This is a genomic window from Paenibacillus sp. IHB B 3084 (assembly GCF_001447315.1).
In the GTDB taxonomy this organism is placed as follows: Bacteria; Bacillota; Bacilli; order Paenibacillales; family Paenibacillaceae; genus Paenibacillus.
In genome coordinates this window covers 1-55,914 of record NZ_CP013207.1, presented here as the reverse complement: position 1 = coordinate 55,914, position 55,914 = coordinate 1, and the positions used below count along the sequence as shown (strand labels likewise).

The following is a 55,914-nucleotide window of genomic DNA, read 5'->3' as shown; positions in this document are numbered from 1 at the left end:
TTACTTTCAGGGATTGGTTTTGTCTTTTCCTTGTATCTGTCGGAGCATTCGAAACTTGACGATGCCGCATTATAAAGGATATTATATATAGATTAAATCCTGGATTGAGGTGAACCACCGAGGATGAAGTATTCTAAAGCGACGAACTATGCCCTTCACACCATGCTCTTTTTAGTAGTATTAACTCCTAATAATAAGCCTGTTGGTGTACAACAGTTAGCGGATCGACAAGGGGTTTCACCTACTTACTTGTCAAAAATACTGACCAAGCTGGTCAAGGCGGGAATGATTGAATCCACTTCAGGTGCCAATGGCGGTTATAGATTGAAGCGGAACTGGGAGGATATTTCGTTTCTAGATGTCATTCATGCGATTGAAGGCACAACTTCTTTGTTCGATTGTTGTATGAACCATGAAGCAGAATGCTTAATTCAAAAAGTAATGGTTTCAGCGGAGAACAAAATGGATGAGCATCTTAAAAATCAAAAGCTGTCCGAACTTGCCAAAGAAATAAAAATGGTTCTGTGAGCCATATTTATTTATGAAGGGCAAATTGTGAGCTGGCCCTTTGATGAAGCCATTGCAGAATTTGGAGGTGGCGCTCGTTTTGCGCTCGCTACCAATAGTCGGGTTCGCGCTGTTCATGCACGGAATCTGCTTGGCTGGAATCCGATGGGAGAATCGATTCATTCTTGGATCGACCACAACGTGAAATAGAATACCGAAAGGCACTGACACTTCGTTAGTGTCTTTTTTCTATCGGATGGGTATACATTGTGGAGATAAAAGAGGAGCGTAAGCCAAACCGATTAATACATGAGAAACCACCATATTTATTACAGCATGCCTATAATCCAATTGACTGGTATTCTTGGGGATCAGAAGCGTTTGAAAAGGCAAAATGGGAAAATAAGCCCATTTTTTTATCTGTTGGCTATTCCACTTGTCATTGGTGTCATGTCCCCAAAATACACCTACTTAAACAAGGCTTCTACTTGCGGAACATCGCCATTGCTGTAGAAAGAAAAAAAAGTATTAGACTGGCCCCAGCTATAAAAACAGCGGCAGCCGTGGACGAGTAAATAAAGTCCTAGACTGTCGCTGTTTTATTGAACTAAAGTTCTCCGTTAGTATAACAATGCATCATCTCTGCAGTTCCCGAAGGAGTTAATGCACAATGAGGACTGGGCAACTTGATAGCTGTGAAACCTTGTGGCTGACACTTCCAAGCATCATTTCTTTTATGCCACTTAGCCCACGGCTTCCAATAATAATGAGTTGCTGCTCGGAATCTCTTGCATAATTTAATATTTCATGTGCAGGATCTCCCTTAAGATGAAGTGTTTCTGGGTTAATCCCCGCAGATTCTAATTTTGATTTGGCTTGTTGCAACTGTTCCAAACTCGCTTTCTCCATTTCGTTCAATATTTCTTCCAAGAAATTCTTTGGTAAATATGTCATGCCATTCGATACATATTCCTGGCTGACATTAACCAAGGTAACTTGAGTTTGTTTGTTTCGGGCTATTTCAACAGTTGCGTCGAGGAGTTTGTTCGTTATTTCAGCTTTATCAATTGCCACAATAATTTTGTCAAACATATTTATCGTCCTTTCCGTGGCAGCTCGTAACTATTTCGGCTACCTACAAAACGGTTTCTTGCTGCTCCTATACCGACTAAAAAGAGTAAGACCGAAGCGCCAAGCAGAATGAAAAGTGGCAGATTCCAACTATTTGTCGCATCATGCAGAAATCCTATAAGGGCAGGACCGATTGCGGCAAGAAGATATCCGATCGATTGCGCCATGCCAGACAGTTCCGCTGCTTGATGCGCATTTTCAGTACGTAAACCGAAAAACATCATGGACAAACTAAAGGCGCAGCCTCCACCAATTCCGAGTATTATAATCCACAACAGAATGATATTGGAGCTTCCGTATAAAAGTCCGAGCGTTCCCGTCAAAAGCAAAATGATTGTGATGACCACTAACAAACGTTGGCTAGACATGCGCCCAGCAACAACGGGGACAATAAAGGTAAAAGGAAGCAGAGCTAACTGCATTATCGAGAGGTACCATCCTGATTGGTTTGAGTCAATTCCTTGCTGCTTTAAAATTTCAGGCAACCATGCGATCAACACATAGAAAACCATGGACTGTATACCCATAAACAAGGTTACTTGCCAGGCAAGAGGGGATCGCCAAACATTCACATCGTTGCTGGCCATCTGTTGACTCGTCGTGGTTGTTTGCTTCGTTTGATTTCTTAATTGGGGTAACCAAAAGAGAATCGATACAAAGCTTAGAATCCCCCATATTCCCAATGCTCCCTGCCATTTTAGACCTGCGTTCACGGCTAGCGGTACACTGATTCCCGATGCGATTGCTCCAAATAAACTCATTGAAATTGAGTAAACACCTGTCATGGAGCCAATTTTATTTGGGAAATCCCTTTTGATTAAACTTGGCAATAATACATTACATACGGCAATTGCGAATCCAAGAATTGCTGTCCCAATATACAGATTAGCTGCGCCAGAGAAAGAACGTATTACAATGCCAACAGTCAGAAAGATTAGGGCAATCAAAATGATACGTTCAACCCCATACCTTCGTCCTAATTTTGGTACTAGAGGCGATAATAAAGCAAAGGCAAGCAAAGGTACCGTTGTTATCAGGCCTGCTAATGTATTTGAAATATGAACGTCATCCCTTATGAGACTCACTAAAGGACCGACTGAGGTTAAGGGAGCACGTAAATTAGCTGCAATAACAATAATGCCGAGAATTATCAGTCCTATAGAGGATGGTACGGCTTTTTTATGTTGTTTGTTCGACATTCTTCATTTTTCCTTCCTGAATTCATACGTATAATTTGTTTCCTGCTGATTGAAAAACTATAAAATAACATCCGCGCGAACATTAAAAGTATAGTATAGTATATTATTTTTAACAAGAAGTATTTTATAACACATCTGAACTCATCTAAAAAAAATACAACTCTGAATTCCCGTCATGGAATTCGGAGTTGTATTTAATAAGTGGAATTTCGACTTTTAGAAACCATACTTTAAGGATATATGGAGCACTGTTTCGCTATTCGTATGATTGGTATAAGAGTGAGGAAAATCTGCACGAAAACTGATCGTATCATATTGATTCAATGTGTAAATCTCTCCATTAACTTGAATTTCAATGGAACCAGTCATTACTGTCGCAATTTCAGTTGTATTCACATGATGACCTTCAGGGTGATACGAGCTATTCGGCTGTAAGTAAGCCCGACACATTTCAATATCGTTGCTTGCGTTTTTAAAGACTGGTTCAATGATCCAATTTTTTTGATCATTAGAAAACCGCAGTCCTTCGCCTGCTCGATACAAACTAACAGGGTCTTCTGATTTCAACAAAGCCAATAGCGGTAAAGATATGCCTTTTGAAATTTTCCATATAATCGCCAAAGTTGGATTTGTATCGCCACGTTCGATATTCCCCAGAGTAAGTTTGCTTACACCCGTTAATTCCGCTAAGTCGTCTAAGCTCATGTTTTTTTCTTTTCTGTACTTTTTCAAGACACCGCCGATTTGTAATACAATTTGTTTTGATTCATCGATTTCATCCATTTGATATTCACCTCAACAGAAAACAATTATAGCTAGTATACTGTTTATCTAGACTCTTTTCCATACAATTAGTATTGGATGGTGGACTACACTCCTATGCAAAATTCTGACGTCTATGTAACTAATCTGCCAGTAGCTTAATGAAGCATCGTCAGTCTAATACTTTATTTTCTTTTGACAATTGTTATTCTTAATATATATAACCTTCTCAATGATTTCTTTTAGCAGACCATTTTGAGTTTCTGTTTCAACAGAAGTGCTATCAAGTATAGATATTACATCCTCAAACTTTTTGGCTTTTTGGTCATTAGTAAGATCGGATTGTTTTCGAAGTAATAATTGATAATCGACAATTTCTGCTTCTAGCTTATTGATATCTGCTTTTCTTTTATTTAGTCTGTCCAGGTATTCTTCTTTGTCGTAATCACCTTCTTCATACATATCTTTGATGCGAGAGCACTTATGAATAGTGGAGTAAGTAAAATTAGACAAATTCCTTCTGATGGACTGAACTTTATTACAAATCGAAAGTTTTCAAAAATTTCATCAAAAAAATTATGGGAGAAGATTAGTTTAAGGAGACGAGTGTAATGAAATTTTTCCCAGCCGTAGTAGCGGATCTGGATTATCGCATGATGTATCAAAATGACCAACATTAATCATATATTTGAACGAACATTAATCGATAGCACTACCATTTATCAATTATAAGGAGAAGGGAAGCCGTTTATTTTATTACATGGTTTGTTGAGTGATGGAGAGGGTTTGTTTCCTTTCGGACAAGAGCTTTATGAAAAAACTGGTCAACCTGTATGGATCCTGGATCTTCCAGGATTAGGACGTTCCCCTTTTAAACGAGAGGAAAATCTTCTCGATCTGTATTTGAATATACTGAAAAAGTTATTGGGGGAAGCTACTAATGGTGCGCATTTGATTGGCCATTCCTTCGGTGCGGTCATTCTTCTAGAAGCATTAGTACAAGAGTACATAGATACGAAGAATACTATTACTTTACTTCAGCCACCTGTTGCGAAAAGAAATTCTAAATCGTTTAATGCTCCTCAATTTATGAACAAATGGGCGTTGAAATTTGATAGAACGTTATGTATTAGATAATGGTCTGTTTGAACGTACGGATAGCATTCCAGAAAATTATCTTGCTAAAGTAGAAATAGCTTTACTTCGCCAAGAATTTTAAATACAACTATTCAGCTTAATCGTTTACTAATGAAAGACTATCAGGTTGATTTTAATAAAGTACCAAAGTATAATCCTCATATTATCTGGGGGAATCATGATAAAAACTATCTTGCTCCATTGGATCTTGGTAAGGTTGATTTGTTCAATATGGGCATCATTCCCCTCTTAGCCATCCCAGTGAAACAGCTGATTTGGTTATAAAAAATAGTAAAACCAGAAGATGATAGGTCGAAGGATTAGGGCTGTGGCTCAAAGCCGATGTAGTCAACAACGTCTTTTTTGAGAAATTCTATAAAAATAAGCTTCATGCCAGCCAATTTATGAAGCGAATCAATAAGCATCTGATGGAAACGATAGATCGCCTGCTTGTCAGGTTATAATCTTAATTGCGGTTTATATAGAAAGTGATTGTAAATGAAATTAAAAGAGAAAAACCATAGATAAATATATAAAAGGTACAAGGAGAAGTAACAAATTGATATCTCTCCATTGGGTAAATTAAGACTAGGCATGTTTAGGGCAATACTTACGTTAAAAAGACGGTTCCCCCTTTTGGGGAAACCATACGTTATACATAATTCCTTTAAATATTTATGAAATATCCGCATTAACCATACTCTGAATTTTTTATGTGAGAAATTGTGATTGGGTATTTATCCCTCTTTGTTATAGGAACTTCTTCATTTCATTAAATGCTAACTCCCTGTGACCTGCTTGGCAGTGTTGCTCACCACCCGTTTCTTTAGTAAATACTTTGGTTGTAATGGAAGCAGCATTTATTAATTCTTGTTGGATTTGTGCGAGTCGGCTAATAGGTACGTATTGATCATCTTCTCCAGCTAATAGAAGGACATCTTGATTAATGAGTGCCCCAACGCCTTGCATCGTGTGCTTTTCGAAATTAAAGGTAACTTGCTGAAACTTTGACTTTATAATCCCTGGCTAAGTCCTAATATCTGATCATTCACATGTACATTACTTAATCCCCCGTGATAACAAACTACGGATGCAATGTCGAGATCTAAATACTTTTTTAATGAGAGACGAGCTGCATCCATATCCGGTGTGGTCGGGACATGAATTCCCCCGAGAATCCCGTTTACACTGTACATTGAATCCCCAGCAATAAGAGTTTTACTTTGCCTTAAATAAAGGCTGATATGTCCAGGGGTATGCCCAGGCGTATGGATGACTCGAATTCTGCCGCAAAACGGCAGTTCCTGACCATCTATTAAGGTAACATCCACTTTGCCCTTCGGGGGATTCTCAAGGTGACTATCTTTTAAAAGGGGTATCTCCCCCTGAATATACGGCTTATCCAGTTCGTGTGCATATACTTTAATATGATTGCCACACTCCTGCAAAATCTCAGGAAGACTTCCTATATGATCCACATCCTGATGCGTCAAAATCACAACTTTTAATTTGTCGAACGACACGCCTACCTTTTCCATGGCCACGCGTAAATCTTCAATTTGCCCGGGGAATCCTGTGTCTATTAAAACAGCCATTTCTTGATCCCACAAAAGAATGGGGTGAATCATATTCCCATGAAAATCTAGATGAAGCATTTCTACTCCCTGTGAAATTTCCATAATATCGGGCCTCCGTAAAATGAAATTGCCGCCCATGCGGCTCGCCGATTCAACAAGACATGAAAGAATAGCGTGGTTTGTTGAATCGGCGAGTGTTAAGTAATGCTAAAATAGGTTCATGGGGCGAATCCAACTCTGTAGCGTTGCCGTTCCTTAATGTCAATGGATACGGTGCGAATGGACGTAATAGGAATAACAAGCGTCTGATATTGCGTAAGGTATTTAACGAACTTGTCGTCAATCTGATCCAATACCCCGTCGCATACATGGGTCCCATCTATAAAATGAATAGTTACTTCCTTGCCTTGTAAGCTTGCTAACATGATATCACCTCATATTTTCTTGAAGTTTCTTGCGGATCATTAGGTTTTGAGCATACTTTACAAAGAAGTTATCACTTGATCAATAACACCATATTCCAGTGCCTCCTGAGCGGTCATGTAAAAATCCCGGTCCATATCTTTTTCGACTTTTTCAAAAGATTGCCCGGTCCGTTCAGCTGTGATGCGGGTTGCCTTTTCACGAGTCCATAAAATTCGTTTTGCGCTGATCGCAATATCGCTGGCCTGCCCTTGTGCGCCTCCGTGCGGCTGATGGATCATAATCTCACTGTTCGGCAGCGCCGAACGTTTCCCTTTGGCGCCCGCCAGCAAAAGGATCGCGCCAAACGATGCAGCAAATCCCGTACATATCGTATGTACATCGGGTTTGATGTACTGCATCGTATCATAAATAGCAAATCCTGCGGAAGTAGAGCCACCCGGGCTGTTGATGTACATGTAAATTTCTTTTTCCGGATCTTCTGCCGCCAGGAACAATAATTGAGCAATAATACTGTTAGCCAAATGATCGTCGATGGCTGCCCCTACAAACACAATACGATCCTTTAGTAGTCTGGAATAGATATCGTACGATCTTTCACCTTGAGCGGTTTGCTCGACAACATAAGGAACATAAACACTCATTTTTGATACCCCCATTTTCTTGGTTCAGTTGATTTCTCCTTGTAAACGAACCGAGGTCGTAAAAAGATACGGAGGTTTCAAAGGGAAAACGATTTGCGTAAATGGTGTAACTTTTATAACCACTTGTTCGTTTACATTGGAGGTAGCAAATGGCTTTGCTTTAGAAAAGGGCAGAATAAGACCGTGGAGGAGAAGGCCTATGAAGATAGATAATTCTAAACAAATGACAGACAATATAATGAACATCGAGAACTTGGAGGAATTACAGGCAGTCCTGAAACGTTACTGTCTGTCGCTTACGAAATCAAATTGGGATGCGGAAGAATTGGCTCAGGACACTTGGGTAAAAGCATTAGGAAAGCTAAATAGCTTTGAGCATACAAATCCCAAAGCGCTTTTGCTGCGGATTGCTAAGAACACCTGGATTGATGATATACGGAGAAAAGCAGTTTACACTCGGATATTGAATAAGGAACAAGCGAAAGTAACCGTACCGGATAATGAATCTTTTGAAATCGAGATAGCGTTGCAGTCCTTAATGAATCATTTATCTCCGCTTCAGAGAACTGTATTTTTGCTGCGAGATGTATTTGGCTATTCGATTAATGAGACATCCGACATGCTCGAAACAACGGAGGGAGCTGTAAAAGTTGCACTCCACCGGGCACGAAAATCGCTTGGAGCAGTCAAGGAGGATCTTCTCAAAGGAGAGTTATCCTTACCGGAAAGTGAAAACTCGAAGACTTTTCTAAGGGCGTTGACGGCGGCATATCAGATGGGAGATATTGCAGCAATGGTTATGCTCTCCCATCAGGATGTAATGGAGCCGGATGTGGTGATCGGAATCGTCAATAATAAGCTGCACCGGAGTCTCGCTTCAGTAAAACAAACGGAGTCCCAAACCATGAGTATGATAGCGGCATAGTTTGCGAAGAGAAATGCGGAGCTGATCATAGTGAAGATAAGAATCCCATAGTTTTATATCATGTAGTGACACGTATTGGAAAAGAAGGCTTCCGCACAGAGGAAATAATAAAAAATTAAGTGAATTATCATTAAATAGGGAACATAAAGATAAGCTATTAGGTCATTATAAGGTGGGAGACTTAGCAATAGCGATTATGATAAAACTTGGAGAAAAGGAAGATGAAATATCTGGATTTAGAATTTTAGATGAATTTGAAAAAATCCTCATCTATAATAATTTTCATCTTCCTTGCTGTTGCACAGTTTTAGAAATCCTTTCATTTGTTTTAAAAAAGTTGTTTAATTGTTAAATCAGTGTGTAGAGATATTGGTATTAGTTTTAATGACCAAAAATATATGTCGCATGATACGTCTACCATCTGAAATATTTTTATTTCGGAGGGGAACAATATGTATAAGGAAGAAAGACTGCCTCAAACGCAAAAGAAGGCATATTATTTTTATTGATTATTTCAATTATTTCAGTGAACACGATCGCCTCGATTATTTGGGGTTGGAACGCGGCTTTAGTAAAGAAAATTATTTAGAAACGCTAAAGATTATTCCGTTTATGTGGATTATCGTTGTTTTGTTAGTAAGATTGGTTGCAGGACCGTTAGTGGGGAAGATGATAACCAAATTCGTAGGACAAACAGATGGATTCAATGCTAGAGTTTTATTGAATACTTTATTGAATGTTACGGTCTTATCTATTCTTCTAACCATTATAGGAACTTGGGTTGGTACGAAACAAATAAGCCTAGAATCTCTTCAGAACTTCTTTCACAGTTGGTTTAGAAATTTTAGTGTAGCATTTTGGATTGAGCTATTGATTGCTCAGCCAATAGCAAGATTTGCAATGAAAAAATACACGCAAGACAGGCTAGCCAAGCAGAAAGGGTAAATCCGTAACACGATACCAAAGTCATAATAAAAAACCGCATAACAACGTGTTTTTTCGTAAATCGGTAAAGTTACAAACCATGTAAAAAAAGCGCTGGTCCCAGGCTGGAACCAGCGCTTTTTCACGTTTCGGATTACGAACTTTCGTCAGGCCAAGCAGGCCGGGTTGGCGACTTATTTCCTAAAATGACGCATTGCCGTCCGTTCGCCTTTATTCTTACTGGGCCGTTAAAATCAGCGGTCCGTCCGGCGTAACTGCGATCGTATGCTCATATTGCGCCGACAACTTGCCGTCGGCCGTTCTCGCCGTCCACTGATCGTCGTCGATCGTGATACGGAACGTACCTTCGTTGACCATCGGTTCAATCGTAAACACCATGCCTTCCTTTAACCGAATGCCTTTGCCAGCTACGCCGATATGCTCGTAGCTCGGCTCCTCGTGCAGGCTCCGCCCGATCCCGTGCGCCAGCAGATCGCGTACGACCGAAAACCCGTTCGCTTCCGCATGCTGTTGAATCGCCGACGTTATGTCGCCGAGCCGGCCCCCGGGGAGTGCCCGGGCGATCCCCAGATCCAAACATTCCTTTGTCACCTTCATTAGTTTTTGCGCTTCCGGCCGGATATTGCCCACCGCATAGCACCAGCACGAATCGCCGAACCATCCGCCGTATTCCACGACGATGTCGAGCTTCAGCAAGTCGCCGTCCATAAGCGCACAGTTCGAAGGAATGCCGTGGGCCACCACATCGTTGACCGAAATGCAGGTTTCGGCGGGGAAACCGTTGTAGCCTTTCGTAAACTGCTTGCCGCCCAGCTTGGTGATGTGTCTGGCAACAAAGTCATTGATTTCCCGGGTGGTGATCCCAGGCTCGATCAGTTTGGCCACCTCGCGGTAGCAGTCCGCAACGATTTGGCTCGCCGGCTTCATCTCTTCAATTTCCCTAGGTGATTTTAAAATGATCATCTTTGTTTATTCGCTCCTTATCAATTCTATAATTTTAAAAATCGGGCGATATCCCTGGCCTCCTCGTGCAGCTTTCCGCGGCGAAGCGAAAGCGAGGCGCAGCCGACCAAGGCGGCCAGCAGCATTTCCGCGCGCTGTAGCCGATACGGCGGCTCCGCCGCGTTTCCGCCGGAAGCCCCGTCCGCCGCACGACCGGTTTCCAGAAGCGCGGCAAGCGGCGCGAGCACCTCCCGGCGAAAGGCGGCCGAGAGCGGGGCTGAGCGCGCTTCAGGCAGCGAAGCAAAGCCCTCACCGGCCAGCTTATGCAGCAGGTACAGGGCGTGGTCCTCCGCCCAAAGCTGCAGCAGCCGGATGCCGGCGGCGGCGACGGGGCCAAGCTCTGCGGCAGCGGCCGTTTCGCGGCTTCCGCTTTGGGAATCCGCAGCAGCCAAGCCGAAATGCCCGCCCGCCGATGCCTCCCCCGAAGCCGAAGCGCGTGGGGCCTTCAGTTGAGCCTCCAGCGGGATCTTTAGCGAAGGGGCCTCCAGCCATCCCCCGGCCCGCTCCAACGCGTCCCATAACAGATCGTGGAGCAAATCGCCCTTATTGCTGTAATAATGGTATACCGTGCCATAGCCGAGTCCCGCCTGCACGGCCACATCGCGGATTTCCAGTAAAGGCCCTTTATTCAAAAACACATCGGCAGCGGCTTTCCGGATTTGCGCCAGACGCCGCAGCCGGATCTCTTCGTTTTGTTCCTTCGTGCGTGGAGACATCTCGTCTGTTCACCTCTTTTATTTTTGACCTACTCTTATGTCAATATAAAACATCGGCTTGCGAATAACAAGAGTCGGGCAAACAAACGTCCCTGCAACACCTCGTAAACGAATGAAGATCAGTTATATATCAGCTCAATTTTAATAGTTTGATTGTACTGATATTATTTAGCTGGCCCCAGGTGAGCAGAAGTTATGCTATACTTGCGAAGTAAAAGGGGGTGCCTACTGATGGAGAATCTATTGGGATTGTCTGTGACTTCTTACACTCATGCAAAGCCAATTATTAGGAAAGCGTTACTTTGTATGGGGCGAAACAATTTTTAACGCTGAACAAGCTTTTTTAATATTTTTGGCTTTGCACCTTATTTTCAAGAATCAAAATAAGGGGCGAGCAAAATTGAGATATACGAATGCTACAAAAGTTTTACCTCAAAAACTAATTACGGAAATTCAAAAATATGTTCAAGGAGAGACTCTGTATATTCCTAAGCCAAAAACGGAATATATGAATTGGGGCAGTTTGAGTGGCGGGAGAAGGTTGCTTGAACAGCGAAATGCCGCAATCAGAAATGCTTTTCAAAATAGCAGCAGTATCGAGCAATTAGCTAAGGAGTTTTTCCTCTCTACCGAAACCATTAAGAAGATTGTTTATTCACATAAAAAGTAGATGGACATAACGTGATGAGCTTAAGGCGTGACCGGATGATCGCGGTGAAAAACCAATCCGGTCACGTCTTTTGTTTGGCAAAAGATTTGATCCCACCGCCGATAGGTACAGCCAACGTTCACCCAATCGGTAGTTTATCGTTTCCAGTTCTTCGTATTACCTCCCACATCCAGATTCCCAAATATTTTTATGGCATTTCATTTTCTATTCCAAAGGTTGTACTTCATTTTTTACATTATTGTTTTTATGTCAAAAATGATTCTAAATCGTTGTTTTCATTTATAAAGTTTATTTTAATCTTTAATATATGGATATAAACGACAGCAACAACGGATTTGGAACGGTGCCGATTCTGAATAAATGAAGGGAAACATGTGTTGATTCATTGTCATTAAAACAAGAAAGTGAGGAAACGATTACTATGGGGGAGCAAAAAAGTAGAAGTAGACATCTGATTGATCCAGAAATTATCAGTGCAGTTGATTTAATACCAACAACCGATCTTACCGAATCTACACTAATGGAATCACGTAAAATCAATCTCAAATGATGCAACAAATAGATGTAACGCAGATGTACCCTATTACATTAGAAAAAAAGGTTGTGCCAAGTTATTTTAGTGGTCCAGATATTCGAATAGAAATCATTAAGCCCAAACAATCAAAGCATCATAAGATGCCTCTATATTATTCGATACACGGAGGCGGGATGGTCTTAGGAAGTCCAGTCGTGGATCGTCCTGCTAATGCATCTCTTGCTGCACAACATGGTTTCTGTTGTGTATCTGTGTACTATCGCCTAGCACCAGAGCATGTACAGCCAAGTCAGTTACAGGATTGTTATTCGGGCCTAAAATGGTGTATTGAACATGCGGAAGAGTTAGGGATAGATACTCAGAAAGTTGCCGTAGGGGGCAGCAGCGCTGGCGGCGGTTTGGCGGCTGGCCTAGCCTTGTACATTCGTGATCAGCAGGAATTCGAAATCCATCATCTAAGATTAATGAGGCCAATGCTAGATGATCGCACAAGTACCGCACCAGAGCATCCATACGCAGGAGAGTTTATTTGGACAAAACAAAGTAATTATTTTGGCTGGAAATCTGTATTGGGGGATGAACCGGGTCAGGAGGAGGTAAGTGAGTATTATGTGCCGGCCCGTGCTAAGTCACTGGCCGGGTTACCACCGACTTATATAAATATAGGCACCATTGATTTATTCATTGATGAAGCCTTATTTTTTGCAAAACAACTGGCCTTTGATGGTGTCTTAGTGGAATTACATGTCTATCCCGGGTACCATCATATGTCTCCCGCGTTTCCGGATGCGCATTTTTCAAAAGAAGGGGCCAGAACAAGTGAATACGCCTTACTAAAAGCTCTGGAGATACTTGATATAAATTCTGAGTATAATGCTAAACGCTAATAAGATCCGAATGCAGTAAATAAAGCACTGATGGAGAATATCCATCAGTGCTTTTTCATACCTACTTATGATCGAATAAACAATTTATTGATAGATTCGGTTGAGAGTCATCAGTTTAGTGGCGGCCAGCCTCAGCGTGTCAATGTCGCCAAGGCGATTGCGCTAAAACCCAAGTTGATCGTGCTGGATGAGTCGGTGAGGGGGATGGATAATGGTGTACTACCTGATGTACTTTTTACCACCCATTTAGGGTAAAATAGTACCAAGCATAAAATCCAACTACGGAAGTGGTGATGTCCCATGTCAACGAGCAGCAAACCGAATAGATTAGCCAAGGAAAAATCACCGTATCTGCTGCAACACGCTCACAACCCAGTTAATTGGTTCCCTTGGTCAGATGAGGCTTTTGAAATCGCCAAACGCGAGAATAAGCCCATTTTCTTATCTGTCGGCTATTCCACTTGTCATTGGTGTCATGTAATGGAAAGAGAATCCTTCGAGGATGAAGAGGTTGCGGAGATATTAAACCGGGACTATGTATCCATTAAGGTGGATCGGGAGGAACGTCCGGATGTGGATCATATCTATATGTCCATCTGTCAGACGATGACGGGGCATGGAGGCTGGCCGCTGACGATATTGATGACCCCGGATCAGAAGCCTTTTTTTGCGGGTACGTATTTGCCCAAGGAGCAGAAGTTTGGACGTGTCGGACTGTTGGAGCTGCTGGAGAAGGTGGGAACCCGGTGGAAGGAGCAGCCCGAAGAGCTGGTGGAGCTGAGTGAGCAGGTGCTAACCGAGCATGAGCGACAGGACATGCTTGCGGGGTATCGCGGTGAACTGGATGAACAGAGCTTGAATAAAGCTTTCCATCAGTACAGTCATACCTTCGATAAGGAATATGGCGGCTTCGGGGAAGCTCCGAAGTTTCCTTCTCCGCATAACTTGTCTTTTTTGTTGCGATATGCACAGCATACGGGAAATCAGCAGGCACTGGAAATGGCAGAGAAGACGCTGGATGCGATGTATCGGGGCGGAATCTACGACCATGTAGGTATGGGATTTTCACGGTACTCAGTGGATGAGAAGTGGCTGGTGCCGCATTTTGAAAAAATGCTGTATGACAACGCTCTGCTGGCCATCGCGTATACAGAGGCTTGGCAGGTGACGGGCAAGGAGCTGTACCGGCGGATTACGGAACAAATCTTTACATATATCGCAAGGGACATGACAGATGTAGGAGGGGGTTTTTATTCGGCGGAGGATGCGGATTCCGAAGGAGAAGAGGGCAAATTCTATGTCTGGGACGAATCTGAGGTAAGGGCTGTACTCGGCGATAAGGATGCCGCCTTTTTTAACGATTTGTATGGGATTACACCTTACGGGAATTTTGAAGGCCATAACATTCCGAACCTGATTGATATTAATCTGGAAGCCTACGGGATCAAGCATGACTTGACCGAACAGGAACTGGAACAACGGGTAAATGAGCTACGCGGCAAGCTGTTTGCTGCCAGGGAACAACGGGTTCACCCTCACAAGGATGACAAGATTTTGACCTCGTGGAACGGGTTGATGATCGCTGCTTTGGCGAAGGCGGGACAGGCTTTTGGAGATACCAGATATACAGAGCAGGCCCAGAAGGCAGAGTCGTTCCTATGGAACCAACTGAGACGGGAGGACGGACGGCTGCTGGCGCGTTATCGGGACGGGGATGCAGCTTATCCCGGCTATGTTGATGACTATGCTTTTTATGTGTGGGGCTTGATTGAGCTGTACCAGGCCTCCTTTGACATACAATATCTGCAACGGGCGCTGACGCTTAATCAGGATATGATCGACCTGTTCTGGGATAAAGAACGGGACGGATTATTCTTTTACGGGTCAGATAGCGAGCAGTTGATTGCCAAGCCTAAAGAAATTTATGACGGAGCCATTCCGTCGGGTAACAGTATCGCGGCCCATAATTTTGTGAGGCTTGCGCGGCTAACGGGTGAATCTCGATTGGAGGACTATGCAGCCAAGCAGTTTAAGGCTTTTGGCGGCATGGTTGCTCATTACCCGTCAGGCTATTCGGCGTTGCTCAGTTCGTTGTTGTATGCAACTGGAACGACGAAGGAGATTGTTATTGTGGGCCATAGGGATGATCCGCAGACCGTACAGTTCATTCAGGCGGTTCGAGCAGGATTCAGACCCCATACAGTGATTATTTTGAAGGATGAAGGACAGCCGGAGATTACAGAGACAGTTCCTTATATCCGTGATTACGCTCTTGTGGATGGCAAACCAGCCGTATATGTGTGTGAACATTTTGCCTGTCAGGCACCTGTCACCCGTCTCGATGATCTTAAGGCTTTACTGAATTGATTAACCTAAAATAAAAAACAAATTTGATCCCCTTGGGGTAACAAGCATATGGTGATTTTCGAAAAATGACCTTATGTATGCCAACCTCAAGGGGATTATTTCATGTTTAGAGGTAGGTATAGTGAGTTAAAACTAACATTTCCTTAACATGTTCTGTGCATTTTTTTTAATAGTTTTTAGGTATATTATATTAAGGAATCGGTTCCAAGGAGCCTTGCTTCATTCAAAACTAAGTACATATACCTATTCGTTGTCGTGTTTATATCTTTTTTTGTGTCGAATTGTTTTAGAGGGAGATGATGAAGAATGGAAAAGGGGAAGTGAATTTGTCGAGTGAATAATCATTGGCAAAGCGAAGCGGTTCACAATATGCAAGCAATCCAGATGATGAAATGGAGATGTTGACTGATGAAGAAGTTTGCAGGAAAACCATGGCACGTGGGAAGGATGCTCAGCAATAATTTTAAAACGAAGCTGATGGTCGCTTTTATTGCTTTTTTGATCATACCATCTATGATTGTTGGGGCTCTATCATTTGTGAGCGCCAGACAGGAGATTCTAAACCAGATTGAAGATAGCGCCGAGCAGGTCATCATCCGCACTAATTTTATTATTGATAGCACCATTTCACCCAAGGTGCATGATGCAGATTATTTCGCTGAAAGGCTAAAAGGCAACCTGGTGGAGACGGAGGAACAAGCGGCGAATTTGGAAGAATTCTTTAAGCAATATATTGCACTCCATCCTGAAACAGAATCCATTTATTATGGAACGAAGGATGGTAAATTTACAACCTATCCACAAAAGGAATTACCGGATAATTATGATCCCCGAGTCAGACCTTGGTATGAGGAGTCCATAAAGGAACAAGCAAAAACAGCGATTAGTGCACCCTATTTCTCCGCATCCTCCAAACAAATGACGGTTACAGTGTCCAGAGCCACGACGGATGGTTCGGGTGTTATTGGCATCGATCTGAAAGTTAACGGTATTAAGGAGACACTGAACAAGATTAAAGTAGGTCGTGAAGGTTATGCCATATTGCTGGACAGCAAGCGCACTTACATTGTTCATCCGACGAAGGCACCAGGCACCAAAATTGCAGATATTGAATCACGCATGTATGAGAGCGACGCTGGTGAATACGAGTATCAGTATGAAGGTCAGTCCAAATATATGAACTATGCGACCAACAAGCTGACAGGCTGGAAAATAGGCGGAACGCTGTATTTATCTGAAGTGGATGAAGCAGCACAGCCGATTTTGATCAGCACTTTGCTTACGGTCGTCGGGTGTCTTGTGGTGGGGATAATCATTGTCTATTTCCTGATTCGTTCCATCATCAAACCTATTTTAAAATTGAAGGAACAAGCGGTTAATGTGAGCGCAGGGGATCTGACGCAGGACATTCAAGTGAAGAGTGAAGATGAGATTGGACAATTGGGACTGGCTTTCCGAAACATGCAGGATAACTTGCGATCTGTCATTCAAAACGTAGGGGAAAGTGCAGATCATGTCGCTAGATCCTCGAACGAGCTAACGGTAAGCGCAGAACAAACCAGTGCTGCAAGTGAGCAGGTATCACAGGCTGTACAGGAAATTGCCAGCGGAGCGGAGAAGCAGACTACAGGCCTGGAAAATAACTCAGTAGCCCTTGATGAAATTGCACAGGGAGTCACACAAATTGCGGAACGCTCCATCTCGGTAGCCGATTTGGCCAGACGATCCTCTTTACAAGCAGAGGAAGGACGGAAATCCGTTGAGCAAACAGGCGAACAAATGAATTCGATTCACCATTCGGTAGAGCAATCTAACCGAATGATTCAAACCTTGCAAGCCCGCTCTCAGGAAATCGGTGAAATTACCAAGGTTATTGGTGAACTATCCAATCAGACGAACCTGCTGGCCTTGAATGCAGCGATTGAGGCGGCTAGAGCAGGTGATCATGGCAAGGGCTTTGCCATCGTTGCAGATGAGGTGCGCAAGCTGGCAGAGCAATCGCAGACATCTGCAACACAGATTGCCACATTGATTGCCGAAATTCAGCATGAAACGGAAACCACGGTTCAGACGATGAACCGTGTTACGACTGAGGTTCAGGATGGGCTGCAGATTTCCAAAGAAACCATTGTCAAGCTGGGAGACGCGATGGAAGGCATTCGGGAGACCACACCTCAGGTGGAGGAGGTCGCTGCGATTGCACAACAGATATCAGCGAGTGTACAAGAGATTGCAGCGACAGCCAACGAGCTGGCGACGATTGCAACCGGTAATGCTGCTACATCTGAGGAAGTCGCCGCTTCCTCGCAAGAGCAGCTGGCTTCCATGGAGGAAATATCAGCCTCTGCTCAGCTGCTATCAACAATGGCTGCTGAGTTGAGGTCTATGATTAGTCGTTTCAAGTATTAAAACGAACTTGAACCCTATGGAATCTATAGTACAATGAATGCTCGGGACAGTTCTTTAAGCCTTATGGCATAAGGAATCTGTCCTGAGTTTTTTTATATTTCCAATATAGCTTACAAAGTAGGGAAATTACAGGAGGGAGAACATTTGATTCGAGATTTGGTTCTATATGTTATCGTGATATTATTAATTGTTTTGACTTTTCAGCCACCTATTACATTTGCGCGCCGCAATCTGATTTCTCAGCTCATTCGGCAGACGATCACGCGTGTTTTTTATGGAGTGACAGGAATTCTATTCTTATATTTTGGCATAAGTGATAGAGCTCTGATGACTTGTGTTCTGGAGCTAGTGATTGGTCTGATGTTCATCGCTTTGTTTGTACGCGTTTGGATCATTAAACATACATATGAACAACGTTTACTGGACCAAAACCGTGATCTCCTAAATGTGCTTCGGGTTCAACCTGGCTTTACCTTCAGGCTGGAGAAAAGCGGCGACGAATTTTATTATAGGCTGCTCGAAGGAGGCTTGCTGGAGCGCATGGGTCTGAATCTGCAAGTCAGCTATAATCGAAGGGAGCATGTTAAGCGACTCGGGGATATTTTTGAGCTTTCCTCTGAAACGCTGGAGCAGCTTAGCGAATATTACAAACAGGCATGGTTCGGTGACCGGACGGTATTTGAGCTGGAGTTTTGGGAATACTCGGCTTTAATTACCTTACATCCGGTCAGGGAGAACGGGATCACCAAGCATGTCATCGGTCACGTAATGGATATTACGGAGTATAAAGCTTCCGAGCAGAAAAGAAAGGAGGTAGACGAGGCTAACCATGCCAAAAGCGTTTTTTTAGCTCATATGAGCCACGAAATTCGCACGCCGCTGAATGGGATCATCGGTCTGTCCAAGCTGTTGAACAAGACGGAACTGACTGCTGTCCAAAAAGACTACCTTGACAAGCTGCTCGCCTCCTCGCGCATCCTCTCGTCCATGCTCAATAACGTACTGGACTTTTCCAAGATGGAAGCAGGCAGTTTGGAATTGGAAAGACAGGAGTTTGAGCTGGAAAAAATGCTTAGGCATCTTGCAGAGACGGTGGGTACTTTGCTGGAACACAAAGAAATAGAGATCATTTTTATAACGGACCCCAAATTACCCAAAAGTGTTAAAGGTGATTCATTGCGGATGGAACAGGTGCTTTTAAACCTTCTGACTAATGCCGTCAAGTTTACGGATCAGGGACATGTATTGTTAGAGGTGAAAATGCTAAGCCAGCAGAACGGACGGGTAGTGTTGTCCTTTATGGTGGAGGATACGGGTATAGGTATTTCCGAGGTGGGTGTGAACAAGCTGTTTGTCCCTTTTACCCAAGTGAATACATCAACCAGCCGCCGATATGGGGGCTCCGGGCTGGGTTTGGCCATTAGCAAGCATTTGGCTGAAGCCATGGGCGGGAATGTAGAGGTTGAAAGCCGATTGGGAGAATACAGTCGGTTTTACTTTAATGTCGAACTGAATATCGGGGATCTACATCCGGAAGGCGCACAAATAGAAAAACAAATAAGCGGCAAAGCCTTAATTGTTGTGCGGCATGAGCTGTTAAGATTTAGTCTGAGCGAATTAATACAAAGCACAGGATTAGAAACATACACCATTTCATCCTTTCAGGAATGTGTGGAAGCTTTTCAAAATGGCGAATATTTTGATTTGGTTATGGTCGACATGGGGATGAATGGCTTTAGAGAGCTGGATACACGGAGACAATGGCTTCAATTGCTAAATAGACAGATGACTCAGGTCATTGGACTTACAACAGTGTTCCAGATGGAAGGGATAGCAGTTGGGGACGAGGATAGCAGGGTGGATGCCTTTTTGTCCAAGCCCGTGACTCGAAACGCTGTATTGGAGGTTATCCGCTGGAGGCTGGAAAAGGAAAAGACAGTGTCTGTAGATGTTAATACTCTGGATACATATACGATGATGAGCCCTCGTTATGAAGGAGAGATTACAACACAGAAGTATCAAATTCTCACAGCGGAGGACAATGAGATTAACCAGGTGGTAATTACCGAGTTCCTGGCAGAGCGCGGTTTTGAAGTAACCATGGTTGCAAACGGAAGAGAACTGTTAGAGTCACTGGAACTGCGTTCCTGGGATATGGTAATGCTTGATCTGCATATGCCAGAGATGGATGGCTTTGAGACGGCCAGACATATTCGCAGAAAGAAAGCTTTTAACAGACTTCCAATTATCGCCTTTACGGCCGATGCTGCGCAGCATGAACAGGAGGTTTGCCTTCGTTCAGGCATTAATGCTGTGCTGCTCAAGCCTGTCCATGAACTGAACGCTGTAAGAGTGTTAAACAGTTGGATTCATTTAGCATGGCTGCAAGAACTAAATGGTGTCCACGCGGAACAGGCAATAGCCGGCATGGATGGAAAGGTATATATTTTCCAATTTGCCCTTTACAAATGGATTCAGGAATACCAGTATCTTGATAAAAGATTGACGAGGAAAATGGACAACGGACAGTTATCTGCCGCTCTCCGATTAATCCACTCGCTTAAGGGAGGGGCAGGAAACCTGTTTGCGTCCGGGCTGCTTGCAAAGGTCATAGAGCTGGAAAAGGGATTGAAACGTAGCCATGAAACCTCACCGGGGGAGCTGTATCCAGACTGGCGAGAGCAATTGAGCCTGGTTCAAAAGGAGATTAACCAAATCAAGTCATCGGTTCCCTGGAGCTGATCGTGCTATTGCACAAATTTATAACCAATTCCCCAGATGGTCCTGATTAATTTCGGCTTTTTAGGGTCTTTTTCGATTTTCCTGCGCAAATGGTTGATATGTACGTCTACAGCCCTCTCATTAATAAAGGAGTCTGTGCCACGAAGAGCTTGAATCAAGGCATATCGGCTGAATACAATTCCCCGGTTCAAATAAAAAAGCTTCATAAGCTCAAATTCCGAAAATGTCGTCTCCACAATCTGCCCATCAACGGTAATCATTCTTCGCGCCAGATCCAAAACAATGCCTGTTTCAGGCTCGGCTTCAGGCGCAAGGCCTCTTGCCTGTAACCGTGTGATTTCAATACGACGGAAAAGAGCCTCGATTCGCGCCTTTAGCTCCTGCATACTGAAAGGCTTGCAAATATAATCGTCTGCTCCCAACGTAAGTGTACGGATGCGCTCTGAGATATTGTTTTCTGAAGAAATCACGATGATTGGCACATCCGTATGCTTGCGTACCAGTGGGCAGGGATTGACACCATCCAAATCTGGAAGCAGCAGATCTAGCAAAATAATATCAGGCTGCACCATACCCAGCCGGGCAATTCCCTCAGCCGCCTGTTCCACCCGGGTAACGTTGTAGCCTTCTCCAGTCAAATACAAGGAAAGGGTATCTCCCAGCATATTGTCATCTTCAATAATCAAAACATTAGACATGATGATATTTCCTTATCTTTCTATCAAATTCGAGCCAAATGGTTAGGATAGGTTCAATGCATTCAAAAAGTTTTTGGCAAGTTCTTTTGATAGAGTAACCCCCTTTGGACAGTCTGTCAAAAGATCAGGGGGATCGGGCAAACCAATAGCCGGGCAGAACGGATTTATACTTTTTTGATATGGAAATGCTCTATTTATAAGATTTTTAGCTCTATTCCGACATTTTTCGTGGAGAATTAACAAAATACACCAAGCCCTCGACACTCAATTACAAAAATTTAACAAAACACATTAGAATCATGCATTGACTTCAAAAATATTTATGGTATTTTATTACATAGGAGTGACATCCACTGATAGAGACCCCTTAGAAACCCCCACCACTTAATCTTCTGGAGTTTAATTTACTCTCAATAGGCTACTCTGCATTTATTTATCTGTACTCTATTCGTTCTCGTGATCGTACTCATGATTCTTTGGTGTGGCTACCCCTTTGCGATTCAGGCTGTCTTCTCATTTCAGATTACATATTTACACTTTTTTTGCTTTCCATGCTTGTATTTTTTCAAATCAGGTCAGCGGGAGGACGAGAGATTATGAACACATTCGAAGCACTGGAGTCCAATGTAAGATCCTATTGCAGAAGTTTTCCGGTTGTTTTCAACAAAGCGAAGAACGATGTGCTGTACACAGAGGCAGGAGAGGGATATATCGACTTTTTGCCGGAGCAGGGGCTTTGAACTACGGGCACAATAATGATTTCATGAAAAACCGGCTTTTGGATTATTTAACCTCAGACCGGATTATGCATGGTTTGGACATGTTTACGACGGCCAAACAGGAGTTTATTGAATCTTTCTCCGAGCGTATTCTCCAGCCCAAGGGCTTGAATTATAAGCTGCAATTTTGCGGTCCGACTGGTACTAATGCGGTGGAGGCGGCATTGAAGCTTGCGCGCAAGGTGAAGAAAAGAAATGGAATTTTTGCTTTTATGGGCGCGTTTCACGGCATGTCGCTAGGCAGTTTGTCTGTTACCAGTAACAACTCCATGCGAGAGAGCGCCGGTGTATCCTTGAATAACGTTACCTTCATCCCTTATAACAGTACGTTTAACGGCTTGGATACCATTTTATATATGGAGCAGCTTTTAACAGATACCCATTCCGGGGTGGAAAAGCCAGCGGCCATCATTCTGGAAACGGTACAGGCTGAGGGCGGTATTAACATCGCAGATACCGAATGGCTGCGTGATTTGCGGCAGCTGTGCGATGATCATGATATTTTGCTGATTATTGACGATATACAGGTTGGCTGCGGTCGGGTTGGTTCGTTCTTCTCGTTTGAGCGGGCGGGTATCGTTCCTGATATGGTTGTTTTGTCCAAGTCAATCAGTGGCTATGGTTTGCCGATGTCCCTGTTGCTGATCAAGCCGGAATTGGATATTTGGAGTCCTGGTGAGCATAATGGCACCTTCCGTGGAAATCAGCTTGCTTTTGTCGCTGCAAAGGCAGCGCTGGAGTTCAGGGATACGGTAGGGCTGGAAGCACAGGTGAAGGAAAAAGAGGCTTTTGTCCAGCAATTTTTGCGTGAACATATTCAAACAATCGATCCTCTCATTGAAATTCGAGGCTTGGGTCTGATCTGGGGAATTGATGTATCCCACCTGGGAGAAGCGTTCGCCAAGGAGGTAGCTACTCTCTGCTTTAGTAAGGGCCTCATCATTGAGCGGGCTGGACGTAACGATACGGTGATTAAAATTATGCCTGCCCTAACGATCAGCTTGGAAAACCTGCGTGAAGGCTGCAACATCATTAAAGAATGCATGGTTCAGGTGTCCAGCACACTGGTTACTTTGTAAATCTTCATATTTTAACAGATCGACGGGAACCTCCATCACTGCTATTTTCTAGCGGTAGGAGGTTCTTTGTCAAACCACCAATAATCCGGTATGATGAGAATGATTATCAATGAAAAATACTGGAGTGAAACGCTATGCAGGAAGCTACTTTTCATCATAATTTTAATCTGTTTCTTGAAAAACTGGAGCTGAACGCTGACGTTACAGGTCATAAAGCTCCGATGGAACTTACACAAACCGTGGGGAAGGGCACTATTCGCCGTTGCTCCCCGCGTCTGGATATGGAGCTTGTGGTTTCCGACTATACCTTTCATCAACGCCGAACGATTGATTTTGTGGCTACTGTGCCTATGGTGGAGCTTACTTGCTGTTTTCGCGGCGGCCGTGAGGTTCAGGCGTCGGGAGTGCGGCATGAAATTGTTCCGGGGCATTTTTCGTTACAGCTTCTGAAGCCGGGCGAAGCCCACTTTGAATTTACGGCGAATGAGCAGTTTACGATGCTAGGCATTGGCATTCCGGTATCGACATTTCATTATTTTATGGAAGAGCCGGACGGGAGAAGGAGTGTTGATTTTGCGGATTTACTCGGACCTCATTCGTTTCGCGCTTTTCAGGCTCGCATGAATCCAGTTGCCGTCTTCAAGTTGACTCAGCTGATGCAGGGCATCCAATCCGGTTCGATGCGCAATATTGAAATGGAATGTGCCGTATTGGATTTGTGGATGCTTGCTTTACGCACCTTTTTCGAGGATAGGCATGATCCATCTGTCTCCTTGAACCGGGACGAAATCGCCAAAATTAAGAGGGCGCGTCAAATTATGCTGGAGCACATGGCGGAGCCGCCGTCTCTCTTGCAGCTTTCACATATGATCGGCATGAATGACTACAAATTGAAAATGGGCTACAAGGAAATGTACGGAACAACCGTCTTTGGAGATCTGCGTGAACAACGGCTGGATCAGGCTCTTCATTTGCTGCAAGTCGGAGGAAATAGTGTAACGGAAGTTTCTTGTGCGGTGGGTTATTCCAATCCAAGCTACTTTGCAGAGGCATTCCGAAAAAAATACGGCTGCAACCCGGGTACGCTCGTCCGAAATCGTCTATTCAGCTAAATAACCCATTCCCGCAAACCAGTAACGAATTCCGTTAGCTGGTAGATCAGAACTGAACCCCCGTGTAGGATGAATGGCAAGGTTACTGTACCTGTTATTCATTCATAAGAAGGGGGAATTAGGGTATGAATTCCGTACCACATGTACAAAAAGCACCTAACCCAAAACATTTCTGGACACTCGTCCTGTGCGGAACTTTACTGGTCATTACAACCACAGGCTTGGCCCGTATGGGTTATGGTGCTGTGCTTCCGTATATGCAGAAGGGGCTGCATCTGACAATATCACAGACAGGATTACTGGGAACGATCATGTTTCTGGGTTATTTGCTCACGGTAGGCTTGTCAGGTGTGCTGGCTGTACGCTGGGGAGCTAAATTGGTGCTTATAACGGGCAGTGCGGCTGTAGTGGTCAGTATGCTAGGATTGGTATGGTCGTCTTCATTTTGGGCTATCGGGTTGTTCATGTTCGTTATTGGGGCTGGCAGCTCACTTGTATTTACTCCACTGATGTCCCTGATGATCGGCTGGTTTCCGCAGCAGCGGGGGAAGGTATTAGGTATACTGTTGAGTGGCGCCGGTATCGGCATGTTATTAAGCGGTTTTCTGATCCCTGTGATCATACGGGTATTTCCTCATGACGGCTGGCATGCTGTATGGTTGTGCTTCGGGATTATTTCGTTAGTGGTGCTTGTGTTGTCACTATTTGTTCTGAAAAATCCGGCATCTGCCCGTCAAACGGTAAGCGAGGAGGATAAGCCCCAGTGGTTGAAAAATAAGGAGCTTACCCTCATTGCTGTTTTATATTTTCTGATTGGCATGGCCTATCTAATACCTAATCTGTATCAAAGCAGCTATATGCTGGAGGCAGGTATTTCAAGCAGCACGACAGGGCTGATATATGCGTTTGCAGGGGTATTCAGCATTATAGGCGGCCCTGTATGGGGAAGTATCTCGGACAAGGCTGGGGTGCAACAAACATTTATGCTGGCGTGGATTTTTGCTGTGCTTGGGGATCTCGTTCCCATCGTTATGGACAACGTGTGGGGCTTTGCGATTTCATCCATCATTTGGGGTTCGAGCATCGGAGGACTAGTCACCTTGATCCAGGTTAAAGCTTCACAGCAGGTTCCGTCCAAATATGTTCCCTCTGGCATCGGGTTTATCTCTGTATTTTATGCAGTAGGGCAGATGCTGGGTCCGGCGCTGTCAGGCTGGATGATCGAGCATATGGGGGGCTTTGCCGCCGCTTACGGCTTGGGGGCTGTCGTCTATGTATTAGGCTTCGTGCTGAATAGCAGGGGGAAAGTCGTTTCCATGCAATCAGAACGCAGTTCGTTATAATTCCTGATTTGAAAATTAAACTCAAAAAAAAGCCCCCTGGTCGGTAGACTGCCACATTCTGTGTCACAACAGGTGGTAGCTCCAACCAAGGGGCATTTTCCAATACAATTAAGAAGTAACGGTTTGCACGTATCTTTGCGCGGATTGCTCAAGCTCCTCATCGGTCAGAACCCCAGCGCCATATTGCACGAAATAAGGGAGCAATTTGACACCAATCATATGGCTTGTAGCTTCAAGAGGTCTCAAAAGCTCTTCGATCGTGTATTTGTTCCGTCCGTCATGTTGATAGTTTTCCTCTACACTAGCGGCAGACAGAGCAATCAGTAACTCTTTGCCCTCCAATTTGCCACCTTCGCTTCCAAAAGCCCAACCGTAAGTCAGAACCGCATCTTCCCATTTTTTCAGCAGGGAAGGGGTACTATACCAGTAAAAAGGAAATTGAAGTACGATACGGTCATGCTGCTCCAGCAGTTCCTGCTCTTGAGCTACATTGATTTTCTCATCCGGGTATACTTCATACAGGTTATGAACGGTTATACCCGATTGCTTTTTAAGCTCCTGGACCCATCTTTTGTTAACGCGGGACTCCGCAAGATTAGGGTGGGTTACAATAACAAGTGTTGACATATGAAAAACATCTCCCTTAACTTATTTTATGTAAGTAAATTACGTTATTACTTGTAAGTATTATAGTTTCAGCTTATATTCTTGTCAAATGGCTTGTCTTTAAAAAATAAATCCCCGGCAAGCGAGTGCCGGAGAAGTCATCCTGTGAGTATTCTCTGTCGAATTAGGCAATATGATTGAGCGAAACTATCTTATTCTTGCCAGAACGCTTGGCTTGATATAGATAGTCGTCCGCTTCCTGAAAGAACGCATCTTTGTTCATTTCTTCTGTATAGCTTTTCAGCCCAATGCTTACGGTTACGGAAATGTTTTGCTTTTTTTCGTAAAAAGTCATCTTTTCCACTTCGTGCCGGATGTTTTCGGCGATTTGATAAGCTTCTTCAAAGGTATGCTCGAACATCAGGATGGCAAATTCCTCACCACCATAGCGGGCCGCAATATCATTTGCTGTAATCTGCTCTGTAATGATTTGCGAAATGCCCTCCAAAATTTTATCTCCGAACTGGTGCCCATAATTATCATTAATTTTCTTGAAATTATCAATATCCACTAACGCAAGATGGATAATGGCGCCTTGCTCAGCATATTCGAGTGCTTTTTCATAGAAGTTCTGAAAGGACAAATAATTGTACAATTTGGTTAACCCGTCGGTCATCGACATTTTGCTTATAATCGCGTTACTGATCATCAGCTCCTGTTGGGCGCGCTGTGTTTTGTACAAATCCACTAACAGATCGCGACCGCTTGCCTGAATAATGAGAGCAATAAAAGTAGACATAATCAAAAAGGAAGGGATTGCCACGATATCAAAGTTCGACAAGTAGGTGCGGAATGATCCATCTACTGCCAGCAACAGAAAAAAAACCACAACTTGCAAGACAAAGGAAAGCCATATCAAGCGACGATTGAAAAACAGGATGGATGAGAAAATAGGCAACAAACACAACGCCGGAATAATTCGGATATCGTAGTTTAGTCGAATGATCGTCCAGCAAATGACCGTGCTCGCTATAAACAGAATCGCGAAAGAATACCTATTACATTTAAAATGAGCTATTTCTGCAAGCAAGTTGGAGCCGCTCATGATCAGCGTCGGAACAATAAGGGTTTCAACGTAAAATTCATAAGGCGAAGCGTGGTAATCAAGAAACAAATAGCTGCCCAACTGGGTGATAAAATGTACGACAATAATCATCCAGTATAATAAAAACATCCTCCGTACCCAGCGAGCTTCCTTTAACTTATAATCGGTTGTTTGAGTAAGTCGTGTTGTCTTATTCATGATGTCACCACACTTAATGTATCTTTAGCCATTCTCGTATTATAAGATACTATGTGATGAAGTTGAAGCTAATTTTTCAGGAGTCGATTTAGGTGCCAATGTACTTGTCAGCCCAGTAACACTTTAACCTGATGGACAGCACCATCCCCTGCGACCGGCAGAACATTGTCCGTGAGAACAGTCCCATCTATCGTGACTGTAGCTACACCCTTGGATATATGTTGTGGATTCGTGATTTGGATCACGTAGGTATTGCCGCGAAAGACGCGAGTGATTGTAAATTCGTCCCAGGCTACAGGAATGCACGGGTCAATACGCAGACCATCCCATTCGGGCTGGATACCAAGAATAGACTGGGTAATGGCTACAAAGTTCCACGCGGCTGTGCCAGTCAGCCATGAATTTTTGGCTTCGCCTTCACGAACGGCATCCTTGCCTGCAATCATTTGTGCATATACATACGGCTCGGTGCGGTGGATGTCGCTGATGTCCTCCAGGTAGGCAGGAGCAATTTTGCTATACAGCTCAAAAGCGCGATCTCCACGGCCAATCACGGCCTCCGCCATCATAATCCACGGGTTATTGTGACAGAAGATGCCCGCATTTTCCTTGTACCCTGGAGGATAAGAGGATATTTCACCTAGATTGATGTAATAGCGGGAATAAGGCGGATTTTGCAGTACAATGCCATAGGGAGTCTCCAGCCGATCCCGTGTAGAGTTGAGCGCTTTTTGAGCCTGACCTTCCTCAACGCCGATTCCGGCCATCACGCAAAAACCCTGAGGCTCAATGAAAATTTGGCCTTCCTCACAATCCTTGCTACCCACTTTATTCCCATAGTGGTCGTAGGCTCGCAGAAACCAATCCCCATCAAAGCCATGCTCCAACGTGGCGGTCCGTATCCGATCCACATGGGCCTGGGCCGTGGCTGCTTCGTCATCTAATCCTCTACGCTTGCACAGCTCAATAAAATCTGGCCCTGTATATACGAATAGTCCGGCGATGAATACCGATTCCGCTATGCGACCCTCCAAATTTTGCGTGGTCTGATAGGACTCATCCGGTGTAGCAGAAAAACAATTCAGGTTCAAGCAGTCGTTCCAGTCTGCCCGGCCAATCAGTGGGAGACCATGCGGGCCGAGATTGTTAACTACATGATAAAAGGATCGCTTCAAATGCTCAAACAGGGTAGCGGTATGCTCTTCAATCCCATCGAATGGCACCTGTTCGTCCAATATGGAAAAGTCTCCCGTTTCTTTGATATACGCAGCGGTGCCAACAATTAGCCACAGCGGATCATCGTTGAAACCGCCGCCGACCTCGTGGTTTCCTTTTTTGGTTAAAGGCTGGTACTGATGATAAGCCCCGCCGTTATCAAATTGAGTGGAGGCGATATCGATAATCCGTTCCCGCGCTCGCTCCGGTATCTGGTGGACGAAGCCGAGCAAATCCTGATTCGAATCCCGGAAGCCCATACCACGCCCGATGCCAGATTCGAAATACGAAGCGGAACGCGACATATTGAACGTAACCATACATTGATACGGGTTCCATATATTCACCATCCGGTTCAGCTTGTCGTCGTGGCTCTGAATGATGTACTTGGAGAGCAGGTTGTTCCAATAGGCCCGCAGCTCACTCAAGGCTCGTTCAACATCGGCATCATCCGCGAATTGAGCAATCATGGCATGAGCCTGCTTTTTGTTAATCACGCCAGGAGATTCCCATTTTTCATCCTCCCGATTTTCCACATAACCAAGTACAAAGTTAAGACTCGTTTCTTCACCTGGCTCCAATGTGATTTCGATGCAATGCGATCCTACAGGCGACCACCCGCTGGCAATAGAGTTAGAGGCTTGCCCGGAGGTGACGGTTTGCGGCTGATCCAGCCCGTTGTATAGTCCCAGAAAAGCTTCACGGTCTGTATCGAATCCTGCCATTGGACGATTGACAGAGAAGAAAGCATAGTGGTTGCGGCGCTCACGATATTCCGTTTTGTGATAGATGACGGAGTCCTGTATTTCGACCTCGCCCGTGTTCAGGTTGCGTTGAAAATTGGTCATATCGTCATAGGCGTTCCACAGACAAAATTCCACGAAAGAAAAGAGTTTGATCTTTTTAGTCTGTGCAGAGGTGTTCTGAAGCTTGACCTGATGTACTTCTCCATCAAAGGACAGCGGTACAAAAGCCAACTGCGTCGCCCGGATACCGTTACGTTCACCCATAATTGAAGTATAGCCAAGCCCATGTCGGCACTCATGCAGATCCAGCTCCCGTTTGACCGGCATCCAGCCCGGTGTCCAGTAATCCCTGTCATCATGAATATAAAAATAGCGACCGCCGTTATCGACAGGAATATTGTTGTATCGGTATCGTGTTAAGCGACGTAAGCGCGCATCCCGGTAAAATGCATAGCCGCCGCCTGTATTGGAGATCAGTCCAAAAAATCGTTCGTTGCCTAAATAATTGATCCAGGGATATGGGGTTTGAGGGGTGTGGATGACATATTCTTGGTTAGCATCATCGAAGAAACCGTACTTCATGGCGCAGAACTCCTCTCGAATTTAAAGAAATAAGGCCAAACACATTATTATATTCAAACATGAAGCTGTTCTTCCTAAAAGAATCGGTTTCCTGCCTGATGCAAAAGATGCTTGATTTCCCCGACCTTGTTTCTTGAATTTGCAAAATATTTGAAATGGGTAAATATACCTTTTTATGCTAAAATGAAAGAGTAAGGACTTAGCATGGTAGGAGGTTGCAAGGATGGCACCCATCACATTGTTTTTCATTCCATATGCGGGCGGATCGGCATCGGTCAGCTTCAAATGGAAAAAGCTGCTGCTTCCGCACATTAAGCTTGTTCCGCTGGAGCTGGCGGGCAGAGGTATTCGTTCCGGTGAACCGTTAAAGGACAGCATTGAGGAAATGAGCGAGGATTTATTGCTCAAGATCAGTCAAGAAATAGCCCCCGGCGATCCTTATGCCATTTATGGTCACAGTATGGGAACGATGATCGCATTCGAGCTGTATTACAAGCTGGTGGCTGGCGGTTATGGGAAACCTGCTCATCTGTTCGTATCTGGTGGACGGGCACCGCATGTCCCGAGAGATTTCCCGTGGGCCCATGATCTTCCCGCAGAGCAGTTCAGGACGCATTTGCAGCGGTATGGTCAGCTTTCGGAGGCCATTTTTGACAATCGCGAATTGTACGACTATTTTATTCCGGTGCTAAGAGCGGACTTCAAAGCCGTTGAGACGTATGAGTACATGACCCCAGCCGTACCTTTGAATTGTTCGGTCACAGCATTGACAGGGCTGACCGATAACACAATGACCTTGCAGGATGCGGAGGCGTGGGGGCAGCATACGGATCAGAATTTTCGTATTTTCACCTTTGATGGAGGACACTTTTTTATTCATGACGAGGTGGAGAGGATTACGCAAATCATTAATGAGACCTTGGAACGAAGTGCTGTGACAAACAGGATGCAACATTAAAAAAGAAGAGGTGATTGGAAGTGACTGTAGGCGTATTGGCGCATTTATTTGGCAAGTTGCCTTATCGCGAGTTGGCTGCAAAGGTAGGAGCGGCGGGCTTTACTCATGTTCAACTGGCTCCATGGAGAGCGATCAGTGATGTGGACTTTAACAAACCGGGCAAGTTCAGTCCGGGATTGGCACTGTCTATCGCGGAGGCATTCCGTCAGCATGGAGTTTCTATATCGGTGCTTGGCTGCTATTTGCATTTTTTTGAAAAGGATGAGGATCTTCTACGTGAAAATGTAGAGCGCTTTAAAGAGCTGATCCGATACGCAAGCCTGTTAGGGGCACCTATGGTGGCTGCCGAAGTCGGACGTAATGAGGATGGAAGCGCATATACGGAACGAGACTGGAAGGTTGTAAAAGAAGTTGTGCGCGAATTAGCGGACGAGGCGGGAAAATGGGGCGTGTTCGTCGGATTGGAGGCCGCTAACGATCATTTGGTCGGAACGGCGGTAGAGCTGGTTACCTTGCTGGAGGAAGTACCGTCATCCCAGATCGGCGTAGTGATAGATCCGGGCAATCTGCTGAAAACGGAAAATCTGGCACGACAGGATGAAGTCATCCGCGAAGCGTTTCAACTGCTGGGACCCCGGATTATCGCGGCGCATGCCAAAGACCGGCGTTTGTCATCGACAGGTGAGATCGAGACCGTACCGCCGGGCTTTGGTGACATGAACTATGGTCTATACATGGAGCTACTGGAACAGTACAAGCCGGGGGTTCACATCATTATGGAGGCCGCGCAGGAGCACCAGATGGCTGAATCCAAACGCTACATCGAGAGCCATCGCTTATCGGCTCAAAAGGCGCAGGAAGTACAGACGAAATAATATTATTCTTTCATATTTGGGAATTTCTCAGGAGATTTGGAAGCGTCTACTTTTCCAAGTCTCTTTTCTTTAGCTTTGTTTAACCCTGCACTACCGCCACAATCACAAGTACCCAACTTGTTAAAAAGCCACCCCGCCAATCGGGGTAATCGCTCCGAGCTTCTTCACACCGGACAAGCTAAGGGCATACAAACTGCCGGAGAACAGAAGAATACCTGCTAGCATTACCCAGCCTGCGGTAACAATCAGAGAAGAATGGACCAGATTTCCTGCAACTACTCCGAGCAGAATCAAGCCCAAGCCATGAGCAATATGATATTGGATACCTGTCTGGAATATGCTCATCATATCTGCGGAAAGTCTTTTTTTCAAAGCATGTGCTCCGAAAGCTCCCAGAACTACAGCTAAAAACATCATTATACAACCAAGCACCAGTAAAATTTTCATATTAAAACGCCTCCCTGTAAAATCGTACCGATTTCCTGCGATTTCGTCAATTTTCATTAACAAACCCTAAACATATTGATTTTTTCGACTCTCATTTGGCGGTGGGTATGGTATATTTTTTCCAGGGCCAATGTGAAGCATTTGGAGCTAATGGACAGCGTGTCCTCCACCTTTTTGACGGGAAAGTGAGGTGATGGTGCTGTCTTTTTGTGCTGTCGTTTTTCGGAACAAAAGCTTGTGTAAAGCCAAAATTGATATTGGAGAGGATGGATGCAAAAGTGATCAGCAGAAAATCCGTGTTCAGGAAATCTGTCTCTATGGTCATGTCAGCCATTTTGGTACTTCCGCTAACTTTGGGCATATTTCAAGCCGAACCCGACCGTGCATCAGCCGCAACACCGGAATCCACACGCTTCCTTCAATTGTATAAACAACTGAAGGACCCGGCCAGCGGATATTTTTCCAAGGAGGGTATTCCTTATCATTCGGTTGAAACCCTGATGAGCGAGGCTCCGGACTACGGACACTTAACGACCTCGGAAGCGTATAGCTACTGGATGTGGCTGGAAGTGCTGTATGGCCATTATACCGGGGATTGGGGACATTTGGAATCGGCATGGGATAACATGGAGAAATACATCATTCCTGTTAATGAGGGTGACGGCAAGGAAGAGCAGCCTACCATGAGTAACTACAATCCTAACAGCCCAGCCACCTATGCAGCAGAGTATCCGCAGCCGGATCAATATCCAAGCCGTCTGAGTGGTCAGTATAGCGGTGGCAAGGACCCGCTGGATGCAGAGTTGAAGGCAACCTATGGCAACAATCAGACCTATCTGATGCATTGGCTGCTGGACGTGGATAATTGGTACGGTTTTGGCAATCTGCTGAATCCGTCTCATACAGCGACCTATGTGAACACCTTCCAACGCGGGGAGCAGGAATCGGTTTGGGAAGCCGTCCCGCATCCATCGCAGGATAATCAAAAATTTGGTAAAGCAAATGAAGGCTTTATGAGCCTGTTCACCAAGGAAAATAATGCTCCTGCACAGCAATGGCGCTACACGAATGCCACCGATGCGGACGCACGGGCGGTTCAAGCCATGTATTGGGCTAAAGAGCTGGGGTATGACAACTCCGTTTATTTGGATAAAGCAAAAAAGATGGGGGACTTCTTGCGGTACGGCATGTACGATAAATACTTCCAGAAAACCGGAAGCGCATCCAATGGAACCCCGGTAGCTGGTTCCGGCAAGGATGCCAGCCATTATCTGATGGCATGGTATACGGCATGGGGTGGCGGACTGGGTCAAAGCGGCAACTGGGCTTGGCGGATTGGCGCCAGCCACGCGCATCAGGGCTACCAAAATGTCGTTGCGGCTTACGCGTTATCCGATCAGGATGGCGGATTAATACCAAATTCACCAACGGCGGGACAGGATTGGGCTACCTCGTTGAAGCGCCAACTGGAATTTTATACGTGGCTGCAATCCGATGAGGGAGCCATTGCAGGTGGAGCAACGAATAGCTGGGATGGTGCCTACAAGGCGTATCCGTCTGGCACAAGCACCTTCTATGGATTGGCTTATACAGGTGCTCCTGTATACCAAGATCCACCGTCCAACAATTGGTTCGGAATGCAGGCTTGGCCTGTCGAGCGGGTTGCCGAGCTGTACTACATTTTAGCCAAGAAGGGTGATACTTCTTCCGAGCAGTTTAAGATGGCTAAACAAGTGACGGAAAACTGGATTGCATGGTCCAAGAGCTATGTATTTGCCAACGAACGTCCTGTGACAGACGCGCAGGGGTACTATTTGGACGCTCAAGGCAAGCGCATTCTGGGTGGTAAAAATCCGAAGGTTGCCACTACAGCAGCTAAAGGCGAGTTCTGGGTGCCAGGCAATCTGGAATGGAGCGGGAAGCCAGAAACCTGGTCCGGATTTGCCAATCATAAGGGGAATGCCAATCTGCATGTGGTAACGAAGAATCCAGGGCAAGATGCGGGAGTGCTGGGCAGTTATGTTAAAGCGCTTACTTTCTTTGCTGCCGGAACGAAGGCCGAAAAAGGAGATTACACCGCATTAGGCAAGGAAGCCAAGGATCTGTCCAAAGCTTTGCTCGATGCTGCATGGGGCTACAACGACGGCGTAGGCATTACCACGAAGGAAGCACGTGAAGATTATTATCGTTATTTTACGAAAGAAGTGTATATCCCGAACGGATGGAGTGGTAAAACGGGGCAAGGCAACACCATTCCTGGCGCAGACGCTACCGCATCTGATCCGTCCAAGGGGGGCAATGGTACGTATTCCAGCTATACCGATATCCGACCTAACATCACCAAAGATCCGCAATGGTCTTATCTCAAGGACAAATATACAACTTCATGGAATAATCAAACGAAAAAATGGGATAAAGGCGCTCCGGAATTTACGTATCACCGTTTTTGGTCCCAAGTCGATATGGCGACAGCTTATGCAGAATATGACCGTCTCATCAACAATAGTGGAACAACCGAGCCGACAGCTCCCAAAGCTCCGGCCAATGTGAAGGCAAGCGCGGGGGATGCTCAGGTTACACTGACCTGGAGCAAAGCGACTGGAGCAAACAGTTATACCGTCAAGCGCTCCACAACCAGTGGAGGACCTTATTCCACGGTAGCCACGGTAACAGACAGCACTTACAAGGATACAGGAGTGGTGAATGAAACCACCTATTATTATGTAACAAATGCAACCAACTCCCTGGGAACCAGCCCGGATTCTGCCGAGGTCAGCGCCAAGCCGACAGCAGCATCCGTTCCGGCTACGGGAGATGTAATTGCCCAATACCGCGTGGGCGACACGAACCCGGGAGATAATCAGATTCGTCCGCTTTTCCGCGTTGTAAACAAGGGGAAAGAGGCTGTTGATCTGAAGACTGTCAAGCTGCGGTATTATTATACAGTGGATGGCGACAAGCCGCAGGAATTTCATTGTGACTATGCACAGCTCGGTAGCAGCAACGTTCAGGGACGTATTGTGAAGCTGGATAAGGCCGTGACAGGTGCAGATTACTATCTGGAAATCTCCTTTGGAGCTGGTGCGGGAAGTCTGGCAGCAGGAGCCAACACGGGGGATATTCAGGTTCGCTTGAACAAAACGGACTGGAGCAATTATAACGAAAGTGATGATTTTTCCTATGATGCGACCAAAACGTCTTATACAGATTGGGACAAAACGCCTCTGTATGTGAACGACCAACGCGTATGGGGTCTGGAGCCTTGAATGTAAAATAAACATTGGGTGAGACGAGCGCAATGCAAGGAGGGGGGGAACCTCACATTGTATTGCGCCCGTTTTCCAATGATATTTCTCCGATATTGTATATTCCCGCCGACACTCTTGTGGTACACTAAGATCGCTACATCATTACATATATGACCGAGGTGACCTGAGACATGAAAGACAATTTGGCACAGGCTCTGAATGAGCAAATGAATTTTGAATTTTACTCCGCTCACGTATATCTGGCAATGGCTGCTTATTGCTCCAGCGAAAGTCTGGATGGGTTCGCAAACTTTTTCCTGGTACAAGCTGAAGAGGAACGGTTTCATGCCATGAAGCTGTACAAATATATTAATGATCGCAGAGGACGCGCCACATTGGCAGCATTACCGGAGCCTAAAAACAGCTACGATTCTATGCTGGATGTGTTCGAGCACGGCTACAAGCATGAGCAGCAAAATACGCAGAAATTTTATCATTTGGCTGACTTGGCTCTGGACGGACGTGAGCATGCGACGATCCATTTCCTGAAATGGTTTATTGATGAGCAAGTCGAAGAGGAAGCTCTGTTCGACAGTGTAATCCAGAAGCTCAAACGGATTGAAAGGGACAGCAATGCCTTTTATATGCTGGACAGTGAGTTTGCCAATCGCACCTTTGTAGCCCCTGCGGAATAAAGCAACATGTATGGACGAAAAAGCAGAGAAGCCCGGTTTGCGGGCTTCTCTGCTTTTTTTATAATCAGGTATAGGCTTGACACATTAGCCGATTCAAGGATATTACAGACACAATAAGTCTTTAATTTGGGCGTAGTCATGAAATTTACAAAAGCGACGAATTATGCCCTGCACACCATGCTCATGCTCGTTACTGCTTCGTCGGTTAAGCCGATAGGCGTTTAGCATTTGGCAAGGAGATGAGCATCATGATTTACGATTGTGCTATTATTGGCGGAGAACCCGCCGGATTGAATGCAGCCCTTGTGCTTGGCCGGGCAAGACGAAGCGTGGCTTTAATCGACAACAACCAGCCCAGAAATACCGTTACGCATGCGTCGCACGGCTTTATTACGAAAGACGGCGTAACGCCGGCCGAGTTCCGTCGCGTTGCTTATGAGGAAGTACTGCGTAATCCGTCTGTCGATCATCTGCAAACCGGGGTTGTTTCGATTGACAAAACTGAATTCGGATTTGAGGTGCTTGATTCGTCCGGCCTTCATCGGCCAAAATGGACAGCATGAGCATCGGGCGGGATCAGGACGGATGAATCGGGAAGAACCTCAATACCTGGTGTATATGCCGCCGTGGATTCTTCATACTTCATCCCTTCCTAATTGATTTTTGCCGCGGCCGACGGCAGCCGAACCGCTATGTGTGTATATATGGATTTAACGGAGGAAGATTTTGCAATTCGTGCTCACTTTCGTTAGGTTATCGTTATTTTAAATATACTTATAGAAAAAATTAATTTGTCGCTGGATGGAGAGCATGCTACAGTTATTTTATCTTTTATACCTGATTAAGCAGATGGGATTAATAAATTAATTATACAGGAGAGGCGGGTTAACATGAGCGAAATCTATCGCCTGGCACAACAGGAAGATGCAGAGAGATTGCAGTATGTAACTTATGAGGCGTACGAAACGATTCGGCAGTTGGAGCTTAAATGGCCTGCCGCTCAGGCAGACATTCCTCTCATTCAGGAGAACATTAAAAATAATGACTGCTACGTGCTGGAAGTCGATGGCGTAATTCAGGCTACAGTGAGCCATCTCAAGAATAGAGCTCTTAATTTTATAACCGATCTACCATTTGTCATGTGGTTTGCCGTCGACCCGGCTGCTCAGGGCAAGGGCTACGGACGCAAGCTGCTAAACTGGGTAGAGCAGAATATTATCCGTGATCAGGTGGGAGCTCCTGCCGTTACGCTGGCAACAGCCGAAAAGCATCCCTATCTGCTGTCTATGTATGAGCGTTGGGGGTATGAGCGTATCCATGCGTTTGACCATGGTACAGGAGACGGAACGATGCATTTACTGCGTAAAGTTGTGAATCCCCAATTATTTGAAACGTATATTCGTGAAAAAAACGGAGCAGAGACTGCTAACCGCAATTAGACCCGATACCCGGGATGGGACGAAGCTGATTCGTTCTCCGAAAGGGGGTTTCATGAAATGAAGTTTGTGTTATTCAGCCTGATGGCTAATCTGCCTAATGCGATTACCGGGGAAACCTGGAGCTCGCAGCAAAAATTCCAAAATGTAATCAAGCAGGCTGTTCTCGCAGAGGAGCTTGGTTTTGATGCATACGGTGTGGGGGAGCGGCACGGTGCACCTTTTCTGTCATCCTCACCCCCGCTGGTGCTGACCGCTATTGCGTCGAGAACCGAACGGATTCGTCTCCTGACTATGGTAACGGTGCTTAGCGTGCTGGACCCGGTGCGCGTGGCAGAAGACTATGCGACGTTGGATCATTTATCAGGTGGAAGATTAGAGATTATTATTGGTAAAGGCAATGACCCGCGCCATTATCCGTTGTTTGGAATTACGGAGGAAGAACAGTGGGACTCGCTTGCCGAGCGCTATCGTTTGCTCAAACGGCTGTGGAGCGAGGAAGAGGTTACGTGGGAAGGAAGCTACCGCCCTCCGTTGCATCAAGTTACGACACAGCCTCGGCCGTATCAGCAGCATATTCCTATATGGCACGGTAGTGCTTCCAGTACACTATCGACCGAGCTGGCCGCTCAATACGGGGAGCCGATATTTTCCTCGAATTCTTTCCATCCTCAGGCCAAGTATAAAGCGCTTATTGATCATTACCGCGAACGGCTGGCTTATTACGGACATGATCCGGCACAGGCCGTAATTGGTGCCGGAGCAGGGAGTCTGTATCTGGCAGATACGGATGAGGAAGCGATTCGACGGTATCGTCCTTATTATGATGCCTACCACTCGACAGCGGCAGCTCAGCACAATCAGTCGCCCTTCACGAGTCTGGAGGATAATATTCGTAACGGTCCTGTTCTGATCGGCTCTGCGGAGAGCGTTCTTGAGAAAATACGGAACTATCATACCGCATTCGGTAATCAGGTACTCAGCATCAGCGTGGACGGGCTAGGTGAGCAAGAGCAGCTCGAACAGTTGCATCGGTTTACCGAGGATATCATACCAGTACTGCGACGAGAAATTCCGAGCGCGATTTGGCAGCATGGGCCGAATCTTGATGTTGGAAGCAGGTCAATTACCGCTGTAAAAAATGATGCGTCACCCATATCACCTATTTTTCAACTATAGATGTTGACTGTTAATCACCTTATCTCTAAAAAGCCTCCATTTAGGAGGCTTTCAGGTCCGTGGCGACCAGCGAGATAGGGTTTTTGTATTGGAAATATATGAAGAAGCAAATTGACAGAGACAAGTAAAAAGAGTAACGTGATTTTTATATCATTTAAATCTTACAAATTTCATCGGATTAATACATTTCTAATCTTATAGAGATCTGTGATTTGAGGAGGAATTGTTTTGAGTGACCCGCAATCCAGTATAACTAAACGCCATATAACAGCAGAGGATTTATACCATCTTCGGTGGGTCAGCGATCCTGCTGTCCATCCCGGTAACGGTGCAGTCGCTTACGTAGAGCAGTATATTAATGAAGACCGGACAGACTATAATTCTGACATTTGGGTTTTGCCATCAGAACAATCCGAGCGGTTGCCCTTCACATATGGGCCGAAAGATGAATCACCTGTCTGGTCACCTGACGGATCAAAGCTTGCTTTTCTCCGCACACTGGAAGGTAAACGTCAGGTATGGATCATTCCAGCTCGCGGAGGAGAGGCTCGGCAGCTTACATGGGCAGAGAAAGGCGTTCATTCATTGGCTTGGTCACCAGACGGTGCCTACATATCCTTTGTCGCAAAAACCGCAGAGAGTCTGTCACCCCCAACATCCGGCGCTGGAAAACAAGAGGTACATACACTTCGAACCGTCGAACACGGCCAGATCGGTACATCCAAACAGGGTGTGGAATCGACCCAGCCTCCTTTATCCGCTAGCGCAAACTCTAAAGTGCAGCCAAAAGGACAGGTCGTTAACCGAACAAAAGCCAAGTCTGATGGCTACGGGCTGTGGGATGATACGCGAAATCACTTATATGTGACTGATGTAAATTCAGGGGACACCGTCCAACTGACGTTCGGCGCGTATGATGTGGCGGAACCTGTCTGGTCGCCGGATGGAAAGCTTATTTTATTCGTGGCCAGAATAGCGGAACAATCAGAAGAGGACACGGATTTACGAAGGCAGAATGATTTGTTTACGATAGATCCTGCTATTTCAAAAGGAGGTATGGCAATACCACGTAAGCTAACTCGGTCGGAGCTGCAAATCGAGAGTGCTGCATACTCTCCCGATGGTTCAACGATTGCCTTTTACGGACATGATCGACATGCTAAAGACGCGACCCAGACCCGTTTATACATCATCCCTTCGAGTGGTGGATCAGCAGTATGCATTAGTGAAACGCTGGACGCACACCTCGGTAACGCGGGTATGAGCGATATGCGCTCACACCTTCATATAGGGCCACCACGTTTTAGTACGGACGGTCAATCCCTGTATACACTTGTAACCCGTGAAGGAAATGTACATGTATATCAGTTTGCATTTGATGGAAGCTTTGCAGTTTTGACGCAGGGTGACAGAGAAATTTATCAGTTCACGCTCACCCCGGATGAGCAGCATATTATTGCAGCTTCAACTCACGTGGCATTGCCGGGCGATTTATTTCGAATTGCGATCTCTTCTGGGACAGAGGAACGGCTGACGCAGGTGAATGACTCGCTGCTTGAAGAGATCGAGCTAAGTGTGCCTGAGGGCTTTTGGACCGAGGTCGAGAATGGTCGGCGGGTCCAAGGGTGGGTGATGAAACCTGTCGGTTTTGCGGAGGGAGTAACCTATCCCGCTATTTTGGAAATCCATGGCGGCCCCCATGCGATGTATTCCCACTCTTTTTTTCATGAGTTTCAGTTGCTAGCGGCGCAGGGATATGCGGTCATTTACACCAATCCGGGAGGAAGCCGAGGGTACGGCCAGTCTTTTACCAATGTCGTTCTTGGCGACTACGGTGGACGAGATTACACGGACTTGCTGAGTGCGGTAGATGAGGCCATTCGCCAGTTTCCATTCATTCATCCAGAACGACTAGGAGTTACAGGGGGGAGCTACGGGGGCTTTATGACTAACTGGATTGTCGGTCACACAGACCGTTTCCGTGCAGCCGTGACCCAGCGCTCCATATCCAACTGGCTATCCATGTATGGCGTGAGCGACATTGGCTACTCATTTACAGAAGACGAGGTTTCCGGCAATCCTTGGGACGATTTCGAGGTCTTGTGGAGACAATCCCCGCTGGCATATGTTAAGCAAATAAATACACCACTGCTTATTTTGCACGGGGAGCAGGATCTTCGTTGTCCCATTGAGCAGGGAGAACAGCTATTTACTGCACTGCGGCGATTGGGGAAATCCACGCAATTTGTCCGTTTTCCAGACTCAAGCCATGAGCTTTCACGAAAAGGGCATCCGCAGCTTCGTGTGGAACGACTTCAACGCATTACAAACTGGTTTGTCAAGCACCAGATATAGTACAAAACCCGTTGCTTTTACTCACTACACAGAAATTTTTACAAAAATTCATCAAAATTCATTAAAAAATTACAAACAATGCCTTATTTTCAGACCAAAGAGGGCATTGTTTGTGTGTATAATATACTTATACATTACAACGTCATACTTTAATTTACTTTTGTGTTTATAAGACCCTATCAATTTCTATTTATTTAATTTTTTTCTTATTAAAGGAATTTGAAAAAATATTGACATTTTTCAAGTCCATATTTATTATATAGTTAAAATATTTCACAATTAATACTTTCTTTTGGAATAAAATTGCGTTACCTTCGGTATTTTTTTCGACACACTCATCTATGATACTGGATTCTTAGGTCCCAACCTAAGTCTTTAGTCCACTCCAAGTTTTTCACACTTCCAAGTTTTTACACACACCTAACTCATTTTCAATTACACCACGAATGGCAATTCAATTACCTAATTAAATTTTAAATTGTGCTTATTGTTTTTTGGCAACAGTACAACTTTGCTTTGTTATGGTTTGCTACATCTATCTCCATATCTCCATACATATGTACATTAACACCTGAATCGTAAAAACATTTTTGTTTTGCCACATCTTTGTGGGGAGGAAAGGGGTTTCGTATGAATCGCATGGCTTTGGTTTTTCCAGGACAAGGATCTCAGTATGTAGGAATGGGAGCGGCATGGCGTAGCGATTTTACAGAAGGGGATCGCTTGTTTGAAGAGGCTGCTGATATTTTGGGATATGATCTGAAAGCTTTATGCATGGCAGGTCCGATCACCCAATTATCCAGGACATTCTATACTCAGCCCGCACTTCTTACGACCAGCGTCATTGCATTCCGGCGTTATATGCACGAAATCGGGATTATTCCGGAATTTTCAGCAGGTCATAGCCTGGGTGAATATTCAGCTCTGGTAAGTAGCGGTGTTCTATCCTTTGGCGACGCTTTACGACTGGTTCAAGAGCGGGGACGCTTCATGGAAGAAACCGCTGAGGCAGGGCCGGGCAGCATGATTGCCGTTCGCGGAGCTGAGATGAACGCTGTGGAAGAAATCTGTCGTCTGTACTCCACAGTCGATCAGCCTGTCGTCATTGCCTGTTACAATTCACCTAATCAGTACGTCGTCTCAGGTCATCATACGTCGGTAGTTGTGGTAGCTGGCGAATTAGAGCAGCGAGGGGCTCAAATTACCCGGTTGCAGGTCAGTGGTCCTTTTCATAGTCCGCTTATGCAACACGCTGCGGACAAGCTGACCGCAGAGCTGCAAAAATATACTTTCCATGAAGCGCAGTGGCCCGTGATTTCCAATGTGACCGCTCAGCCATACTCCGATGTGGACAGCATCCGTCAAGGATTGATTTTGCAAATGACTCACCCGGTTCGATGGATACAAACCATGCAATATATGGAAAACCATGGCGTGGAGCAAGGCATTGAGTTAGGCCCACGGACAGTGCTGAAAAATTTGGCGAAAGAAATAAACACCACTATTGAAGTGCTGTCTCTGGACAGAGACTTGGATCGCGTTGAACTGGAACGCCGTTTCTCGATCCGTGATTGGGTTGCCCGTTCCCTGTCACTGGCGGTGTCTACCCCCAATGCCAATTGGAATGAAGATGAGTATCGAAAAGGTGTTATTTTACCTGTCCGGAAACTGGAAGAATTACTGCGAAACTCAGAATCAGGCAGCAGTCCACCTCCTGCTTCTGAGCTAAGACAGGAAATACTGGGGTGTATTCGCCTGGTGTTACAAACCAAACAGGTTTCCGAAGGAGAGCAGAAAGTAATGCTAGAGCAATTGAGGAGGGATCAGGATGGAACAGTTTCAAACTTTAATTGAAATCATTCAAGACCGTGCAAGCCGGGATGAGAACGGGATCACCTTTATTTCCGGTGATAAGCAAGAGGAATATGTGTCCTACAGTAAACTTCTGGAGCAAGCATCACAGGTGCTTCATGCATTACAGGAAAAAGGGATACAACCTGGCGATGAGCTGATCATGCAGATCGACGACAATCATACCTTTGTGAATGTATTTTGGGGCTGCCTGCTCGGTGGAATCGTTCCTGTTCCTGTAAGCATCGGGAATAATGATGAGCATAAAATGAAACTGTTTAGAATCTGGAATACCCTATCCCGCCCTTATATGATTGCGGATGACAAGGTTTTGGAGCAACTGGAAAAGTACGCGCATCAGCACGAACTGCTGGATTCCTTTGAGCCTGTTAAAAAAGCAACTTTTTCAAGCCATACATTCGACTATTCCGGTCTGAATAAAGGTGTAGTTCATGCATCCAAACCGGAGGATTTGGCTTTTATCCAATTTTCCTCAGGCTCTACAGGTGATCCTAAAGGAGTCATGTTGACACATGAAAATCTGGTTTACAATATTCGGGATATCGCAAATCAAACAGGCATGAGCTCCAAGGATGCTTATTTGGGTTGGATGCCGCTTACGCATGACCTGGGATTGATCGCCTTTCATTTAACCTGTGTGGCCGCTAATGCCAAGCAGCTAATTATGCCGACGGCACTTTTTATCCGACGCCCGTCTTTATGGCTAAAAAAAGTATCGGAGCATAAGGTGACTCAAATATGCTCTCCCAATTTCGGATATAAATTTTTTCTTGATCAGTACAAACCTGAAACAGCAGATAACTGGGATTTGTCAAGCGTACGTATGATTTTAAATGGAGCTGAGCCGATATCTGTAGAGCTTTGCCATGTGTTTATGGATGCGATGAGTGTTCACGGCTTGAATAAAAATGCGATGTTTCCCGTCTATGGATTGGCAGAGGCGAGCGTGGGTGTTTCCACTCCCCCTCTGGACAAAGATTCCTTTATTCCGCTTTATTTGAATCGGCAGCAGTTACACGTAGGTGAACCCATAGAAGAAGTAGACAAGTCCGACAAGCGGTGTCTTACTTTTGTGGATTTGGGATATCCGATGGCCAGTACCTCTGTCCGCATTTGCGATGAACAAAATCGGGTGTTGGAAGATGGTGTGATTGGACACACACAGATCCGCGGCAAAAATGTGACAGCTGGATACTACAACAATCCCGAGGCTACCGCCAAGGTCAAAACAGAGGATGGCTGGCTCATCACCGGAGATTTAGGGTTTATGCGGAATGGCCGCCTCGTTATTACGGGTAGAGCCAAGGATATCATTTTCGTGAACGGACAGAACGTTTATCCGCATGACATCGAGAGAATTGCCGAGGAGCTGGATGGCGTGGATCTCGGAAAAGTAGCCGTGTGTGGTGTCCATGATGCGCAATCCAGGCAGGATCGTATTGTTGTTTTTGTGATGCACACGAAAAAGATAGAGTATTTTGTGCCGCTTGTCCAAAAACTGAAAAGTCATCTGAATTACCGGGGCGGCTGGAATATTCAGGATGTAGTTCCGATCCGGCGTATCCCTAAAACAACCAGCGGGAAGGTTCAGCGCTTCAAATTAGCCCAAAGTTATGAGCAGGGCGAATTCGATGAAATACTGACAACTCTGGCCGAGGCCACTCAAACCCTGCAAGCTGCTGAGCGTGCAGTCTTGCCTCAGGGAGAAATAGAACAGAAGCTGATTGGAATCTGCCAGGATATTTTAAATGTAAAGTCGATTGGTACGGACGACAGCTACTTTGATATCGGAGTAACTTCCTTGCAACTCGTTCAGATTGTGGACCAGTTGGAGGATCAATTAGGGGTTCATATTGAAGTGACGGACTTCTTTTCCTATCCGACCATCGCCAAGCTGGCAGCGTATATCTCCAGTCAGGGCCTAAGCAGCGACGCGGCTGCAACAGCACAGCCCGAGGCCAAGGAGGAAGCAAATGATCGGGATATCGCCATCATTGGCATGTCCGGCAAGTTTCCTCAAGCGGAAACGCTGGAGCAGTTTTGGGCAAATGTGTCATCAGGGGCAGACAATATCGGCCCGTACAGCGATGAAAGAAGAAAAGACGCCGAAGCTTTCATTTCCCGTCTGAATACCGAAGGTCGAAATATGCAAATCGCAGAAGGTGGTTATCTGGACGAAGTAGATAAGTTCGATTACTCCTTCTTTAAGCTGACTCCACGGGAAGCCTCGCTAATGGACCCCAATCAACGGCTATTTCTACAAACCGCCTGGAGCACGATTGAGGATGCGGGGTATGGAGGTAAGCAACTGGCAGGCCAAAAGGTCGGCGTGTATGTCGGCTTTTCCAAAACCAGCTTCGAATACGAGCGCCTGCTGTCCGAGGTGGAACCGGGTGCGCTGCCGAACTTTGCCATTGGTAATTTATCGTCCATTATTTCCAGCCGGATTGCATATTTGCTCGATCTAAAAGGCCCGGCGCTAACGATTGATACAGCATGCTCTTCCTCACTCGTGGCGGTGCATCTGGCCTGCAAGTCCATCCTCAACGGAGACTGCGATATGGCACTGGCAGGTGGAGTAAAGACGATTTTACTGCCTCTGAAAGCAGGCATTGGCATGGAATCCTCTGATGATCGGGCACGCGCCTTCGACGATCAGTCGGATGGAACGGGCTGGGGCGAAGGAGTTGGAGCGGTTTTCCTGAAGCCGCTGCGTAAAGCGGAGCAAGACGGTGACAACATTTTGGCCGTGATCAAGGGAAGTGCCATCAATCAGGATGGCACTACGATTGGTATTTCCGCGCCGAATGCGCTCGCTCAAGCGGAAGTGATTTCGCAGGCGTGGCGTGATGCACAGATTGATCCCGAAACGGTGAGCTATATCGAAGCGCATGGCACCGGAACCAAGCTGGGCGATCCAATCGAGATTGACGGCATTACCAAAGCTTTCCGCAAGCATACACAGCGCAAACAGTTTGTGGCGATCAGCACGGTCAAAACGAATATCGGCCATCTTTACGAAGCCGCCGGGATTGCGGGCTTGATCAAATCCGTACTGTCCATGAAGCATCGGCAGATTGCACCGCTCGTTCATTTTCGCACGCCAAACCAGAAGATCCATTTCGAGGAATCTCCGGTATATGCCAATACGAAGCTGAGGGAATGGAGAACGGACGGATTTCCGAGAAGAAGCGGGTTGAGTTCCTTTGGATTCAGCGGGACAAACTGCCATGTGGTGCTGGAGGAATATATAGCGAAGACGGAATCGGATCAAACCTCCACGGTCAGCAAGAATGGATCATCACCGGTGCTGCTGACTCTGTCAGCGCGGAGTGAATCCGCTTTGCGTGAGCTGGTCGGGCGGTACGCAGAACGATTCGGTCGCGCGGAAGAACTCGTGATGCAGGATGTATGCTATACGGCTAACACAGGAAGAAGTCACCTGAATCACCGGATTGCGATAACTGCCGCTGGAGCGGATGCGCTGAAAGCGAAGGTACTTCAATTGCACGAACAAGGCAGAGCCGTCGAAGGCGTATACACTGGAAAAGCGGATAGCACAGGTGGTGCAGAGACGATTACTGGAAGCTTGGACACCTTGCAATCACTGGAGCAACTGGCTGCCAGGTACGTGCAGGGAGCGCAGATCGATTGGAATGCCCTATATGCAGGCAAGCATTACAAAAAGGTTTCTCTGCCTACGTATCCATTCGAGCGTAAAAGATGCTGGATTAACGTGCCCGAACAGGTTCAAACGGAACAGAAGGTACCCGTTCATGAAAACTCAACAGTAAAGGAGTCTGGAATTATGGGGAACGAGTATTTAGCGTCGGCATCGGTTACCGATCAGCACAAATCATCTATTCTTCAAAGGTTAGCGAAAATGATCGGTAATGTGTCCCAGCTCAGTCTGGAGGAACTAGAGCCACAAACACATTTTCTGGAGCTTGGGCTGGATTCCATTAATTTGTCCCAGGTTCGCCACAGTATCAAGGATACCTTCGGACTGGACGTTCCAATGAACGAATTTTTCGAATCGTTGACCACGCTGGAGCTATTAGCCAGCTACGTAGCCGAGCGGGTGAGCATCTCCAATTCTGCTGAAACCCCGGTTCAGTCTGTGGAAAATCGTTCGGAAACCACTCTGAATCAGGTTGATTATGTAGCTTCCCCGCTAACCCAACCGTCTCATGAATCAGCCGTTTATGCTATAGATACGGCTGGGCAAACACGGGCTCAAAGCTTTCCAATCGCTACAGCTTCTGCGGGTGTAGAGCGAATTTTGGAGCAACAGCTACATCTGATGTCACAGCAGCTCGATGTTCTCCGGCATCAACCATCTGCATCCGTAATAGCTTCCGAGCCGTTTAGCCCGGAAACGGGCGTTTTGCCCTCGGCAAGTAGAGAAAGCGCGCAGATCATTCATACCGAATCCAAGCAGGAAGTCGCGGCTGCATTAGCACCGGCTCCATCTGTAAAGGCTGTTCCCAAGCAGACAGGCAATGAAGCCAAACCGTATACGCCTTATAAAAAGCTGGATGTTAAAGCACGCGAATTGCTTTCGCTCCGTCAGGAACAACATCTGCAAGAGCTGATTGAACGCTACACGGCCCGTACGCGTAGCACCAAACATTACACCCAGCAGTATCGCTCCGTATACGCCAATAACCGTAATGTGGCTGGTTTCCGGCCTGTTTTGAAGGAAATGGTGTACCAAATCGTTTCTCAACGTGCAGACGGATCAAAAATTTGGGATCTGGACGGCAATGAATATGTCGATTTGACGATGGGCTTTGGCGTGAATCTGTTTGGACACAATCCGGCCTTTATCCGTGAAAAAATTGAGGAAGAACTGAAAAACGGCATGTGTGTCGGCCCGATGTCCAACATGGCCGGGCAAGTCGCAGAGAAAATTTGCAAGATGACCGGCGTGGAACGGATTGCGCTGTACAATTCCGGTACTGAGGCCGTCATGGTCGCGCTCCGTTTGGCGCGTGCTGCTACGGGACGGGCTAAAGTCGTCATTTTTGCCGGCTCATATCACGGTACATTCGACGGAGTGCTGGCACTGGGGAGCGCGGGTGACAACAAGGAGCATTCGACACCTCTAGCTCCAGGTATCCTGCAGCATATGGTGGACGATATCGTCGTGCTTCATTATGGAGCGGACGATTCCCTGGATTATATCCGCACCCATGCGCATGAGCTGGCTGCGGTTGTCGTGGAGCCAGTGCAAAGCCGCCGACCGGATTTCCAGCCTCAAGCCTTTTTGCAGGAAATTCGCCAGATGACGGAGCAGTCAGGTACTGCCTTCATTTTTGATGAAGTCATAACAGGCTTCCGGATTCAGCCGGGAGGGGCCCAAGCGTGGTTTGGGGTACAAGCCGACCTTGTGACCTACGGTAAAATCATTGGCGGTGGGCTGCCCATCGGTATCGTAGCCGGAAAAGCCGCCTTTATGAACGGGATCGATGGAGGCACGTGGAGCTTCGGGGACGATTCCTATCCACAACATGAGCAGCAGCGGACCTTTGTCGCAGGAACCTTCTGCCATCATCCGCTGGCAATGGCTGCTTCCTTAGCGGTGCTGGATCATTTGGAGAACAACGGCGAGCAGCTTCAAAATCGCTTGAACAGTCGCACCTCGGCGTTAGCAGCCGAGCTGAACAGCTATTTCACTGACGAACATGTACCTATGAAAGTGGTTAACTTTGGCTCCCTGTTCCGCTTCGTGCTCAAAGGCGATCTGGAATTGTTCTTTTATCACATGCTGGACAAAGGCATCTATATCTGGGAAGGACGAAACTGCTTCTTGTCCACGGCCCATACCGAGGAAGATATTGCGCGAATTGTGCAAGCGGTCAAGGATAGCGTGAACGAGCTGCGTAAAGGGGGATTTTTACCGGACCCGCCCCCGAATGGAAACGGCCCAGGGCCGGGCAAGCAACCTGTACCTGTAACCGTACCTCCAGAAGCTGAAGCAGTGGGTGTTCCAGAAACCGTAATTGCGCTGACTCCTGATCAAAAGCAGCTTTGGTTCGCCTCTGTTTCAGAACGAAGTGACTCTCAATCTTTACACGAAACCGCCTTGTTGCGGTTTCGTGGTCCACTTCAGCAGAAGGCGTTCAACCAGGCTGTCCAGACCATCGTGAACCGTCATGAAGCCTTACACACCTTTATGAGCGGCGATGGGGAAACTCAGGTGATCGCTCCTGTGATGAAAGTGGAAGTTTTGCTTCATGATTTTACCAGTCACCACCCGGATGAACAGGAACAGCATATCCGGGCATGGATGATCCAGGACAGCGAAACCCCGTTTGCCATGACGCCAGGAGAGCCGTTATTCCGGATTCATCTGCTGAAAATATCAGATGAGGAGCATCTGAGTGTCTTTACGTTCCATCATTTTATCGCGGATGGCTGGTCGATTGGTGTATTCATTCAGGAACTGGAACACATCTATTCTGCGCTTGTCCGACATGCTGACTACAACCTTCCCGATCCAGTACCTTTTCGGAATTACGTTGTTTGGCAGCAGGATCAATTGAAAGCCGGGAAAGAAGAGGCCTTTGCTTTTTGGTCAGCAGTGCTGGAAAAGCAGCCGCCTGTCCTCAATCTACCATCTCCGGTGAGGGGAATACAGATTCCGTCTTCCTGCGGAAGCAGACATACTGTAATGCTTGAAGCGCCGCTCGTTAAACAATTGAGATCCACCAGCATAAAGCTTGGCAGCAGTCTTTTTATAACGCTGCTATCAGCCTTTCAGATTTTTCTGCATCGCCTGACAGGGCAGCAGGAAGTAACGGTGGGGGTTCCCACCGCAGGACAATCCCATATGGACGCCTTCTCCCTGATCGGCAACTGTGTCAACTTACTTCCGGTGATCAGCGAAGTGCGTCCTGATGCTACTTTTACGGAGCATGCCCAAACGGTCAAAAAGCGCATGAATGAACTGGACAGCTTCCAAAAGTACAGCTTTGCCGGACTCGCTCAGCTGGGGCTGAGGAATTTGCCTGTCATTAACGCTGTGTTCAATATGGATCGACCGATTCCGCGTTTTCAATTCCATGGAATGGAAGCAGAACTCGTTGAGAATGAGGTATCATTCAGCAAATACGAGTTGTTTTTGAACGTGACAGAGGCGCAGAAGCAATTACGTCTTGATTTTGACTACAATTCGGATCTTTTCAGCAAAACATCATCGAAGCCTGGTCAGGATATTTCCTGAATCTGCTGCATTCCATTGTAGAGGAAGGAGGGGCTCGCGTTTCCGCGATGTCTTTACTCCGTGCGTCGGAGAACGAACAACTTCGAACTGCATGGGCAGCAAATACCGATGCCAACGGAAACTATCTTTGCGTCCTTGATGCTTACAAGCATCTGGCACCTGTCGGGACAGCAGGGGAGGTGTATCAAGCCTCTGTAGCAGGCCTGTTGGGAACGACTCGGGAATGGGCTTACGTGGAAAACGATGGCAAGCTGCGGCATATTGGAAATTTGAATCGGACCATCCACATTCGTGGACATCAGGTTAATCTGGAACAGCTGGAGAAACACCTGCTGCACATTTTCCAATTGGAATCCTGCGTCATTACATCGCAAACGGGCGAAGCTGGGGAAGTCTCATATATAACGGCCTATGTGGTGGCGAATGCATCGAAGCCTTGGGAAGAAGCCGCACTGAAAAAGGCTATAATCGAGATTCTTCCAGATTATACACAGCCCCGTTTTGGATTCCTATGGGGCATATTCCTCTTTTGCCAGATGGTCAGCCTGATCTTCAGGCTCTACCAGCGCCGGGACAAGCAAGCGTATTCGCTAAAACAGACGCCGCTTCTGAGAACCACGGCGTAGAAGATCAGCTCGTGAACATTTGGATGAACGTTCTGAATGTAACGGATATCAGCTATGACGACAACTTTTTTCAACTGGGCGGTGATTCGCTAAAAGCGACGGTCATTCTGTCGAGAGTCAATAAGGAATTGGGTGTACACATTCCACTCAGCCACATTTTTGAGCTGCAAACGATTGCTGAGCTGGCTACATATATTGCGGGGGAACAAAGCAGACCTATGAACCGATTGTATCTGTAAAATCGCAAGCCTTCTATCCGGTGTCTTCTTCCCAAAAGAGAATGTACGTGCTGGATCAGCTGGGAGGCGGAACGGCCTATCATGTACCCGGTCAGCTTTTCATAGAGGGAAATCTGGAGGTCCCCCGCTTTATTGAAGCCGTTAAGGAAGTTATTTTGCGACATGAATCCTTTCGGACATATTTCGATCTGGAAGACGGGGAAGTGGTTCAAAAAGTTCGGGACACGATTCCATTCGAAATCCCCTATACCCGTATTTCCAAGGAAGAAGCAAAACAGGCTCGGGCCTTGTTTGTTCAGCCTTTTCATCTGGGAACAGCTCCTTTATTCCGCGCCGAACTGTACGAATTTATCGAAGGTGGCTTCATACTGCTAGTGGATATGCATCACATCGTGTCCGACGGTTTCTCCATGGCCGTGCTGCTGGATGAAATCATTCAACGGTATCAGGGCAGACAGCTTGCGAACATTCAGCTTCATTACAAAGACTTTGTTGCTTGGCAGAAGCAGCAGATCACTGACGACGCATTGCAAGCGCATGAATCATATTGGCTCCAGACCTTGAATGGCGAGCTTCCTGTACTGAATATGCCTACGGACTTTTCACGTCCGCAAGCACAAAGCTTTGAAGGTGACAGCTTGACCGTCACATTGGAATCCAACCTTACTAGCACACTCTACACATTGGCCCAAGATACCGAATCTACGATCTTTATGGTACTTTTGGCAGCTTATAATGTCCTGCTAGGCAAATATTCCGGCCAAGAGGATATTATCGTGGGTACACCTGTTGCCGGAAGACGGCATGTGGATACGCAAGCGATGATTGGCATGTTCGTCAATACGCTGGTTCTTCGCAATCAGCCGCAATCTTCTTTAACGTTCCAATCCTTTTTGCAGGAGGTTAAGCAAAGCTCGCTGCTGGCACTGGAGCATCAGGAATACCCGTTTGATGAGCTTGTAGACAAGCTGGAACTGGTACGCGACGTAAGTCGAAACCCGGTGTTCGATACGATGTTCAGTTTGCAAAATGTCGGCACAGATGTTTTGGAAACAGGAGGCATTCGTTTTAAACCGGAAGAATTCAACGCGGGCATATCCAAGGTGGATTTTTCATTGCATGTGACCGAGGAAAAAGAACGTTTGTCCTTCACTTTGGAGTATGGCACGAAGCTGTTTAAACTGGAGACCATCCGACGGCTGGCAGAGCATTTTGTGCGAATTTTGGAAACAGTGACGCAGGATGTCGGGGTGCAGTTGGCTGATATTACGATCGTATCTGATGAAGAGAAGCAATTGCTGCTGACCGGATTTAACGATACCATCGTACCTTTCCCGTACAATGAGACACTCCACGGGCAGTTTGAAAAGCAGGTCGTACAGACGCCGGATCATATAGCATTGGTGTTCGGAAATCAGCGTCTGACCTACCGGGAGATGAACGAACGCGCTAACTCACTGGCACGGGTACTTCAAGCGCACGGTGTAGGACCCGACAAGCTGGTTGGCCTGATGGTACAGCGTTCGGCGGAGATGATCATCGGTCTGCTGGCCGTGCTAAAAGCGGGGGGCGCTTATGTGCCGATCGACCCTGAATATCCGTCAGCCCGTATTGAATATATGCTGAGTGACAGTGAGGCCGCCGTACTCCTGACCAGTCGCGATCTGGTAGGAGAACACCATTACAGCGCCAACACCCTGTTTATCGAAGATGAGGAAGTATATCAAGGAGAAAAGACCAATCTGGAAGCCACTGCTCAGCCGGAGCATCTGGCTTATGTCATCTATACTTCTGGCTCAACCGGAAATCCGAAAGGAGTTATGCTCCAGCATCGCTCGGTGCTGAATTTTATTACAGGAATGCGTGAAGTGATCGACTTTGCAGCGGACAAAACGATTTTATCGCTAACCACCATTTCGTTCGATATTTTCGTATTGGAAACGATCCTGCCGCTGCTAGGCGGAATGACCGTTGTGCTTGGCGACCGCCATCATCAGGTTGATCCTCAAACACTTGGCGAGCTGATTACTGCACATCACATTGACATGCTGCAAATGACGCCATCCCGGCTGCAAATGCTGATGGGTCATGAGGAAGGTTTCCGTGCGCTGCAAGGTGTACAGGAAGTTATGGTGGGAGGAGAAGCGCTTCCGCCCAGGCTGCTGGAGGCATTGCAGAAATTGAACGGTCCCCGCATTTATAACATGTACGGACCTACGGAAACGACGGTGTGGTCGGCAGTGCAGGAACTTACGAATGCCAAACAGATTGACATTGGACGTCCCATCGCGAATACGCAAATTTATGTCATTGATGAACAGGGCAGATTACAACCTATTGGTGTACCAGGCGAGCTATGCATTGCAGGGGAAGGATTGGCCCGCGGATATTGGAATCGCGCGGAACTGACGACGGATAAATTTGTAGATAATCCATTTTCAACAGGAACACGAATGTACAGAACGGGCGATCTCGCCCGCTGGAAAGCGGATGGAAATCTGGAGTTTATCGGCCGAATCGACCATCAGGTGAAAGTACGTGGATTCCGGATTGAGTTGGGTGAGGTTGAAAATGCTTTGATTAGCCATTCTGCAATTCGTGAGGCTGTCGTCACTGTAAATCAAAGCAAAGATCATGAATCCGTTTTGTGTGCCTACATTGTACTGCATACAGAAGAAACACCAAGCTTAACCGTAATTCATGAGCATGCCGCCAAGTTGCTTCCTTATTACTCGGTACCGTCTCACTTTGTGTTTCTGGATCGTATACCGTTGACTCCGAATGGAAAAACCGACCGAAAAGCGTTGCCGGAGCCTGACGAGCTATTCCGACCGGATATTGCCTATGTAGCGCCACGAAATGATGTGGAAGAAGCTTTGGCCGCCGTATGGCAAGAAGTTTTGGGGCGCGATCTGGTGGGCATTCAGGATAACTTTTTCCTGCTCGGAGGCGACTCCATCAAAGCTGTTCAGGTCATAGCGCGCATGCGTCTTCACGGGTATTCACTGGATATCCGACACGTACTGGAGCATCCGTCCATTGAAATCCTGAGCGGCTATGCGGAAACACTGTCCCGTCCGATTGAGCAAGGCCCGGTAGATGGAGAGGCACCACTGACCCCGATACAACGTCATCTAATCGATTGGATCGAACGGCATCCATCCGAGGCACTTCCTGCCACAACATCGGTACTGTTGTTAGCAAAGTCGGGCTTTGATGAGCAGCCATTGCGAGCCGTATTGAAGAAAATCGTGGAGCACCACGATGCTCTACGCCTTGGCTTATTACAACAGGCTGACGGGTCGGTTACGCAAGCTCACAAAGGACTGAATGAGGAGCTAATCACTTTGGAGGTGCTGTCGCTTACGGGAACAGCAAGCGAAGCACGCAGCCAATTGGAAGCTGAATGCCAACGTATTCAAAGCAGCCTGCGGCTGTTTGAAGGACCACGAGTTCGAGCAGGGCTTTTCCGTCTGAATAACGGGGATCATCTTTTCCTTGCTATAGACCCGCTGGTGGTTGACTCCATTTCATGGAGTATTTTGCTCGAAGATCTGGCAACAGGCTACGGACAAGCTCTGAACGGGGAAATGATTGTCTTACCGGACAAAACTAACGCTTACCAAACATGGGCCGAACATCTTGAGAATTATGCGAATAGCAAAGAGTTGCTCAAGGAGCAGGACTATTGGAAAAAGATAGAGTTGTCCGAATGGGGACTGCTTCCCAAAGACCATGAAGTCATTACGGACTCTGGAACGGAACGGCAAACGAATCAGCTCCATCTGCAATTATCAGCAGACGAAACCCAGGACCTGATGACACAGGTCAATCATGTCTACAATACCGTGCCGGATGAAGTGCTGCTGTCCGTGTTGGGTCAGACCGTATCCGAATGGTCAGGACAAGAACGGATTGCACTCTACTTGGAGAACCCTGGCCGAGAACCGGGTGAAACAAATTCGCTGGATATCTCCAGAACGATAGGGCAGTTTACGTCCGTGTATCCGGTTGTACTGGACATCAAATCTGCGGATGAACTATCGCTGTTGCTCAAGCGTGTGAAGGAAACGGTTCGACAGGTTCCAAATCAGGGATTGGGCTACGGTGTATTGAGATACCTGACCGAAGCCAGCAATCCAACGGATTCTAAACATTCTCGTCATCCAGAAATCGGTTTCCGTTATATAGACTCACTGGACCCAGAATCAATTTATTTTTCAACATCGCCGCTGGAAGCTGAGATTGCACCAGGTACCAAGGATGCGAATAGCGATTCACCTTATGCTCTCTATATGAATAGCCGCGTGGAAGACGGTAAATTAAACATCCGTCTAATTTATGACCAGAATGCATATGAAGAACATACGATCAAACACCTTCTCTCTCGCTTCGAAACTCACCTGTTGAATGCCATCCGTCATTGTCTGGATCAGTCCGGTCAGGAACTGACACCAACAGACGTAGGAGCAAATGATCTGGACCTAGAAGAGTTCGAAGACATGAAGCAATTTTATGAAAGCTTATATTATTCGCCCGAGGGGGAAATACGATGAGTAAAAGCCTTGAAATCGAAAAAGTGGCTAATTTAACGCCTTTGCAGGAGGGGATGCTCTTTCATACGGTGATGGAGCCGGAATCACAGGCGTACTATGAGCAAGTGCGAATGACTATCCGGGTGAACTGAACCTGGAGGCTCTGCAAAAGAGCTTCCA

33 protein-coding genes and 9 pseudogenes are annotated in these 55,914 nt (G+C 46.2%); 27 read left to right on the top strand and 15 right to left on the bottom strand.

The window, feature by feature from the left end; translation table 11 throughout:
• Nucleotides 1-123 precede the first annotated feature (123 nt).
• The 3 genes and pseudogenes from ASL14_RS26830 to ASL14_RS28730 form a co-directional block, all read left to right on the top strand.
• On the top strand, nt 124-528 hold the full coding sequence (locus ASL14_RS26830; protein ID WP_134914820.1) for an Rrf2 family transcriptional regulator: 405 nt from the start codon (nt 124-126) through the stop codon (nt 526-528).
• Nucleotides 529-555: 27 nt separating this feature from the next.
• Nucleotides 556-717, top strand: a complete 162-nt coding sequence (locus tag ASL14_RS27550; protein WP_189338295.1) for a hypothetical protein — start codon at nt 556-558, stop codon at nt 715-717.
• A 59-nt stretch (nt 718-776) separates the two neighbouring features.
• Nucleotides 777-962: pseudogene (locus tag ASL14_RS28730) on the top strand (DUF255 domain-containing protein); the annotation flags it as partial.
• A 205-nt stretch (nt 963-1,167) separates the two neighbouring features.
• On the opposite strand, the gene ASL14_RS26820 reads toward ASL14_RS28730, so the two are convergent.
• The 4 genes from ASL14_RS26820 to ASL14_RS26805 all read right to left on the bottom strand — a co-directional run bounded on the left by ASL14_RS26820 (nt 1,168) and on the right by ASL14_RS26805 (nt 4,112).
• The gene (locus ASL14_RS26820; protein WP_025682729.1) at nt 1,168-1,599 is read right to left on the bottom strand and encodes a universal stress protein; all 432 of its coding nucleotides are present in this window, start codon (nt 1,597-1,599) and stop codon (nt 1,168-1,170) included.
• 2 nt (nt 1,600-1,601) lie between these two features.
• Nucleotides 1,602-2,837: a CynX/NimT family MFS transporter gene (locus ASL14_RS26815; RefSeq protein WP_134914819.1), complete on the bottom strand. Its 1,236-nt coding sequence runs from the start codon at nt 2,835-2,837 to the stop codon at nt 1,602-1,604.
• A 216-nt stretch (nt 2,838-3,053) separates the two neighbouring features.
• On the bottom strand, nt 3,054-3,620 hold the full coding sequence (locus ASL14_RS26810; RefSeq protein ID WP_134914818.1) for a helix-turn-helix domain-containing protein: 567 nt from the start codon (nt 3,618-3,620) through the stop codon (nt 3,054-3,056).
• 156 nt (nt 3,621-3,776) lie between these two features.
• Nucleotides 3,777-4,112, bottom strand: a complete 336-nt coding sequence (locus ASL14_RS26805; protein ID WP_134914817.1) for a hypothetical protein — start codon at nt 4,110-4,112, stop codon at nt 3,777-3,779.
• Here ASL14_RS26805 and ASL14_RS26800 point away from each other — a divergent pair.
• A pseudogene (locus ASL14_RS26800) lies at nt 4,074-5,044 on the top strand (alpha/beta hydrolase); the annotation flags it as partial. The gene ASL14_RS26805 and the pseudogene ASL14_RS26800 sit on opposite strands and share 39 nt — an antisense overlap.
• Nucleotides 5,045-5,486: 442 nt before the next feature.
• Here ASL14_RS26800 and ASL14_RS26795 read toward each other — a convergent pair.
• The 4 genes and pseudogenes from ASL14_RS26795 to clpP all read right to left on the bottom strand — a co-directional run.
• A pseudogene (locus ASL14_RS26795) lies at nt 5,487-5,723 on the bottom strand (alpha/beta hydrolase); the annotation flags it as partial.
• Between the two features lie 26 nt (nt 5,724-5,749).
• Entirely contained in the window at nt 5,750-6,415 is a 666-nt protein-coding gene (locus tag ASL14_RS26790; RefSeq protein WP_134914816.1) for an MBL fold metallo-hydrolase, read from the bottom strand.
• A gap of 116 nt (nt 6,416-6,531) precedes the next feature.
• On the bottom strand, nt 6,532-6,738 hold the full coding sequence (locus ASL14_RS26785; RefSeq protein WP_134914815.1) for a hypothetical protein: 207 nt from the start codon (nt 6,736-6,738) through the stop codon (nt 6,532-6,534).
• Between the two features lie 57 nt (nt 6,739-6,795).
• On the bottom strand, nt 6,796-7,380 hold the full coding sequence (gene clpP / locus ASL14_RS26780; RefSeq protein ID WP_134914814.1) for an ATP-dependent Clp endopeptidase proteolytic subunit ClpP: 585 nt from the start codon (nt 7,378-7,380) through the stop codon (nt 6,796-6,798).
• Nucleotides 7,381-7,579: 199 nt separating this feature from the next.
• Between clpP and ASL14_RS26775 the strand changes: the two genes are divergently transcribed.
• Nucleotides 7,580-8,305, top strand: a complete 726-nt coding sequence (locus ASL14_RS26775) for an RNA polymerase sigma factor (RefSeq protein ID WP_134914813.1) — start codon at nt 7,580-7,582, stop codon at nt 8,303-8,305.
• 384 nt (nt 8,306-8,689) lie between these two features.
• Nucleotides 8,690-9,250, top strand: coding sequence for a DUF2798 domain-containing protein (locus ASL14_RS26765; RefSeq protein ID WP_223264424.1), 561 nt, complete (start codon nt 8,690-8,692; stop codon nt 9,248-9,250).
• Between the two features lie 216 nt (nt 9,251-9,466).
• On the opposite strand, the gene map is transcribed toward ASL14_RS26765, so the two are convergent.
• Both map and ASL14_RS26755 read right to left on the bottom strand, forming a co-directional pair.
• Nucleotides 9,467-10,213: a type I methionyl aminopeptidase gene (map, locus tag ASL14_RS26760; RefSeq protein WP_134914812.1), complete on the bottom strand. Its 747-nt coding sequence runs from the start codon at nt 10,211-10,213 to the stop codon at nt 9,467-9,469.
• Nucleotides 10,214-10,239: 26 nt separating this feature from the next.
• Complete coding sequence (locus ASL14_RS26755) at nt 10,240-10,968, bottom strand: TetR/AcrR family transcriptional regulator (RefSeq protein ID WP_134914811.1); 729 nt, start codon at nt 10,966-10,968, stop codon at nt 10,240-10,242.
• Nucleotides 10,969-11,368: 400 nt separating this feature from the next.
• Between ASL14_RS26755 and ASL14_RS26750 the strand changes: the two genes are divergently transcribed.
• The 6 genes and pseudogenes from ASL14_RS26750 to ASL14_RS26725 all read left to right on the top strand — a co-directional run bounded on the left by ASL14_RS26750 (nt 11,369) and on the right by ASL14_RS26725 (nt 20,578).
• Nucleotides 11,369-11,638, top strand: a complete 270-nt coding sequence (locus ASL14_RS26750) for a CD3324 family protein (protein WP_134914821.1) — start codon at nt 11,369-11,371, stop codon at nt 11,636-11,638.
• Between the two features lie 421 nt (nt 11,639-12,059).
• Nucleotides 12,060-13,060, top strand: a pseudogene (locus tag ASL14_RS26745) (alpha/beta hydrolase fold domain-containing protein).
• 108 nt (nt 13,061-13,168) lie between these two features.
• A pseudogene (locus ASL14_RS28725) lies at nt 13,169-13,270 on the top strand (ATP-binding cassette domain-containing protein); the annotation flags it as partial.
• Nucleotides 13,271-13,360: 90 nt separating this feature from the next.
• Entirely contained in the window at nt 13,361-15,427 is a 2,067-nt protein-coding gene (locus ASL14_RS26735; RefSeq protein WP_134914809.1) for a thioredoxin domain-containing protein, read from the top strand.
• Between the two features lie 408 nt (nt 15,428-15,835).
• The gene (locus tag ASL14_RS26730; protein ID WP_134914808.1) at nt 15,836-17,836 is read left to right on the top strand and encodes a methyl-accepting chemotaxis protein; all 2,001 of its coding nucleotides are present in this window, start codon (nt 15,836-15,838) and stop codon (nt 17,834-17,836) included.
• Nucleotides 17,837-17,980: 144 nt separating this feature from the next.
• Complete coding sequence (locus ASL14_RS26725; RefSeq protein WP_134914807.1) at nt 17,981-20,578, top strand: hybrid sensor histidine kinase/response regulator; 2,598 nt, start codon at nt 17,981-17,983, stop codon at nt 20,576-20,578.
• Between the two features lie 5 nt (nt 20,579-20,583).
• On the opposite strand, the gene ASL14_RS26720 is transcribed toward ASL14_RS26725, so the two are convergent.
• The gene (locus ASL14_RS26720) at nt 20,584-21,276 is read right to left on the bottom strand and encodes a response regulator transcription factor (RefSeq protein ID WP_134914806.1); all 693 of its coding nucleotides are present in this window, start codon (nt 21,274-21,276) and stop codon (nt 20,584-20,586) included.
• Between the two features lie 481 nt (nt 21,277-21,757).
• Between ASL14_RS26720 and ASL14_RS26715 the strand changes: the two genes are divergently transcribed.
• The 3 genes from ASL14_RS26715 (at nt 21,758) to ASL14_RS26705 (ending at nt 25,589) form a co-directional block, all read left to right on the top strand.
• Nucleotides 21,758-23,134, top strand: a complete 1,377-nt coding sequence (locus ASL14_RS26715) for a diaminobutyrate--2-oxoglutarate transaminase (protein ID WP_223264422.1) — start codon at nt 21,758-21,760, stop codon at nt 23,132-23,134.
• A 134-nt stretch (nt 23,135-23,268) separates the two neighbouring features.
• The gene (locus tag ASL14_RS26710) at nt 23,269-24,246 is read left to right on the top strand and encodes a helix-turn-helix transcriptional regulator (RefSeq protein ID WP_134914805.1); all 978 of its coding nucleotides are present in this window, start codon (nt 23,269-23,271) and stop codon (nt 24,244-24,246) included.
• 125 nt (nt 24,247-24,371) lie between these two features.
• On the top strand, nt 24,372-25,589 hold the full coding sequence (locus tag ASL14_RS26705) for an MFS transporter (protein WP_134914804.1): 1,218 nt from the start codon (nt 24,372-24,374) through the stop codon (nt 25,587-25,589).
• 108 nt (nt 25,590-25,697) lie between these two features.
• Here ASL14_RS26705 and ASL14_RS26700 read toward each other — a convergent pair whose 3' ends face one another.
• From ASL14_RS26700 to ASL14_RS26690, 3 genes are all read right to left on the bottom strand, one after another.
• Complete coding sequence (locus tag ASL14_RS26700; RefSeq protein WP_134914803.1) at nt 25,698-26,216, bottom strand: NAD(P)H-dependent oxidoreductase; 519 nt, start codon at nt 26,214-26,216, stop codon at nt 25,698-25,700.
• Between the two features lie 163 nt (nt 26,217-26,379).
• Nucleotides 26,380-27,498, bottom strand: a complete 1,119-nt coding sequence (locus tag ASL14_RS26695) for a GGDEF domain-containing protein (protein WP_134914802.1) — start codon at nt 27,496-27,498, stop codon at nt 26,380-26,382.
• Nucleotides 27,499-27,605: 107 nt separating this feature from the next.
• Nucleotides 27,606-30,041: a glycoside hydrolase family 94 protein gene (locus ASL14_RS26690; protein WP_134914801.1), complete on the bottom strand. Its 2,436-nt coding sequence runs from the start codon at nt 30,039-30,041 to the stop codon at nt 27,606-27,608.
• Between the two features lie 223 nt (nt 30,042-30,264).
• Between ASL14_RS26690 and ASL14_RS26680 the strand changes: the two genes are divergently transcribed.
• Nucleotides 30,265-30,999: a thioesterase II family protein gene (locus ASL14_RS26680; protein ID WP_134914800.1), complete on the top strand. Its 735-nt coding sequence runs from the start codon at nt 30,265-30,267 to the stop codon at nt 30,997-30,999.
• 20 nt (nt 31,000-31,019) lie between these two features.
• Nucleotides 31,020-31,874 (top strand): sugar phosphate isomerase/epimerase family protein, encoded by an 855-nt coding sequence (locus ASL14_RS26675; protein ID WP_134914799.1) that lies wholly within the window; start codon nt 31,020-31,022, stop codon nt 31,872-31,874.
• Between the two features lie 79 nt (nt 31,875-31,953).
• Here ASL14_RS26675 and ASL14_RS26670 read toward each other — a convergent pair.
• Nucleotides 31,954-32,321, bottom strand: a pseudogene (locus ASL14_RS26670) (DUF423 domain-containing protein).
• A 317-nt stretch (nt 32,322-32,638) separates the two neighbouring features.
• On the opposite strand from ASL14_RS26670, the gene ASL14_RS26665 reads away from it, so the two are divergent.
• The 10 genes and pseudogenes from ASL14_RS26665 (at nt 32,639) to ASL14_RS29150 (ending at nt 55,886) form a co-directional block, all read left to right on the top strand.
• Nucleotides 32,639-35,587 carry a glycoside hydrolase family 48 protein gene (locus tag ASL14_RS26665; RefSeq protein WP_189338296.1) on the top strand — a complete coding sequence of 983 codons (2,949 nt, stop codon included), beginning with the start codon at nt 32,639-32,641 and terminating at the stop codon, nt 35,585-35,587.
• Nucleotides 35,588-35,760: 173 nt separating this feature from the next.
• Complete coding sequence (locus ASL14_RS26660) at nt 35,761-36,264, top strand: ferritin (RefSeq protein WP_134914797.1); 504 nt, start codon at nt 35,761-35,763, stop codon at nt 36,262-36,264.
• 138 nt (nt 36,265-36,402) lie between these two features.
• Nucleotides 36,403-36,486, top strand: a pseudogene (locus tag ASL14_RS28720) (transcriptional regulator); the annotation flags it as partial.
• 26 nt (nt 36,487-36,512) lie between these two features.
• A pseudogene (locus ASL14_RS29790) lies at nt 36,513-36,800 on the top strand (FAD-dependent oxidoreductase); the annotation flags it as partial.
• Between the two features lie 354 nt (nt 36,801-37,154).
• Entirely contained in the window at nt 37,155-37,703 is a 549-nt protein-coding gene (locus ASL14_RS26645; protein WP_134914796.1) for a GNAT family N-acetyltransferase, read from the top strand.
• Nucleotides 37,704-37,760: 57 nt separating this feature from the next.
• Nucleotides 37,761-38,879, top strand: coding sequence for an LLM class flavin-dependent oxidoreductase (locus tag ASL14_RS26640; protein ID WP_134914795.1), 1,119 nt, complete (start codon nt 37,761-37,763; stop codon nt 38,877-38,879).
• Nucleotides 38,880-39,107: 228 nt separating this feature from the next.
• On the top strand, nt 39,108-41,234 hold the full coding sequence (locus ASL14_RS26635; RefSeq protein ID WP_134914794.1) for a S9 family peptidase: 2,127 nt from the start codon (nt 39,108-39,110) through the stop codon (nt 41,232-41,234).
• A 630-nt stretch (nt 41,235-41,864) separates the two neighbouring features.
• Nucleotides 41,865-43,088 (top strand): ACP S-malonyltransferase, encoded by a 1,224-nt coding sequence (gene fabD / locus ASL14_RS26630; RefSeq protein WP_134914793.1) that lies wholly within the window; start codon nt 41,865-41,867, stop codon nt 43,086-43,088.
• A pseudogene (locus tag ASL14_RS29785) lies at nt 43,063-55,755 on the top strand (amino acid adenylation domain-containing protein). Before fabD ends, ASL14_RS29785 begins: the two are co-directional and overlap by 26 nt.
• Nucleotides 55,752-55,886, top strand: a complete 135-nt coding sequence (locus tag ASL14_RS29150) for a hypothetical protein (RefSeq protein WP_134914792.1) — start codon at nt 55,752-55,754, stop codon at nt 55,884-55,886. The pseudogene ASL14_RS29785 and the gene ASL14_RS29150 overlap by 4 nt, the downstream one beginning before the upstream one ends.
• Nucleotides 55,887-55,914: the final 28 nt, after the last annotated feature.

What these genes read in the sequence shown, in the direction of transcription:
- ASL14_RS26830 (WP_134914820.1), top strand. Translation starts at nt 124, where the DNA reads ATGAAGTATTCTAAAGCGACGAACTATGCCCTTCACACCATGCTCTTT.
- ASL14_RS26820 (WP_025682729.1), bottom strand. Translation starts at nt 1,599, where the DNA reads ATGTTTGACAAAATTATTGTGGCAATTGATAAAGCTGAAATAACGAAC.
- ASL14_RS26815 (WP_134914819.1), bottom strand. Translation starts at nt 2,837, where the DNA reads ATGTCGAACAAACAACATAAAAAAGCCGTACCATCCTCTATAGGACTG.
- ASL14_RS26810 (WP_134914818.1), bottom strand. Translation starts at nt 3,620, where the DNA reads ATGGATGAAATCGATGAATCAAAACAAATTGTATTACAAATCGGCGGT.
- ASL14_RS26790 (WP_134914816.1), bottom strand. Translation starts at nt 6,415, where the DNA reads ATGGAAATTTCACAGGGAGTAGAAATGCTTCATCTAGATTTTCATGGG.
- ASL14_RS26785 (WP_134914815.1), bottom strand. Translation starts at nt 6,738, where the DNA reads ATGTTAGCAAGCTTACAAGGCAAGGAAGTAACTATTCATTTTATAGAT.
- clpP (WP_134914814.1), bottom strand. Translation starts at nt 7,380, where the DNA reads ATGAGTGTTTATGTTCCTTATGTTGTCGAGCAAACCGCTCAAGGTGAA.
- ASL14_RS26775 (WP_134914813.1), top strand. Translation starts at nt 7,580, where the DNA reads ATGAAGATAGATAATTCTAAACAAATGACAGACAATATAATGAACATC.
- ASL14_RS26765 (WP_223264424.1), top strand. Translation starts at nt 8,690, where the DNA reads ATGACCAAAAATATATGTCGCATGATACGTCTACCATCTGAAATATTT.
- map (WP_134914812.1), bottom strand. Translation starts at nt 10,213, where the DNA reads ATGATCATTTTAAAATCACCTAGGGAAATTGAAGAGATGAAGCCGGCG.
- ASL14_RS26755 (WP_134914811.1), bottom strand. Translation starts at nt 10,968, where the DNA reads ATGTCTCCACGCACGAAGGAACAAAACGAAGAGATCCGGCTGCGGCGT.
- ASL14_RS26735 (WP_134914809.1), top strand. Translation starts at nt 13,361, where the DNA reads ATGTCAACGAGCAGCAAACCGAATAGATTAGCCAAGGAAAAATCACCG.
- ASL14_RS26730 (WP_134914808.1), top strand. Translation starts at nt 15,836, where the DNA reads ATGAAGAAGTTTGCAGGAAAACCATGGCACGTGGGAAGGATGCTCAGC.
- ASL14_RS26720 (WP_134914806.1), bottom strand. Translation starts at nt 21,276, where the DNA reads ATGTCTAATGTTTTGATTATTGAAGATGACAATATGCTGGGAGATACC.
- ASL14_RS26710 (WP_134914805.1), top strand. Translation starts at nt 23,269, where the DNA reads ATGCAGGAAGCTACTTTTCATCATAATTTTAATCTGTTTCTTGAAAAA.
- ASL14_RS26705 (WP_134914804.1), top strand. Translation starts at nt 24,372, where the DNA reads ATGAATTCCGTACCACATGTACAAAAAGCACCTAACCCAAAACATTTC.
- ASL14_RS26700 (WP_134914803.1), bottom strand. Translation starts at nt 26,216, where the DNA reads ATGTCAACACTTGTTATTGTAACCCACCCTAATCTTGCGGAGTCCCGC.
- ASL14_RS26695 (WP_134914802.1), bottom strand. Translation starts at nt 27,498, where the DNA reads ATGAATAAGACAACACGACTTACTCAAACAACCGATTATAAGTTAAAG.
- ASL14_RS26690 (WP_134914801.1), bottom strand. Translation starts at nt 30,041, where the DNA reads ATGAAGTACGGTTTCTTCGATGATGCTAACCAAGAATATGTCATCCAC.
- ASL14_RS26680 (WP_134914800.1), top strand. Translation starts at nt 30,265, where the DNA reads ATGGCACCCATCACATTGTTTTTCATTCCATATGCGGGCGGATCGGCA.
- ASL14_RS26665 (WP_189338296.1), top strand. Translation starts at nt 32,639, where the DNA reads ATGGTCATGTCAGCCATTTTGGTACTTCCGCTAACTTTGGGCATATTT.
- ASL14_RS26660 (WP_134914797.1), top strand. Translation starts at nt 35,761, where the DNA reads ATGAAAGACAATTTGGCACAGGCTCTGAATGAGCAAATGAATTTTGAA.
- ASL14_RS26645 (WP_134914796.1), top strand. Translation starts at nt 37,155, where the DNA reads ATGAGCGAAATCTATCGCCTGGCACAACAGGAAGATGCAGAGAGATTG.
- ASL14_RS26640 (WP_134914795.1), top strand. Translation starts at nt 37,761, where the DNA reads ATGAAGTTTGTGTTATTCAGCCTGATGGCTAATCTGCCTAATGCGATT.
- fabD (WP_134914793.1), top strand. Translation starts at nt 41,865, where the DNA reads ATGAATCGCATGGCTTTGGTTTTTCCAGGACAAGGATCTCAGTATGTA.
- ASL14_RS29150 (WP_134914792.1), top strand. Translation starts at nt 55,752, where the DNA reads ATGAGTAAAAGCCTTGAAATCGAAAAAGTGGCTAATTTAACGCCTTTG.